Here is a 57,671-nt window from a genome sequence, read left to right as displayed (position 1 = left end):
CGCGAGCGGCCACCTCGCCCCCGGCACCCGGCACCCGGCACCCGCCGGGCCCGCGATCTGGCCGCCCGAGGGCGCCCGGCCACTGAGCGTCGAGGACCTGTACGGCGCCATGGAGGCCAGGGGCGTCCAGTACGGTCCCGCCTTCCGAGGCCTGCGCACCGCCTGGAGCCGCGGCGACGACATCTTCGCCGAAGTGACATTGCCCGACGGCCTGACGGACGCCTTCGCCGTCCACCCCGCGCTGCTCGACGCGGCTCTCCAGTCGGCCGGTCTCCGGGCCGCCGACATGCGCGGGGACGGCGTGCCGCTGCCGTTCTCGTGGAGCCGGGTCACGCTCGGCCCGGCCGCGGGACGGACCCTGCGCGTGTCCCTGCGCCCCGACGGCACCGACGCGGTGAGCGTGCGCGTCACCGGCGAGGACGGCCGGCTCGTCGCGGACATCGGGTCGCTGACCCTGCGCACGGCCTCGTACGACGGACTGCGCGACCCCGGCCGTTCGCTGTACCGCGTGGACTGGATCCGGGCGGAGCGGCTGCCCGCGCCACCCGCCCGCGGCCGCTGGGCGCTGCTCGGGGAGCACGACGCCCGGCTGCTGCCGGAAGGCTTCGCCGCCGCGGCCGACGCGCCGGACGCGGTCGTCCTGCCCTGCCCGCCACCGGCCGGAGCCGGCACACCCGAGGCGGTGCACGCCGTCACCGGGGCCGTCCTGGAAAGGGTGCGGGCCTGGCTCGCGGACCCCGCGTCCCCCGCCGTCCCGCTGGTCGTCCTCACCCGGGGCGCCGCCGGGCCCGGCACCGAGCCCGTGGACGCCGCGTCCGCCGCCGTCTGGGGCCTGCTGCGCTCGGCCCAGCTCGAACACCCGGACCAATTCGTCCTGCTGGACACCGACGACCCGGCCGAGACGGCCGCGTCCCTGCCCGCCGTACTCGCCGCCGGTGAACACCAGCTCGCGCTCAGGAACGGCGAGCTGTACGCACCGAGGCTCGTCCGCGCCGCGCCGTTCGCCGGGCGCTGCGAGGCGGCGTTCGACCCGGCCGGCACCGTCCTGCTGACCGGCGGGGGCGGCGTCCTCGCGGGCATCCTCGCCCGGCACCTCGTCACCCGGCACGGCGTACGCCACCTGCTGCTGCTCGGCCGCAATGGCGCCCGCCGTCCCGGCACGGCGGAACTGGCCGAGGAGCTACGGCAGTCGGGCGCCGAGGTGACCGTCGCCGCCTGCGACGTGGCGGACCGCGCGGCCGTCGCCCGCGCCCTGGCCGGGATACCGGCGGAGCACCCGCTGCGCGCCGTCGTCCACACCGCGGGCGTCCTCGACGACGGCCTGCTCCAGGCGCAGACCCCCGAGCGGCTGAGCGCCGTGCTGCGGCCCAAGGTGGACGGGGCCCACCATCTGCACACCCTCACCCGGGACGCGGACCTGACGGCGTTCGTCGTCTACTCCTCGGCCGCGGGAATTCTCGGCAGCCCCGGCCAGTCCACGTACGCCGCGGCCAACGCCGCCCTCGACGCCCTCATGACCGCACGGCACCGCCTCGGCCTGCCCGCCACCTCACTGGCCTGGGGTCTGTGGGAGCCACGCAGCGGCCTGACCACCGGCCTGTCCGACACCGACCTGCGGCGCATGGCCCGCGGCGGCGTGCGCGGCCTGTCGGCGGCGGACGGCGTGGCGCTGTTCGACGGCGCCCTCGCCCTCTCCGCGTCCGACGGGCCCGTGCTCGTCCCCGTCCACCTCGACCTCGCCGCCTACCGGGGCCGGCCGGTGCCGCCGCTCCTGCGCTCCCTCGTCAAGGCCCCGGCCGCGCCCCGGACCGAGACCGACGGCACGTCGCTGCGGCAGCGCCTCGCCGCCGCCGACGCGGACCAGCACGGACCCATCCTCCTCGGCGTCGTCCTGGACGAGGCCGCCGAGGTGCTCGGCCACACCACCTCCGAGGCGCTCGGCGCGCAGGACGCGTTCCTCTCCGTCGGCTTCGACTCGCTGACCGCGGTCGAACTGCGCAACCGGCTCGCCGCCCGCACCGGACTGCGGCTGCGCCCCACCGCGGTCCTCGACAGCGGCACCCCGGCCCGCCTCGCCGACGTACTGCGCGCCGGACTGGCCGAACCGGCCCCGGACGACGACGGACCGGTGACCGGGCAACCCGCGGCCACCGGCCCGGTCAGCACCCTGTTCCGGCAGGCGTGCGAGACCGGCCGGGTCGACGAGGGCATCGCGCTGCTGAAGCACGCCGCCGCCCTGCGCCCCGACTTCCGCACCGGAGCCGAACTCCTGGCCGCCGACGCCAAACCCGGGCTGCTGCGCCTGGGCGGCGACGACAGCACCCCGCACCTGGTCTGCTTCGGTTCCGTCGTCGCGCTGGGCGGCGCCCACCAGTACGCGCGCTTCGCCGCACGGTTCCGCGACCGCTACGGCGTCAGCGCCCTCGCGGCCCCCGGCTTCCTGCCGGGCGAACCGGTCCCGGCCGCGATGTCCGCGCTCCTCGACTTCCAGGCGCGGACCCTGCGCGCGGAACTCGGCGAGCGGCCCCTCGTCCTGCTGGGCTCCTCCTCCGGCGGCACCCTCGCCCACGGCGTCGCGGCCCGCCTGGAGGAGCTGGGCGCCGGCCCGGCCGCGGTGGTCCTGCTCGACACCTACCTCTCGGACAACGGAGGGATGACCCAGTTCAACGACGTCCTCATCGACGGCATGTTCACCCGTGAGCAACGGGCCGCCCCCATGGACGACACCCGGCTCACCGCCATGGGCCGCTACTTCCGCCTCCTCGACACCTGGACCCCGCCCGCCGTCCGGGCGCCCACCCTCCTCGTCCGCGCCCGCGAACCCCTCGGCACCCCGGACCCCGGCGCGGGCGACTGGCGCGCCACCTGGCCGACCGCGCAGAGCGTCGTGGACGTGCCCGGCGACCACTTCTCCCTCATGGAACAGCACGTCGGCACCACGGCCCGGGCCGTCGCCGACTGGCTCGGCACCGTCCTCACCGCCCCGGGCACCACCACACCCTGACGTCCACCAGCACCCAGGAGAGGCGCATGACACCAGCGCCGCACAGCACCCCCGATCCGCACCCTCCCGCCGGACCCCACCGGATCGCCGTCCTCGGCGCCGGAGTCATGGGAGTGGGCGTCACCGCCCTCGCCCTCGGACACGGCATACCGGTCCTCCTCGTCGACACCGACGGGGAACGGCTCGCCCGGGCCCGCGACGACATCGACCGCGAGCTGCGCACCGCGCAACTCCTGGGCCGGCTCCCGGCCATCGCCGCCACCGGCGCCCTGGAGGCGGCCACCACCACCGAGGGCGTCGGCGACGTCACCGCCGTCATCGAGGCCGTCACCGAGGTCACCGAACTCAAGGCCAAGGCGCTCGCCGACGTATCCGCCCGGGTGCGCCCCGGCACTCCGCTGATCTCCAACACCTCCTCCATCCCCATCGACGAACTCGCCGGACACGCGGAGCGCGCCGAGGACGTCGTCGGCACGCACTTCATGAACCCGCCCTACCTGATCCCGACCGTCGAAGTGATACGAGGGGCCCGGACCGGCGACGGGACGATGGCCGCGGTCGGCGCCCTGCTCACCGCCCTGGCCCGGGACCAGATCGTCGTACGGGACGCCCCCGGCTTCGTCACCAGCCGCCTCCTGCACCCGATGATCAACGACGCGGCCCGGGTCGTGCAGGAGGGCACCGCCACGGCCGAGGCCGTCGACGCCCTCATGGAGGGCTGCCTCGGCCACCCCAGCGGCCCGCTGCGCACCGCCGACCTGATCGGCATCGACAACTTGGTGGACTCGCTCCGGGTGCTGCACCAGCGCACCGGGGACGAGGGCTGCCGCCCCTGCGATCTGCTGCTCGAGAAGGTCCGACAGGGCGAACTCGGCCGCAAGACCGGTCGCGGCTTCTACGCGTACCAGGAGGAGAACCGATGAACACGTTCGACAACGAGGCCACCGAGAAGGAGATCCTGCGCTTCCTGGAGGCCCGCACCAAGCGGACCTGGGAGACCGACGCCGACCTCTTCGCCTCCGGCGGGCTCTCCTCCCTGTTCGCCATGGAACTCGTCGTGCACCTGGAGAAGTCCTTCGGCGTCTCCGTCCGCGGCGCCGATCTGCGGCTGGAGAACTTCCGTACGGTCGCGTCGATGACGGGGCTCGTGGAACGCCTCCGCACGGCGGCCGCCGGAGGAGCCGGTGCCTGAGCAGTCACCGACCGGCACACTCACCTCGGCGGAGACGCTGTCCGCGGGGGAGGCGGAGTCCGCGGCCGAGGCGGTGCCCGCGGGGAAGAGGGTCTCAGCGGCCGAGGCGGTCTCCTTGGCGCAGGCGATTTCCGTGGAGGAGGCGGCCGCCGCCGTCACCGCCCTGGCGGCCGGTGCCGCCGACGGCTGGGACCGGACGGGGCTGCTCCCCGTCGGCCTGCTGCGCGACCTGGGCGCCGCCGGGTGGCTCTGCGCCCAGGTGCCGGCCGCGTACGGCGGCCGGGGCCTGACCAGCGCGGCCGGCGGCGCGTTCACCGCGCACGTCGGCAGCCTGTGCAGCTCGCTGCGGTCCGTGCTGACCTCGCAGGGCATGGCCGCCTGGACCATCGAGCGCCTGGGCACCGCCGAGCAGCGTACGGCGTTCCTGCCCCGGCTCACCGGCGGCGCCCTCGCGGCGGCCGGGTTCAGCGAACGCGGCGCCGGAAGCGACCTGTCCGCCATGACGACCCGGGTGCGCCGCGAGGGCGACACGGTCGTCCTCGACGGACACAAGGTCTGGGTGACCGCCGCGCACTACGCCGACCTCCTCGTCCTGTTCGGCAGGTACGAAGACGACGACGCGGGGCCGGCCGGCGGGGACGAGGCGGTGGCCGTCGTCGTCCCCGCGGACACCCCCGGCGTCCGCGTCACACGCATCGCGGACCCACTGGGCTGCCGCGCGGCTGGGCACGCCGACATCGCGCTCGACGCGGTACGGGTCCCGGCCACGCACGTACTCGGTGGCTCGGCGCTGCCGCTGTCGCTGCTGGTCACCACCGCCCTCGCCTACGGCCGCATGTCCGTGGCCTGGGGGTGCGTGGGTATCCTGCGCGCCTGTCTGACGGCCGCCGCCCGGCACGCCGCCACCCGCGAGCAGTTCGGCGCCCGGCTCGGCGATCACCAGCTCGTCGCCCGCCATCTCGCCGAGCTGTTCGCCGCCGAGCAGACCGCCACCCGGGTGTGCGAGCACGCCTCGCGCTGCTGGGACGAGGGCTCACCGGAACAGGTCGTGGCCACGGTCCTGGCCAAGCACGTCAGCGCGGGCAACGCGGCCCGGGGCGCGGCCACCGCCGTGCAGGTCCTGGCCTCCGCAGGAGCACAGGACGGGCACCCGGTGGCCCGCGCCCACCGGGACGCCAAGCTGATGGAGATCATCGAGGGCAGCAACGAGATGTGCCAGCTGATGCTGGCCCGGCACGTCCTCGGGAGCGCCGTGTGAAGGGAACCGCAGTGACGACCACCGCCCCCGTGCTGAAATGCCTCGTCTGGGACCTCGACAACACCCTGTGGCGGGGAACCCTCCTGGAGGACGGGGAGGTGACGCTGCCGGACGCGATCCGCGAGGTCGTCGTGGATCTGGACGCCCGCGGCATCCTCCAGTCCGTCGCCAGCAAGAACGACCACGAGACGGCGTGGGCCCGCCTGGAGAAGCTCGGTGTCGCCGAGTACTTCGTACTGCCGGAGATCGGCTGGGGGCCCAAGTCGGCCGCCGTGCGCCGGATCGCCGACACCCTCGGCTTCGCCCTGGGCACGATCGCGTTCATCGACGACCAGCCCACCGAGCGGGCCGAGGTCGCCTACCACCTGCCCGAGGTGCGCTGCTACGACGCCGAGGCCGCCGTGGCCCTGCCCGGGCGTCCGGAGTTCACCCCGCGCCTGCGGACGGTCGACTCCGCGCGGCGGCGCCAGATGTACCAGGCGGGCTTCCGGCGCGAGGCCGCCCGGGCCGAGGCGACCGGCCCGGACGAGGAGTTCCTGCGCTCCCTGGAACTGGACCTGCGCATCGTCCGCGCCACCGGCGAGGAACTGTCCCGGGTGGAGGAACTCACCCTGCGCACCAGCCAGATGAACGCCACCGGGGTGCACTACTCGGACGCCGACCTGCGCCGGCTGCTCACCGATCCCGGTCACGAGATCCTCGTGGTCACGCTCACGGACCGCTTCGGCCCGCACGGCGCGGTCGGCGTACTGCTCCTGGAGCGCCGGCCGGACGTCTGGCACCTGAAACTCCTCGCCACCTCGTGCCGCGTGGTGTCGTTCGGAGCGGGCGCGACGATCCTCAACTGGCTCATCGACGAGGCGGCCCGCGCGGACACCCATCTGGTGGCCGACTTCCGGCCCACCGAGCGCAACCGCATGATGGAGATCGCCTACCGTTTCGCGGGCTTCCAGGACGACGGCACCTGCTCGTGCGCCGCCGCCCTCCCGCCAGCGGCCACCGACGACCTGCAGCGCCTTCATCTACGGCCCGAGCCACGCCCGGCGTCGACGACGATCAAGGTGAACGCCGTCCGACTGGTCTGACCCCGGCGGGGCGGCCTCGGTGCGCGAGCCCCACGCGCCGAGGCCGCCCCGTCCGTGGCACCGCTCAGCGCTTGCGGGCCAGAGTGATGCCGTCCGCCATCGGCAGCAGGGAGATGTCCACCCGCTCGTCCGAGGCGAGCGCCGCATTCAGTTCGCGAATGGCCACGGTGTCGGGGTCGTCGTATTCCGGGTCCGCGACGCGACCGAAGAAGAGCGTGTTGTCGATGACCAGAAGACCGCCGCTCCTGGTAAGCACGAGCGCCTTCTCGTAATAAGTGGGGTAGCCGGTTTTGTCGGCGTCGATGAATACCAGGTCGAACGCTCCGGCGCCCCGCTCCGCCAGCAACTCGTCCAGAATGTCCGAGGCGTCTCCGATACGCGGCCGGATCCGGTCCTCGACACCGTCCCGCTTCCAGTACGGGGAGCCTATTTCGGGCCACCGTTCGGTGATGTCGCAGGTCACGATTTCACCGCCTGGAGGCAGCGCACGGGCCATGCACAGCGTGCTGTAACCGGTGAAGGTGCCGATCTCCAGCACCGACCGGGCTCCGGTGAGGCCGACGAGAAGGGCCAGCAACTGACCCTCCTCCGCCATCACCTGCATGGTCGTACCACCAGGCAGGTGCGCGGTCTCCTCCCGCAGCCCTCTCAGTATCTCGTCGTCACGCAGGGACACGTCCCTGACATACGCGAGGAGGACGTCGGTCGAACCGATCTGATGGGCCATGAAGGAAAACCCCCTTCTCTGGGCGGTGCGCTGAATGGACAGCCCGTGCACGACCGTAACAGCGAATACCGTGCCGCACACCCGATCCGGCCATCTTGATATGCGCCCGCCCCGACCATTGAACCGCGTTTGTCAGCGTGTTTACTCTTCAGTCGAATGATGTGCCGGGAGCGACGAAAAGGTGGGGACGGGAAATGGGCACCGAGCAGACGGAAAGCCAGCGCAGCAGGGTGAGCAAGGCCTTCGATCTGATAGACCTCGACGGTAGCGGCGAGCTGGGCCTCGCGGACATCGAGTCGTTGGCCGAACAGTTGGCCGGCCGGTTCGGCTTCGCCGCCGGCTCGCCGCAGCACGAGAGCTTCCGGGAGGTGAGCACCGAACTCTGGCAGGGTCTCCAGGGAGACCTCGGCCTGAGCGCCGGCGACAAGGTCAGCCGCAAGGAGTACGTCGACTACTACGCCTCCGCCGAGCCGGCAGCCGTCCAGCACATCCTGGCACCCTTCGCCGAACAGCTCTTCACGCTGTTCGACACCGACGGTGACGGCAAGGTCTCGAAGAGCGAGTTCGAGCGCTACCACCGCGCATGGGGAGTGTCCCAGGACCGCATCGAGGGCACGTTCGAGCAACTCGACACGGACGGCAGCGGCGACCTGTCGAAGGACGAACTCCACGCGTACCTCAGCGGTTTCATCTTCGGAGACTCCCGCTGACACCACACCCGAGCGGCCCGGTCCGACCCCGGCCCTCCCGCCCGGACGCCGACGACCGGCGCCCGGGCGGTGCCACGATCCCTTACGCGTGTGCCACCGTGGACCCCGCCGACCAGGCCCCGGCATCTCCAAGCCGGGACAGAACATCTGCCGCAGCCTCGAATCGTTCCACCCGAAGGGCGCGGGGACGTCAGGCTACGCTCCCGTCATGGGCCGGGTTTATGGGCGTGATCGGGTGGTCATGGCGCGGCTGGAGCGTGGGATGACCATCGGCTGTCTGACCGTCCTGGTCGTGCTGATCGTCGTGCCCGGCACCGTACTCGGCGCGTTGTGGTACTGGTCATGGCACATCGACAAGGTGAACGCCGAGCACCGGCAGCAGGCTCTGCTGGCGCTCGACGACCAGCTGCGCCGAACGAAGAACGAGACTCTACGCGCCCTGAATGGCGAAGACTCCGCTGACCCGGACGCTCTCACCGCTGTTATCCACCAGCACACCGGCGCTCCCCTGATCTCCCACGATGCGTCCCGTCACGTGTTCAGTGCACGCGTGGTCAAACGGGTCGAGTACGAGACCAGGACACTCTCCGGCATCGGTCGGGACGTGATCGACAGATGCCTCGCATACACCTACGCCCGGGCTGAAGGCCACGGTTGGACGTCGACGACGTCCGTCCTGACGTACGACGCCTGCGGCCCGTCTGCCGCGATCGGCAGCGGCGCCCGGATGGCCGGCCGGCGTGTCGCTGCTCTGGAAGCGTCGGAGCTGAACCGTGCCGGAGTACGGAGGGCTTTAGCGCCCTACCGGCGGTTCCTCACGGTCAGCGCCGTAACGAGGAGCGGTAGCACGGTGAGGATGTCGATCGTGGTGTCGGACGAGACCACCCGGCAGTGTTATCGGATCACCCGTGACGGCTCGCAGGTTCTCTCCGTGCCCGCACAAACCTGCCAGGCTCGGAACTCCGAACGTAATGATCTCTGAGGTGGCCGGATCGCTACGAAGCGGGTGTTCCGGGGGCGCGGGTGGTGCGGCCGAAGCCGTGGGAAGCCGCAGGAAATCGACTTCGGCCCGGGCATGACCAGCAGGCGCCGTCTGGCCGAGTGAACCTAGCCCCCCGGACGTACATGACCGATTCTCAGCCTTCTTTGCCGACAAGCAATCCGATGGGCGACAAAGCCACTCGGGCTCGGGTTCGAACCGGCCAAAGCGGAACGTGATCGGGCCATCGCCGACAGCGCTGCTTGTTTGAGCGGGACGGCCCGATCAAGGATGAATACGGTCCCGTCCCGGCTGCACCACGGAAAACGGAGGCATCGCAGACGCCGGGACGCAACCCGTTCCCCACTTCGTCAGAGGAGCCCCACCATGCCGGAAGCGGTGCTCGACCTGATCGGCGTCGGATTCGGACCGTCAAATCTGGCCGTCGCGCTCGCGCTGGACGAAGCGGGCGAGGCGGCCGGGTGCGACGCGTTGTTCCTGGAGCGGCAGCCGGCCTTCGGCTGGCATACCGGAATGCTGCTGGACGAGGCGACGATGCAGGTGTCGTTCCTCAAGGATCTGGTCACCATGCGGAATCCGGCCAGCCCGCACAGTTACCTGTGCTATCTGCGGGACCGGGGCCGGCTCGCCGCGTTCATCAACCAGAAGTCGCTGTTCCCGCTGCGCACCGAGTTCCACGACTACCTCGCGTGGTGCGCCGAGCGGGTCGGGCACCTGGTGCGCTACGGCACGCAGGTGATGGACATCCGGCCGGTGCCCGGCCCGGACGGGACCGTCGACCTGCTCGACGTCGTGGTGCACCGCGACGGGGCCGAGGAGGTGCTCCGTACCCGCAACGTGGTGATCGCCGCCGGTCTGCAGCCCTGGCTGCCGGACGGCGTCGAGCGGTCGGACCGGGTCTGGCACACCTCGGAACTGCTGCACCGGTTGCCGGAGTTCGAGTCCGTCGCGCCGCGCACCCTCACCGTCGTCGGTGCCGGGCAGAGCGCCGCCGAGGCGGTGGCGTACCTGCACGGGAGGTTCCCGGAGGCCGAGGTGCGGGCCGTGTTCGAGCGCTACGGGTACAGTCCGTCGGACGACTCCCCGTTCGCGAACCAGATCTTCGACCCCGACGCCGTCGACGCGTACTACGCGGCGCCCGAGCACGTCCGCCGCCGGCTGGTCGACTACCACCGCAACACCAACTACGCGGTCGTGGACCTCGAACTGATCCAGGACCTGTACGCGCGGTCCTACCGGGAGCAGGTGCAGGGCACCCGGCCGCGGCTGGTCATGATGAACGTCAGCCGGCTCGCCTCGCTGTCGCAGGAGGCCGACGCGGTACGGCTGGTCGTGGAGCACCTGCCCACCGGGGAGCTGACCGAGTTCGAGACGGACGCGGTCGTGTTCGGCACCGGGTACCGCCCGGCCGATCCGCTCGCCCTGCTCGGTTCGCTGGCCGACCAGCTCAAACTGGACGACCAGGCCCGCCCGCATCTCGACCGCGACTACCGGCTCGTCACCACCGACCGGGTCCGTGCCGGGATCTACCTGCAAGGCCCGACGGAGCACACCCACGGCTTGGCCTCGACGCTGCTCTCGGTCACCGCGGTGCGCGCCGGCGAGATCCTCGCCGCCGTCACGGCCGCGGGTCCCTCCCAGGTCCTCACCGCGCCCGCTCGATGACCGGCCTCCCGGAGGCTTCCGGGAGGCCGGACGGGCGCCCAGGAGAAAGGAGACGCACGAGATGTTCGTTCCGAAGGTCTACCAGTCCCCGGACACCGAAGCCGTCCGGCTGATCCGCGAGTACCCGCTGGCCCTGCTGCTGACCAACGGACCCGCGGTGCCGTTCGCCACGCACCTGCCCGTGATCTTCCCGCCGACCACCGAGCCCGAGGACATCGAGTCGCTGAGCGGCGTCACGCTCTACGGCCACCTCAACCGGGCCAACCCGCACTGGGAGACGCTGTACGAGGGGCAGCACGCGACCCTGGTCTTCCAGGGCCCGAACGCCTACGTCTCCGCCGCCGTCTACGAGCGGACCCCGGCCGCCCCCACCTGGAACTTCGCCACCACCCACGTCCAGGGCCGCATCCACCCGATGCCCGCCCGGGAGGACGCGCTCGACGTGGTGCGCTGGACGGTGGCGGCCTTCGAGGCCAAGCACGGCCTCGGCTGGGACCCGGGCCCGTCGCTCGACTACTTCGACAGAATCGTCGACGGCGTCGGCGCCTTCCGCTTCACCGTCGAGTCGGTCGACACGATGCTCAAGCTCAGCCAGGAACAGGCCGACCACACCAGGGACAAGGTGGTCGCGCACTTCGCCGCCAGCCCGGTCGGGCTGCGCCGGGAGGTCAGTGACCTGATGAGGACCGCCGCCCCGACCGCCACCACCGGAGAGTGAGAGAGAGCGTGACCGAAACCGCTGATGTCCTCATAGTCGGCCTGGGTGGGCTGGGCAGCGCCGCGGCCTACCACCTGGCCGCGCGCGGCAGCCGGGTGATCGGCATCGACCGGTTCGGGCCCGCGCACGCGCGCGGTGCGAGCCACGGCGAGAGCCGCGGGGTCTGGAAGGCGTACTTCATGGGCGCCGGGTACGTCCCGCTGCTCGACCGCGCCTACGACCTCTGGGACGAGCTCGGCGAGATCCGCGGCGAGACGCTGTTCCACCGTACCGGCGGGATCTGCGTGGGCCCGGCCGGCGGCGCGCTCGTGCCCGCCGCGCTCACCTCGGCCCGGGAGGCGGGCCTGGAGTTCGAGTACCTGGAGAGCGACGAGATCCGCTCGCGCTTCCCGGAGTTCAACCCCGGGCCGGGCGACGTCGCCGTGTGGGACCCGTCCTCGGGTTACGTACGTCCCGAGCAGGTCGTCACCGCACACCTCGACCTCGCCCGCGAGCACGGCGCCGACCTGCGGTTCGACGAGAAGGTGCTGGACTTCTCGGACACCGGCAGCGGTGTGCGGGTGCGCACGGAGACCGGCGTGTACGAGGCCGACCGCCTGGTGGTCGCGGCCGGCGCCTGGGCCCCGCAACTGCTCCCCGAACTCCGGCCGCACATCAAGGTCCTGCGGAAGGTGATGCTCTGGTTCGACCCGGTCTCGCGGGCCGAGGACTTCTACCCCGGCCGTCAGCCGTACTGGATCTGGGAGGGCGAGAACGGCACGGTCGGCTACGGCCACCCGGCCGTCGACGGCCCCTCCGGCGGCGTCAAGGCCGGCATCCACAGCGGCGGCGAACTCGCGGACCCGGACTCCCTCGACCGCCACGTCAGCACGCAGGACGTCGACGCCGTACGGGAGTTCCTGGCCAAGCGCATCCCGGCGCTGCCCGGCCGCTACCTGCGCAGCCGCGTCTGCATGTACGACAACTCGCCCGACCTGGGCTTCATCATCGGCCCGTCGGCCCAGAGCGACCGGATCACCGTCGCCGCCGGCACCTCGGGCCACGCCTTCAAGTTCGCCCCCGCGCTCGGCGAGGTGATCGCGCAACTGGCCACCGAGGGCGCCAGCACCCACGACATCTCGCTGTTCGACCCGCGCCGCCTGACCGACGCGCACGCGTGACCGGCGCGGGCCGCACCGTGCACCGGGACCTGACCGTCGCCGTCACCGGCACGCGTCAGGCCGAGTCCCGACGAGGCGTCCTGGCAGAGCTGTTCGAGCGCGTGCTCGCGCCGTTCGCCGACGGACCGGCCGCGGACAGCGGCCGGCTGCTCGGCGGCGCCGCGGGCCGCGTCGAACGTGTCGTCGAGCCCGGCCAGCCTCACCTTGTCGCTCCGCTCAGCTGACCCACCGATCCCCAACCTCTTGAGGAGAACCCCATGCCCATGATCCGCGTGCAGATGTTCCCCGGTCGAACCTCCGACCAGAAGGAAGCCCTCGTCAAGGAGGTGACCGAGGCGATCGTGCGCACCTGCGACGCCAAGGAGGAGGACGTCTGGGTGATCATCGAGGAGGTCGAACGCGAGAACTGGGCGCTCGGCGGGACCATGTACTCCCGCCGCTAGGACCGGCGAGTCCGCCGAAGCGGTGGCGATCGCGCGGACCTGCTTGAGGCGGGTGACTGCTCCCGGACGTCACCCTCGTCGGCGCACGCTTGTCACCGCGATGGCTCGCCGGGCCCCGCGTGTCGGTCAGAGACGGGCGCACAAGGACCGGGCCGCTCGCAGAACTCGTGGTCGGACGGCTGGGTGCCGCGGGGGCCGGGCAGCGTGCCGGCCGCGGGTGCGAGCCCGTACTGGGCGGCCTGGGCGGTGAACATGGCCTGGTACAGGCCGCCTTCGCGGGCCATCAGCTCCTCGTGCGTGCCGTCTTCGACGACGCGCCCCTGGTCGAGGACGTAGATGTGGTCGGCTTTCATGGTCGCGGCCAGCCGGTGGGTGACGAGCACGACCGCGTGCCCCTCCTCCGCCAGCGACCACAGTCCCCGGAACGCGGCGATTTCCGCGTGGGGGTCGAGGGCCGAGGTCGGCTCGTCGACGAGCAGGAACGGCGCCCGCCGGTACCGGGTCCGAGCGGTTCCCAGCTTCTGCCACTGCCCGCCCGAGAGCTGGACACCGCGCTCGTAGCCCTTGAACACGATCGAGTCCCAGCCGTGCGGCAGGCCCTCGATCAGGCCGAGTACGCCCGCGTCCTCGGCTGCCTCGCGGACGCGGTCCATGTCCCGGGGGCGGTCACCCACCCCGATGGCCACGTTCGCGGCCGCGGTCATCTCCCAGCGCGGGAAGTCCTGGGCCAGCAGCCCCACGGCGCCGAAGACCTGGGTGCGGTCGGCCTCGCGGAGTTCGACCCGCTCACCGGACTCACCCTCCCACCACACGTTCCCCTCGGTGGGCAGCAGCAGCCCGGCCAACACCTTGGTCAGGGTGGTCTTGCCCGAACCGTTCGCACCGACCAGGGCCGTCACCTTCCCCCGGGGCACCCGCACGCTCACGGACCGCAGGGAGGGACCGTCGGCTCCCGGGTAGGTGAACGACACGGCCTCCGTCCGCACCTCCCGCGCCGGTGAGGGCAGCGGGGTGCCGGAGGACGGGATGGCGTTCTCGCCTGCCACCTTGATGGCGTCCTCGGTGTCGGTGAGGAACAGCAGCTCCTCGTACAGCCGGTTGACCTGCTGCACCAGCGATGTGAGCCGCGCCGTCGAGGTGCGGATGGCGATCACCGCCGTACCGCCGACGGCCAGTGGCAGGCCACCGCCGGCCAGCAGCCACCACAACACCCCGTAGCAGGCCAGCGATGCCAGCCCCGCGAAGCCGCCGGCGACCAGATCCGTGGAAGCCTGCGCCCGGGCCAGCCGGCGCTGCTCCGCCTCCGTCTGCCGCGACATCTCCTCGTAGCTGGACAGCAGCTTGGTGCCGGCGGCGTGTACGCGGATCTCGCCCGCGGCGTGCGGGCGGGTCAGATAGGCCAGCAGGGAGGCGATCGCCCTGCGGTGGTCGACCCAGTTCAGGCGGGAGATGTAGTCACGGCGCGCGGAGCGCACCGCACCCCACCCCTTGGGCAGGGCGATGGCCAGCAGCATCGGCAGCAGAGCCCAGTGCAGCGACGCCAGCACGATGGCCGCCGCCGCCATGCCGATCACCACACTGCCCACGCCCACGGACAGCCGGAGCATGCTGCGGGCGGAGTCCGTGCCGAACTTCCCCGCCTCCAGGACGCGCTGGACCTCCGGCCGTTCGGTGGCCTCCACCTCCACACCGGTGACGGCCGTGTAGTACCGGGCGGAGACCGCCCGTTCGACCTGCGGCTCCAGCCGGCCGGACATGGCGGTCGACCACGCCGACAGCACCGCGGTCGCCACCGCCGCGACGGCGAGCGCCGCCAGCGACGGCAACGTGTCGCGGAGCTTGTCCGCGGTCGGACCGTCGGCGAACAGCTCGGTGAGGACGCTGTTGACGGCCACCAGTCCCCATCCGGCCGTCACGCCCTGTCCGAGCTGAGCGATCACGACCCCCGTCAGGGCCCGCCGGTCCGTCTCCCAGCCGGTGCGCAGCACCATGCCCACCATGCGGGGCAGCGCGGCCGCCATGGACCCGAAGCCCAGCCGGGTCAGCGGCCCCGCGTGCCGGACGTAGGACTGGTCGTAGCGCAGCCGGCCTCCGTACAGTTCGCGCTCGGCGTCCGAGATGCCGGCTGGAGCTGCGGCCTTCGGCGACTTCGCGGTCTCGTCGCTGCCTGGTTCGACTGGCGTCAATGTGTTCCCTCCCAGAGCGCGTGGTGATGGTGTCGACGTGTTCAACGACGCCACCCCGATTTCGAACACGTGCGCTTTCGGACGGGTTGCGCACGCCGGAACGGAGCGGTTGTCCGAAGGTGTGCCCTGCACCGACCCTTGCCGCGCAAGAGCACGCGGCCCGGGTGGAGTGGCCGAAACGCCGATGCTCAGGTATCGCGGCCGCAGCTCAGCCGCCGACCTGTAAGCGTCTCCAGGGAACAGATGCCGTAGGGGAACCCCGACCCGGTCACCAGGGCATAGCCGCCCCCCTACAGCAGGACGCCGGACCGCGATCAGCGCCAGCGTCGTGGCATGACATCGATCAAACCGGTTGCTGGCCCTGCTCTGGTTTCGTGGTGGCCTGGGTCCATCAGATCCAGCGGAAAGGGACGGCCGCAATGGAAACGCCTACGATGGGCGCATCAAGTACAACTGCCGTGACTCATCGATGATTTGGGTGCAGGCCCCACCCGTGAGGGGGCAGCGCCCAGCGCCCCGCACGGGGAAGACGGGACGGAGCTGGAGAAGGCGTGACCAACGAGACCAAGGACCTCTACGTCGAAGACCGTGCCCTTCTCATCGATCCCATGCTCGAAGGCGTCATGGAATTCCCCGAACACTCCGCCGTCACCAACGGCCTCATCGGCTTCCACGAGGACTTCGGCACCATCCTGACCGGCGTCGAACGCGGCTACGTCCGCGTCACCGTCGAGATCCACGCCGAAGAGCCCGCCCTGGACACGGAGGGCTGGGACGACGTCCTCGACATCTCCACCGATCTCACCCGGGGCCAGGCGTTCATCGCCAGCTATGACGTGGCATTCAGCACCAACCTCGCATTCGACGGCCCCGGAACCTACCGCATCCGCGCGCACGCACAAGGCCGCGCCTGCGTAAAAGGTGCGGCCCTGCCCCGCAAGCCCCGCCCGTCCAGCACCAACCCTTCACCCGAGACCTACCTTGTGCAGGTATGGAAAGCCCCCCTTGGTCCCGAGCGGATCCACAAGAGCAGCAATCACACCACCCGCCCCGCAGCCGACTACACCGGTCCCCGCACCTCGCCCTACCAGCCGGCTGTCGATGCCCCCGAGATCCACTCCGAGGACGGAGGGATCGTCCTCGTCCGCACGTGCTTCACCGTCCCCCAGGCGTGGCGCGGTCTCCTGGACTTCATCGACCACGGTGGTGAGGACGGCAGCCTGATCGACGTCATACCCATCGACGACGTCGCTTACGACGGTCTGAGCGAAGACCAACTGCGCAGCCTGATCGACCGTGACGAGGACGACTGGCCCCACCACACCGTCCTTCTCGTCGCCGACCAACAGGCCCTCACCTCACCCGGCCTGCCCCTGCTCGCCGTCGACAATCCACCCGGTGACCCCGCACCGTCCTTCCGTATCCCGCGGCAACACCTGGAGAGTTTCGTCGTCAACATGAATCTGGGAAATACCGACTTCCATGAGTGGTCCGGTGGCGCGGATGACGCCGGCGTCTACCGCGAAACCGCCGATGATGCGTAGGCGGGAAACGACGAGATGGCTGCCCTCGCGGGACCCGGGGCAACCGGCGTCGTAGCGCGGCGGATGCGGGAGTACGGCAGGCGCTTCAGGCTGGGCAGCGGCTATCTCACGGTTGCGCTCCGCCGACCTGCGCGGGGCCCGTCAACGGCTGCTGACGGGCCCTTCGTTGCGGCCGGGGCTTCCCGGCACCGTGCTGCCGCGGCACTCGACGAGACCGTCGACCCCGGACCGCCGCTCAACTCGTCATCTTGTCCAGCATCCAGTCCTGCACTTCCTCGTCGGCCAGCGAGAGCGCGGCTTCCATGCCCGGGTGGGTGCGCGACGAACCGAGGTCCATGGCCCACGTCAGGCCAGCCCTGTCCGTCACCGGACCACCGGAGTCACCGTTGGTCTGGATCCCGTCGACCCGGCTCAGGATGAAGTGCATGATGCCGTTGCCGTCGGTCTCCACGTCGGACAAGTTCACCGTGCACACCCTCAGCCGGGACGCGAGAGTGCCGTTGTCCGTCACTCCCCAGCCCGAAGCGGCCAGGGATGTTCCGATGGCGGGATAACGGTTCACCGGGGCGCCATCATGAAGGCCGCGTTGGGGATCTCCTTGTCCAGTTGCAACAGGGCCGCGTCACCGAGGGACCACCGTGTGAATCCCTGCAGTCTGCGGTAAGTGCCCTGGCCCAGGGGGCGGTCGCCGACGTACACGCTCATGGTCTGGTCCGTCTCGCCCGCCAGGCAGTGCTTGGCGGTCAGCACCCAGTCCTCGGCCACCAGGATGCCGGAACAGGTGTACCCGAGCGAGCCGTTGACCTGGACGGCGCCACGGAGCTTTCCCGCTTCGACCCCTCCGAGGATCGCGTGGGCGCTCGTCGGGACCAGCCCGCCCGCAAGTGCCAGCACAGCCGTGGCACCCGCCACCGCGGACGCGCGCATTCTGCTCAGTCTCATCGAACCTGCTGTCCCAGGGGAGGTGCCATGGCCCGCCCTGCGCGAGGCCATGGAGTCACCGGTGAGGGCCGACGCGGCGTCCGCGCTCCCGGACGACGGCCGGGGGCCCGGAGCGTCCCTCGAGAGCCATGCCGCCTCCGGCCGGTGCTCACCCCACAGACCAACCACTGCTCACTGCTGCCCTCACGCCTCGCCGGCCGGCAAGGCGCGAGGGCACCGGGGGACCGGTCCGCCGTCCGCCACCGCCATGCCGGCAGGGGGTGCGGAATCCGGGCTGGCAGTGCGAACTGACCGGCGCGTCGGCCCGCGGCGCCAGCGGGTGAACCACTCCCACTTCCACCGAGCCTCGGCGGCGTTGTCGACGGGACCGGGGGAGGCCATGCCGACGGCCCCGCCGGCCCGGCCCAGGCCCCTGCCGGGGAAGCCCCACCGCAGGCGCTGGACGCGCCGTCGGCGTGAGCCTGCGGAGCGGCCCGCGGCGAGGCGGGCGGCAGCGAGCACGCCGAGGGGAAGGTGGTTCTTCAGAGCGTTCAGCGGGGCTCTCGTCGTGTGAGGGGGGTGCGTCCCAGGGACCAGGCCGTTCGCCGTCTCCCAGGCCGGACGCGACGATCATCCACCCGGCCACTGCACAGTTCACAGCCTCCTTCCCTGCTCACCAACGCTCAGCGGTGCCCACCACGCGACAGCCGCACGGAGCGCTGACCGGTGTCCGCCGTCCAATCGGCCGTTCGGCCCGCATCCCGCGGCGGATCAGCTCGACTCGCGGACGACGAGGCGGCAGGGAACGGTCCGCACGCCCGGTTCGGGCGCGCCGCCGATGGCGTCCAGCAGACGCAGCGCGGCCTGCCGGCCGATCTCCGCGAGGTCCGTGTCGATCGTGGTGAGGGGCGGGCGGCAGGCCAGGGCCATGACGTCCCAGTTGTCGTAGCCCACGACCGCCACCTCGCCGGGAACGTCCACGCCGTTCTCGCGCAGGCTGTCGGCGACGCCCCTGGCGATCTGGTCGTTGCCGCAGAAGAAGGCGTCCGTGTCCGGGGCGGCACGCAGGACCGCCGCGGCGGCGCGGCGGCCCCATGCCTCACTCCACTCGCCGAAGTGCACCCGGCCGGCGGAGAGTTGCAGCGAGGAGCGGTCGAGTGACTCGACGGTGTGCCGGGCGCGGTCGCGGGCGGCCGCGTGATGTGCCGGGCCGGTCACATGGGCGATCCGGGTGCGGCCCGTCGCCAGCAGGTGATCGACCGCCAGCCGCGCTCCGCTGCGGTCGTCGGACACGACGGACATGTCGTCCGGGTCGGTGGACGGCGAGAGCGCGTAGACCGTGGGGATCGGCTCGATGCCCGTGAGGGGAGGACGTGGGTCGGTGCGCCGGCCGGTCACGATGATGCCGTCCACCCGGCGGTCCATCAGGTTGCGCAGATGGTGCTGCTCGCGGATGGCGTCGCCCCGGGTGTCGCACAGCAGCACGGAGATCTTCCCGGCGCCGAGCGCGTCCTCGGCGCCGAGCAGTACGGGAGTGCTGAAGCGGCCGATGCCGTCGGTCGTCATCAGCCCGACGGTCCAGCTGCGGCCGGTGTGCAGGCTCTGCGCATGCTGGTTGGGCCGGAAGTCGAGGGCCTCGACGGCGGCCAGGACCCGCTGCCGCGTCTCGGGCCGCATCCTGCCGCTGCCGTTCAGCGCTTTCGAGGCCGTCCCCACACTGACACCGGCCAGCTTGGCGACATCGGCCAGCTTGGCCCGCCCGGCTGGGGGAGACCCTGAAACGGCGGTCACGCGCAATCCTTTTCCTAGACGACGTCGGCGATGCCCATCCTGGCATCCCTCCCGGTTCCTGACCAGCTCCTGACAGCAGGCCGGAAAAAACCTGTCGCACCCCCTTGACCCACGTGCGCGGGCTCCCTACGTTTCCGGCAGAAAACGTTTTCCCAGACGAGTCCGAGGAGCGGAGCACCGTCCAGCCGCTCCCGGGACGCATGACCTGCGACGTGCGCCGGACTGTACCCGTTTTCCCTGTTTTCCCCTCTACCTCTCCGGGAGAGCCATGCCCCGCCCAGGTTCCGCCGTGCCCGCCTCCGCCTCCTCGGCCCCGTCCGGAGCGGGACGCGCCCCCGTGGGCCCGGTCCGCCTCGGCCCGGGCGCCAAGACCGCACTGGTCCCCGCCACCGCCGAGGTCGGCGCCGGCTTCTGGGGCACCCGGCGGCAGGTGAATTCGCGCACCTCCATCCCCCTGGGCCCCGGCCTGCTGGAGTCGGCGGGGAACCTGGACAACCTGCGGGTGGCGGCGGGCACCGCGGAGGGCGGGTTCCAGGGCGCCTACCCGTTCGTGGACTCGGACGTCTACAAATGGCTGGAGGCCGCGGCTTGGCAGCTCGCCCAGGGGACGCCCGAGGACCACGGCCCGCTCGCGGCCGACGTCGAGCGGATCGTCTCCCTCGTCGCGGCCGCGCAGCGGCCCGACGGTTACCTCAACACGTGGTTCCAGCTGCGCGAAGGCGGCGAGCGGTACCGGGACCTGCGCTGGGGCCACGAGCTGTACTGCGCAGGGCATCTGATCCAGGCCGGGGTGGCCCACCACCGGGCCACCGGACGGCCCGAACTCCTCGGCGTGGCCGTCAGGTTCGCCGACCACATCGACAGCGTCTTCGGCCCTGCGGACAGCGGAAGACCCATCGACGGCGTCGACGGCCACCCCGAGGTGGAGACCGCCCTGGTGGAGTTGTACCGGGAGACCGGTGAACGCCGCTATCTGGACCTGGCCGGCTACTTCGTCGACCGCTTCGGTCACGGCCTGCTCGGCGGGGAGGCGTACTGCCAGGACCGCGTGCCGCTGCGCGAGGCCACCGACGTCGAAGGGCACGCCGTACGCCAGTTGTACCTGCTGGCCGCCGCGACCGACCTCGCGACCGAGACCGGGGACGCCGAACTGCGCGCCGCCGCCGAACGGCTGTGGGCGGCGATGACCGCCACCAAGACGCATCTGACCGGCGGACTGGGCGCCCACCACGACAAGGAGGACTTCGGCGACCCGTTCGAGCTGCCCAACGAGCGCGCCTACTGCGAGACCTGCGCCGCCGCGGCCTCCGTCCAGTGGAGCTGGCGCATGGCCCTGCTCACCGGCGAGGCCCGCTACTCCGACCTGATCGAACGCACCCTCTACAACGGCTTTCTGGCCGGCGTCTCACTGGACGGCGAGCGCTGGCTGTACGTCAACCCGCTCCAGGTCCGCGACGGCCACACCGACACCGGTGGGGACCAGTCGGCCCGTCGTACCCGCTGGTTCCGCTGCGCCTGCTGCCCGCCGAACGTGATGCGCCTGCTGGCCTCCCTGGAGCACTACCTCGCCAGCGGCGACGCGGGCGGCCTGCAGATCCACCAGTACGTCACCGGCAGCTACACCGCCGACGGCGTCACCGTCCGCTGCCGGACCGGCTATCCCTGGCAGGGCGTGATCGGACTGACCGTGGAGGACGCCCCGGCGGACCGGCCCTGGACCCTCTCGCTGCGCATCCCGCAGTGGTGCGGCGAGTTCCGCGTCCGGTGCGGGGACACCGTGTACGACCGGACCACCGCGCCGGCCGACGACGGCTGGCTGCGGCTGGAGCGCACCTGGACACCCGGCGACGAGGTCGTCCTCGAACTCGGCCTGGAACCCCGCCTCACGGCCGCCGATCCGCGGGTGGACGCCGTACGCGGCTGCGTGGCCATCGAACGCGGGCCGCTCGTGTACTGCCTGGAACAGGCCGACCACCCCGGCGGCGGCCTGGACGACATCGTGCTCGACACCACCCGCCCCCTCACCGTGACACACCGCCCGGACCTGCTCGGCGGAGTCACCACCGTCGTGGCCGCGGGGCACCGCCGGCGGATCCCCGACGCCGGCTGGTGGCCGTACCGGAGCGCGGGGGACACCGACACGACGCCGGCCGGCGAACCCCTCGAACTGACCGCGATCCCCTACTACGCGTGGGCCAACCGTCAGGACGGCAGCATGCGCGTCTGGCTGCCCACCTCCTGAACCCCACGGCCGCCCCCCGCACCGCCCTCCCCTCCTGCCCGCAGGGGAACACCCCGAGACGACGAGGTCACCGTGAGAGACACCTGCCGTAGCCTGATCTCCGCCATCGCCGCCCTCGGCGCGCTCACCTCCCTGGCCGCCTGCGGCGGCGCCGGCTCCTCGGCGTCCGGGTCCGGCAAGGCCGGCGGGACGTACACCTTCTGGGACCCGTATCCGCAGTTCGACGCCTCCTCCGCCTGGGGGAAGCTGGTCACCCAGTGCGGCAGCGAGGCCGGGGCCGACATCAAGCGCACCGGCATGGACACCACGGACCTGGGCAACAAGGCGCTGCTCGCCGCCCAGCAGGGCAACGCCCCCGACGTGATGCTCGTCGACAACCCGGTCGTGTCCACGCTGGTGGAGGCGGGAATCCTCAACAAGACCAGCGACCTCGGCCTCGACACCAAGCCGGTGCTGAGGAACATCCTCGGCGCGGGGGAGATCGACGGCGCGTCCTACGGGGTGCCGATCGGCGCCAACACGCTGGCCCTCTACTACAACAAGAAGGTCCTGTCCGCCGCGCGCGTCGACCCCGCCTCCGTCAAGGACTGGGCCTCGCTGACGGCAGCCCTGAAGAAGGTCAAGGCGGCCGGGAAGAAGGGCATCACCTTCTCCGCGAATAACACCGAAGAGGGCAGCTTCCAGTTCCTGCCCTGGTTCTGGGGCGCCGGCGCCGACCTCACCGAGCTGGACTCGGACCAGGGCGTGGCCGCGCTGTCCCTGTGGAAGCAGTGGGTCGCCTCGGGGTACGCGCCCAAGGACGTCCTCCAGAACACGCAGACCACCAGCTGGCAGGAGTTCGCCACCGGGGACTACGCCTTCGGCGAGAACGGCACCTGGCAGCTCGGCAACGCGGACCAGGCCGGCCTCGACTACGGCGTCCTCGCCATCCCCGGCCACAACGGCGGCTCGGCGCCCGTGCCGACCGGCGGTGAGTTCGTCACCGTCCCCGTGCAGCAGGACACCTCGCGCTACGACGTCAGCAAACGGATCGTCACCTGCCTGACCAGCTCCGCCCACCTGCTGGCCACGGACACCACCCTGACGTACGTCGCCCCCACCGCGACGGTGCAGGCCCGACAGGTCGAGTCGGACCCCAGGCTGCGGCCGTGGGTGAAGGCGGTGGCCGCGGCACGCGGTCGCACCAGCGGCGGTCTCGGCACCAGGTACCCGGCCGTCTCGCAGCCGATGTGGACCGCCGTCCAGGCCGCGCTGTCCGGCAGCAAGAGCCCCGAGGACGCCCTCGACGCCGCGCAGACGGCCGCCGGCAAGGGCGACTGACCGCCGACGCCCTCACGACACCTCCCGGGGCCCTTTCCCCCGAGCCACACGGCACCCGCAACCGCCCGGACACTACCACGGCTCCGGGCAGGCCACCCGCACCCAGGAGTTCGCATGACCACCGCCCGCCTCGACCACCATCCACCGCCCTCACCGGTCAAGCCCGCGGTGACCGGGCCGGATGACCGGACGGACGTCCCGGTGTTCCGGCGCCGGCAGCGCCGCAGGAGCCGGCTCACCGCGCTGGCCTTCCTCGCCCCGCTGGTCCTCTACCTCGCCGCCTGCTACGTCTATCCCCTCTACCGCAACCTCGACCTGAGCCTGCGCGACTACACGGTCCGGTCGTTCGTGGCGGGCGACGCGCCCTTCACCGGGCTGGACAACTTCAGGAACGTCCTCGACGATCCCACGTTCGGTCCGGCGCTGCGCCACACCATGATCTTCACCTTCGTGTCGATCACCTGCCAGTTCGCGGCCGGGCTGGCCCTCGCCGTCTTCTTCAACCGGCACTTCCGGCTGGCCGGCACACTCCGGGCCCTCTTCCTGATCCCCTGGCTGCTCCCGCTGATCGTGTCGGCGTCGACCTGGTCGTGGCTGCTCAACAGCGAGTCCGGCGTCGTCAACTACGCCCTCCACCTGGTGGGCGTGTCCCCGGTCGACTGGCTCGACTCCCCGGGCTGGGCGCTGACCTCCGTGATCATCGCCAACATCTGGATCGGCATCCCGTTCAACCTGGTGATCGTCTACAGCGGCCTGCAGAACATCCCCGGTGAGCTGTACGAGGCCGCGGCCCTGGACGGGGCCGGCGCCTGGCAGCAGTTCCGCCGCATCACCTTCCCGCTGCTGCGGCCGGTGTCGGCGATCACCCTGCTGCTCGGTCTCGTCTACACCCTCAAGGTGTTCGACCTGATCTGGATCATGACGACGGGTGGTCCCGGCGACGCCTCCGCCACCTTCGCGACCTGGTCCTACCGGCTCGGGTTCGGCAGCCTGCTGCCGAAGTTCGGTCCCGGGGCCGCCGTCGGCAACCTCCTCATCCTCATCGCCCTCGCCTTCGGGCTGCTGTACATCCGCGTCCAGAGGAGGCAGGAACCGTGAGGTCACGCACCGGATCCCGCCGTCACACCGTCACCGGTCTCGTCCTCACCGCCCTGATGCTGTTCCCGGTGTACTGGATGCTCAACGTGTCCCTCACCCCGCAGCAGGACATGCGCAAGAGCCCGCCCGACCTGCTGCCCCTGCACCCGACGTTCGAGGGCTACCGGGCCGTGGTGAACGACCAGTTGCCCTACCTCGGCACCAGCCTGCTCATCGGTCTGGGCACGGTCGTGCTCACCCTGCTCCTCGCCGCCCCGGCCGGCTTCGCCCTCGCCCAGCTCAAACCCTGCGGCGGGGGAGTCCTCGGCCTCGTCCTGCTGGTCGCCCAGATGATCCCCGGCATCGTCATGGCGATGGGCTTCTACGGCGTCTTCCTGGACCTCGGGCTGCTGAACTCCTGGTGGGGCCTGGTCATCGCCGACTCCACCATCGCCGTGCCGTTCGGCGTCATGATCTGCACGGCCTTCATGTCCGGGATCCCCGGCGAACTCATCGCCGCGGCCCGCATCGACGGCGCCGGCACCGTGCGCACGTTCCTGTCCGTCGTCCTGCCGGTGAGCCGCAACGCGATCGTCACGGTCTCGCTCTTCGCCTTCCTGTGGGCCTGGTCCGACTTCGTCTTCGCCAACACGCTGGACGGCGGCGGCGACTGGCGGCCGATCACCCTCGGCATCTACCACTACATCGGCAACAACAACCAGGAGTGGAACGCGATCATGGCCACCGCCGTCATCGCGTCCCTGCCCGCGGCGGTCCTCCTCGTCCTCGCCCAGCGCTACGTGGCCGCGGGCGTCACCGCGGGCGCGGTCAAGGACTGATCCCACGATGGCTGCCGGGCCGCCCTGATGACGTGCCCGGTGACTCAGAGCCGCTCACCCCGGGCGCCCGCATGGATCTCCGTGCTGTCGCCATGCCCCTCTCCCACTCCTTCGGAGGAGAATCCGTCATGCGTGCATTCGCGCATCACCGACCCGGCCGACCACTGACCGGCGCCGCCGCACTCGGAGCCGCGGTACTGGCCGTGGCCTCGGCCATGTTCGCCGGGGCGCCCTCCGCCCAGGCGGCCCCGTCCCCGTCCACCACCCTCGTGGTCAGCGCCGACCAGACCCTGCGCCCGGTCACGCACGTCGCGACGGGCAGTCTGTACGGTCTGGCGAACGCCACGGCCCCGGCCGACAGCCTGGTGCAGGCCATCAAGCCGCACACCTTCGTGCAGAAACCGCAGGGCGGCCGGCAGCAGCCGACCGGTGACGTCCTGACGGTGGCGCCGAAGGCGGCCAGAGCCGGAGCGAAGGTGGTCAACCGGCTGTCGGACTACTACGCGGGCTGGCCCTACCAGTTCAGCTGGAGCACCTGGCTGAACGTGGTCGACGACCAGATCGCGCAGACCAGGGCGTCGGGCATCACGAACCTGGCCGCGTACGCGCCCTGGAACGAGTCCGACAACACCTGGCTGTCCGCCAACGGCACCTTCGAGGACTTCTGGACCAGGACCTACCGGGAGATCAGGTCCAAGGACACCACGACGCCGATCCAGGGTCCCAGCTTCTCGGACAACATCAGCGACATGGACAACTTCCTGCGCAACGCGGTCGCCACCAACACGGTGCCGGACATCATCGCCTGGCACGAGCTGACGCGGTCCTCCAAGATCGCCGGTGATGTGGCGACGGTGACCGCCCTGGAGAAGAAGTACGGCATCAGTCCGCGGCCGATCGCGATCGAGGAGTACGCCGCCCCTGCCGAAGTCGGCGTCCCCGGTGCCCTGGTGGGCTACCTCGCCAAGTTCGAGCGCCTGGGCGTCCACGACGCCGAACTCGCCTTCTGGAACCAGTCCGGGGCGCTGGGCGACCTGCTGACCGGCCAGGGCGGCAGCCCCAACGGCGCCTACTGGCTGTACAAGTGGTACGCCGACATGAGCGGCAGCATGCTCGTCACCACCCCGCCCGCCCAGACGGGCATCGACGGGGCCGCCTCCCGCAACAGCGCCGGCAACCAGATCGACGTCGTCTTCGGCGGCGGTTCCGGCGACTCCGCCGTGACCGTGAACGGACTGGGCTCGCTCTCGGCATTCGGGTCCACCGTCCACGTCAAGGTCGAGTACACACCGTCTCCGGGACGCACGGTGGCCGTGTCCGGGCCGAGCACCCTCTCCGAGTCCGACTATTCCGTGAGCAACGGCTCCCTCACGGTCCCGGTGACCGTGAACAGCACCTACGGCTACCACATCAGGATCACCCCCGGGAGCGGCAACGGCTCCACTCTCGAAGGCAGTTACCAGATCACCAACAAGAACAGCGGTCTGGCGCTCGACACCCGGAACGGCGGCACCACCCAGGGCACGCTGGTCGACCAGGCCCCCGCGGGGAACGCGGCCACCCAGACCTGGACGCTGGTGTCCGCGGGCTCGGGCCTGTACAAGATCCGCAACCAGGCCGGTGGTCTGCTGCTGGGGATCACCGACGAGAGCACCTCGGACGGCGGCACCGCGCTGATCTGGGGTGACAACGGCACCCCCGACCACCTGTGGCGGATGGTGTCCGACGGCACCGGCTACTACAAGATCGTCAACTACCACAGCAACCTGCTCCTGGGCGTCCAGAACATGAGCACCGCCGACGGCGCCCCAGTCATCCAATGGGACGACAACGGCACCGCCGACCACCTGTGGAAACTCAGCCGGCGCTGACTGCCGGCCGTACCAGCCGGTCGCCGCCGCCTCGACGGGCAGGGCAGCGGCGACCGGCGACGCGCGTTCCCGGCGTTCCGCATCCGACGCGCCGAATGTTTCGAAGCTGTCAGCGATTCGTGCGAGAGGTATTGACGCCGTTCACCGGTTCCCTAGTATCCAGGTTGCCCGACACTCCGGCCTCTGTTCGATACTTCGAACCCATCTGAACCGTTCCACTCGCACGGCACGCATGTCATGAACGCATCAGAACTCCGGACTTCACCGCGGGATCGTCTCGCGGTCGGTGTCCCCCCACACAAGGAGAATGATCGTTGATGTCCTGGCTCGACGAGGGACTTCGTCTCCGCAAGGCACTGACCTTGGTCACCGGCCTGACCGCCGGCACGGTACTGGCCCTGGCCGGCACGGCGGCGCCCGCCGCCCACGCGGCCTCCGGCACGCTGGGCGCGGCCGCGGCCGACAGCGGCCGCTACTTCGGCACGGCCGTGGCCGCCGGGAGGCTCGGCGACCCGACGTACGGCACGATTCTCGACCGGGAGTTCAACATGATCACCCCGGAGAACGAGATGAAGTGGGACACCACCGAACCGTCCCGCGGCACCTTCAACTTCGGCCCCGGTGACCAGATCGTCGGCCACGCCGCCGCGCACGGGCAACGGATGCGTGGCCACACCCTGGTGTGGCACGGGCAGTTGCCCGGCTGGGTGAGCGGCATCAGGGACGCGAACACGCTGCGCAGTGTGATGAACAACCACATCACCAGCGAGATGACCCACTTCAAGGGCAAGATCTACGCCTGGGACGTGGTCAACGAAGCCTTCGCCGACGGCTCCACCCAGCACCGCAGCTCGGTGTTCCAGGACGTGCTCGGCAACGGGTTCATCGAGGAGGCGTTCCGCACCGCGCGGGCCGCCGACCCCTCGGCCAGGCTCTGCTACAACGACTACAACATCGAGAACTGGACCGACGCCAAGACCCAGGGCGTCTACGCCATGGTGCGCGACTTCAAGTCGCGCGGGGTGCCCATCGACTGTGTCGGCTTCCAGAGCCACTTCGGCGCGGGCGGCCCGCCGGCCGGCTTCCAGAGCACGCTGGCCAACTTCGCCGCCCTCGGCGTCGACGTGCAGATCACCGAACTCGACATCGCCCAGGCGCCGCCGACGGCCTACGCCAACACGGTGCGGGCGTGCCTGAACGTCTCGCGCTGCACCGGCATCACCGTCTGGGGGATCCGGGACAGCGACTCGTGGCGCTCGGGCGACAACCCCTTGCTGTTCGACGGCAACGGCAACAAGAAGCCGGCCTACGACGCGGCCCTGTCCGCGCTGGGCGGCGGTACGGGGGACACCGGGGGCATCGTCACGGGCCGGGTGTACGAGCTGAGCGCAGCCGCCGCGGGGCGCGCGCTGGACGTGCCGGGCGGCCAGACGGCGAACGGCACGCCCTTGCAGGTCTGGGACGCCAACGGCGGGACGAACCAGCAGTGGCGGGCGAGCCAGAACGGTGACGGCTCCTACACGCTGACGAATGTCGCCAGCGGACGGGTGCTGGACGAGCCGGGCGGCCAGACGGGCAACGGCACGCGGGTGGAGATCTGGGATGCCAACGGCGGAGCGAACCAGCACTGGCGGGCGAGCCGGAACGGCGACGGGTCGTACACCTTGACCAACGTGGCCTCCGGCCGGGCGCTGGAAGTTCCCGCGGGGCAGAGCGCCAATGGAACCCCGGTCCAGATCTGGGACTCGGGCGGCGGCACCAACCAGCACTGGAACTTCAGGTGACGTGACCGGCGCCCCCCGGCGCCTCCCCACGGCCGGCTCCGGGATACCGCGAACCGGCCGCCGTACCGGGCGCGGCGGCCGTCACCGCCGCGCGCCTTCCGGCAGGCCGGCACGGCCGGGGACCGCCGCAACCTGCCCGCCACCCTGCCCGTGTTCACCCGGAACCCGACCCCAGGAGTCGATGCATCATGCCCCACACCACCGAGAGGACCGGGCGACCGCGAACGCCGGCCCCGCGGATGTCCTTACGCAGAATGCTGGCGCTCACGTTCTCCGTGGTGCTGCTCGCCGTGTTCGTGCCCCTCCTCGCCCTCGGGACGGCGCAGCCCGCGACCGCGCTGGGCAACGGGCTCGCACTGACACCGCAGATGGGTTTCAACGACTGGAACGCGTACGGCTGCGATGTCTCCGAGTCGCTGATCAAGTCCACCGCCCAGGCCATGCACACCAACGGCATGCAGGCGGCGGGCTATTCGTACGTCAACATCGACGACTGCTGGATGACCCACAACCGCGATTCCGGCGGCCGCCTGGTGCCGGACCCGGCCAAGTTCCCCGACGGCATCAAGGGCACCGCGGACTACGTGCACTCGCTGGGGCTCAAACTGGGGATCTACGAGGACGCGGGCACCGCGACCTGTGCCGGGTACCCGGGCAGCCTGGGCCACGAGACCACGGACGCGCAGTCGTTCGCTTCGTGGGGAGTGGACTACCTGAAGTACGACAACTGCAACAACACCGGGGCGCCCGCCCGCACCCGGTACACCACGATGCGGGACGCCCTGGCGGCCACCGGCCGGCCCATCCTGTTCAGCCTGTGCAACTGGGGCCAGGAGAACGTGTGGACCTGGGGCGCGGACGTGGGCAACAGCTGGCGCACCACAGGGGACATCAGCGCCACCTTCTCCAGCATGCTGTCCATCTTCCACAGCAACGCGGGACTGGCCTCCTACGCCGGCCCCGGCCACTGGAACGACCCGGACATGCTGGAGGTCGGCAACGGCTCGCTGACGGCCACCGAGAGCCGCAGCGAGTTCAGTCTGTGGGCGGAGATGGCCGCACCGCTGATCGCGGGCACCAACATCGCCTCGGCGAGCAAGGACACCCTGTCCACGCTCACCAACTCCCGGGTGATCGCGGTCGACCAGGACCCGCTGGGCCGACAGGGCACCCTGGTGTCGTCCTCGGGCGGCCTGGACGTGCTGGCCAAGCCGCTCGCGAACGGGGACGTGTCGGTCGCGCTGTTCAACGAGACGGGTTCGACGGCGGCCATCACCACCAGCGCGGCCGCGATCGGGAAGACCGGCGCGTCCGCCTACACCCTGACCGACCTGTGGTCGGGAACGTCCTCGACCACCGCGGGCACGATCAGCGCCTCGGTGCCCGCGCACGCCACGGTGATGTACCGGGTCGCGGGCGGCACGAGCGGCGGCACCAGCGTGACCGGTGAGCTGCACGGGTCGGGGTCGGGCAAGTGCCTGGACGTACCGGGCTCGGCCACGACCGCCGGCACCCAGGTACAGATCCGGAGCTGCAACGGCGGCGCCAACCAGCTCTGGACGCTCTCCACCGCCCACCAGCTCACTGTCTACTCCGGCGGCGATCAGAGGTGTCTGGACGTCTACGACAACCAGACCACGCCGGGGACGAAGGTGGAGATCTGGCCCTGCAACGGCCAGGCCAACCAGCAGTGGGACCTCCATACGGACGGCACCGTCACCAACCCCCGGTCCGGCCTGTGCCTGGACGTCACCGGCGGCGCCACCACCGACGGCACCCCCGTCGAGCTGTGGACCTGCAACGGCCAGTCCAACCAGCAGTGGTCACTGGGCTGAACCCCAGGAACCCGGCGCCGCCGTGCGCCGGGGCGGCAGCACCCGGCCACCGCCCCGGCGCATGACCGCCCCCGCCCACGCGCGGGACCCGGCCCGGCGGCCGGTACCGCGCAGCCCCGGCCCCCGTGACCGGCTCCCGCGCGGGACGGCACCCCCCCACCTGCGAAAGGACCCCATCGTGTCAGCATTCAGCCGGTCGTTCCGACGCCTGCGCGTCGTGACGGCCGTGCTCGCGGGCCTCCTCGTGACGGCCGGCGGCATCGTCGCCACGACCGCCGCCCCGGCCCAGGCCGCCACCTCCCTCACGATCGACGGCGCGTCCGGCGGCCGGACCTTCGACGGCGTCGGCGCGATCAGCGGCGGGGGCGGTAACAGCAGACTCCTGATCGACTACCCCCAGCCCCAGCGCGACCAGATCCTGGACTACCTGTTCAAGCCCGGCTACGGCGCCGCCCTGCAGATCCTCAAGGCGGAGATCGGCGGGGACACCAACTCCACCTCGGGGGCCGAGCCGAGTCACCAGCACACCCGGTCCGACCTGAACTGCGACCGGGGCTACGAATGGTGGCTGATGGAGCAGGCCAAAGCCCGCAATCCGAACATCAAGCTGTACGGGCTCGCCTGGGGCGCGCCCGGCTGGATCGGCGGCGGGAACTTCTGGTCCACCGACATGACCGGCTACCTGCTCTCGTGGCTGGGCTGCGCCAGACAGCACGGGCTGAGCATGGACTATCTCGGCGGGTGGAACGAGCGGGGCTACGACATCACCTGGTACGAGCAACTGCGCAGCGCGCTCGACAGCAACGGCTACGGCAACGTCAAGATCGTCGCAGCCGACTCGGACTGGTCTGTGGCCAACGACATCAACGCCGACCCGGCGTTCGCCTCCGCGGTCAGCGTCATCGGCACGCACTACCCCTGCGGCTACCGGTCGTCCCAGTCCACCTGCTCGGTCCCGTCGGCCGCCACCTCGTCCGGCAAGACGCTGTGGGCCAGCGAGAACGGCTCGGACGACTACAACGGGGGAGCGCAGGCCTTGGCGCGCGGCATCAACCGCGGATACATCGACGGCCGGATGACCGCTTACCTCAACTGGCCGGTGGTCGCCTCGGTCACACCCAACCTGCCGTACCCCACCATGGGTCTCGCACTGGCCTCGCAGCCCTGGTCGGGCCACTACACGATCGGCAAGAACGCCTGGGTGATGGCACAGACCAGCCAGTTCACCGCCCCGGGATGGCACTACCTCGACGCCTCCAGCGGCTACATCGGCGGCAACCGGAACAACGGCAGCTACGTCTCACTGAAGTCGACGAACAACTCCGACTACTCCACGGTCGTCGAGACGATGGACGCCGGCGGCGCACAGACGCTGAACTTCACCGTCACCGGGGGATTGTCCGCCAAGACCGTCCACGTCTGGTCGACCGATGTCACCTCCGCCAACCCGGCCGACTATCTCGCGCACACCACGGACATCACCCCGTCCGGCAGCGGCTTCAGTCTCACCGTCCAGCCCGGCCGGGTCTACACCCTGACCACCACCACCGGTCAGGGCAAGGGCACCGCCACCGGCCCCGCCCAGGGCACGCTGAAGCTGCCGTACGGCGACTCCTTCGACAGCTATGACACCGGCACCGAGGCCAGGTACCTCATGGACTGGCAGGGCGCCTTCGAGGAGGCCGGCTGCGGCGGCGGCCGGGGCGGGAAGTGCGTGCGCCAGATGAGCCCGCAGAAGCCGATCACCTGGGACGCGCTGTCCGATCCGCACGCCCTGCTCGGTGACGTGAGCTGGAGCGACTACACCCTCTCCTCGGACGTCATGCTCGAACAGCCCGGGTACGCCGAGTTGATCGGCCGGGCCAACGCCCAGGACTACAGCAGCACCGGCGGACTGAACGCCTACCACCTGCGGGTGAGCGACACCGGGGCCTGGTCGATCCTGAACTCGAACACCGGCGGCAGCGTGTCCGCCCTGGCACGCGGGACGACCGCGGCGCTGGGCACGAACCGGTGGCACACCCTGGCCCTCACCTTCGCCGGCTCCACCGTCACCGCCGTCGTCGACGGCGCCACGGTCGGTTCGGTGAGCGACCACACCTGGGCCGGCGGGCAGATCGGCTACGCGACCAGCCAGGGGGAGACGGCACAGTTCGACAACCTGTCCATCACCCCCGGCAGCGGCGGCAACGACGGCGGCACGACGGGCACGATCGTCGGGACCGCGTCCGGCCGGTGCGTGGACGTGCCGAACCAGTCGCAGACGGCCGGCACCCAGGTGGAGCTGTGGGACTGCAACGGCGGCGCCAACCAGCAGTGGACGAACACCTCGGCCGGTGAACTGCGGGTCTACGGAAGCCGCTGCCTGGACGCCTCGGGCCAGGGCACCAGCCCCGGGACCAAGGTGGACATCTGGGACTGCAACGGCGGAAGCAACCAGAAATGGACGCTCCACTCCGACGGCACGATCACCGGTGACCAGTCCGGCCTGTGCCTGGACGCCACCGGCGCGGGAACGGCCAACGGCACCCTGCTCCAGTTGTGGACCTGCACCGGCGGCGCCAACCAGAGGTGGACACACGGCTGACCCGGCGCACGGCCACCGACTACCGCGCCGGGCCGGCACCTGAAACGCCCCGGCTGCCCCGTTCCCTGTCCGTCCCCACCCACGAAAGAAGGAGTGCATGAAACACAAACCACTCTTGATGTCGATCGCGGCTGCGCTCCTCCTCGTCCTGTCGGCCGCGGGCACCTCGTTCAGCAGCGGCCGCGGCGCACCCGCGCCCACCACCACCGGCACCGTCCAGGCGAGCGCCGGCTGTGGCAAGGCCCCGGCGCTGACGAGCGGTACCCACACCCTGCAAAGCGGCGGCCAGACGCGCAGTTACCTACTGCGGGTCCCTGCCGCCTACGACAACAGCCACCCCTACCGGCTGATCTTCGGTTTCCACTGGCGGGGCGGCACGGCCAACGACGTCGACTCAGGCGGAACGGACGGGTACAACTGGTCCTACTACGGTCTACGGCGTCTGGCGGACACGGACAACAGCACGATCTTCGTGGCCCCCCAGGGCAACGGCAACGGCTGGGCCAACCCGGGCGGCCAGGACGTGGCCTTCGTCGACGCCATGGTCAGCCAGCTCGAAGCAGGTCTGTGCGTCGACACCACGCGGTTGTTCTCCGCGGGCTTCAGCTACGGCGCCGCGATGTCGTACGCCCTCGCCTGCTCCCGGGCCACGGTCTTCCGCGCGGTCGCGGTCTACTCCGGCGCGAACCTCAGCGGATGCGCCGGCGGCACCCAGCCCATCGCCTACATGGGCCTGCACGGGATCAGGGACGACGTGCTGCCCGTCTCGGCCGGACGGGAACTGCGCGACACCTTCGTCCGCAACAACGGCTGCACCCCGCAGAACCCGCCCGAACCGGCCTATGGCAGCCTGACGCACCTCATCACCGCCTACTCCGGATGCAGGCCGGGATACCCGGTCGTCTGGGCCGCGTTCGACGGGGGCCACGACCCCGGTCCCCTAGACGGTTCCACCAGCGGCGGCTGGCGCACCTGGACATCGGCAGCGGTATGGCAGTTCTTCACACAGTTCGACTCGGCCTCGCCACCGCCCACCGGCGACCAGCAGCTCGTCGGCCAGCAGTCGGGGCGCTGCCTCGACATCGCCAACTCCACCACGGCCAACGGCACGCAGGCACAACTGTGGGACTGCAACGGTGGCTCCAACCAACGGTGGAGTCACACCTCGGGGAAGCAACTGGTCGTCTACGGGAACAAGTGCCTGAGCGCGGGTGCCCCCGGCCAGACAGCGGGCAACGGCACCCCGGCGGTGATCTGGGACTGCGGCGGACAGACCGACCAGCAATGGAACATCAACTCCGACGGCACGATCACAGCGGCACGATCGGGGCTCTGCCTGGACGCCAGCGGCCAGGGAACGGCCAACGGAACGAAAACCCAGCTGTGGAGCTGCACGGGCGGAACGAACCAGCGCTGGCGCCTGGCGAACTGACACACCGAGGCCTGCCGCGGGGCTGATGTGGCGGGAACCGCGGCGGCCGGCGCTCGACGACCGGCCGCCGCGGGTCCGGGCTCCGCTCAGATCCGGGTGGACAGCGGTACCGTGACCTGCTTCAGCCAGGTGCCGGTGGCGAAGTCGCGGGCTTTGAGGACCACGCGGTCGCGGTGCACCTCGACCTGGAGGCCCTGGTTGAAGGCGCCGCCGACCGCGTTCTCGCCGCCCTGCCCGTTGTCCGTGTAACCGGTCTGTACGGCACCGGTGTTGACGACCGAGAAGCCGTCGAGATTGCCGGTGCCCGGCACCACGCGGCGCACGTACCAGTCGGACAAGCCGAGGTCCCAGTGGGTATGCCCGCTGAAGAGGAACACGTCACGGTGGCGGCCGAGGAGAGAGAGCAGGTGGTCGGCCTGGAGGTAGTCGCTCATGTAGAGCTTGTTGCGGGTGCCGGAGACGGTGTCGGGCAGCGGATGGTGAGTGATCACCATGACGGGCCTGCGCCGGCGCGTCCAGTGGGCCAGCCGGTCCGCCAGCCACCGGAACTGGGCCTCGCTCAGCCACACCTCGTCCCACAGTTTCGGGTCGTGGTAGTGCATGTAGCGTTCCGTCCCGATCGTGAGGACGGGTATGCCCGCGAACGTCGTCTCCGCGTAGACCGTGCCGCGTTGCGCGAACCGGTGGAAACTGCGGAACAGCGAGTCCTCGGTGGCGCCGTTGGGCCAGGTGGCCTGGGCCAGGGTGCCGGGGTCGGCCCACTTCGGGACGTAGAACTCGTGGTTGCCGACGGCCCAGGCGATCTCGCGCGGACGCGGGCCGCGGTCGAGGACCCGGCGCACCTCGGCGTACTCGGCGTCGTAACCGCGCGGGGTGATGTCGCCGGCCACGGCGAGCCCCGAACTGTACGGGTTGGTGGCGTGCATGTCGTCGAGCGCGGTGGCCAGATCACCGAGGTCGCCCTGGATGTCGCTGATGACGTTGAAGGTGGTCAGCGGCCCTTCACCGCGTTCGGTGCGGGCTTCGGCCGGTGCGGGGGTGAGCGCGCCCAGCGCGACGGCGCCGGCTGCTGTGGCGATCAGAGCTCTGCGTTCCACGGGGATCCTTCCGGTGTCGGCACGGGCGGGGGCGCCGCGCCTGCTGCACGATGGTCCAGACCCGTTACCTTTACGCGACTGTGACTGCCGTCAGGTGAACACCGGCCGACATCCGGGGCGGTCCGCGGGCGCCGGTGGTGCGCCTGATGTACTCCGCGGCCCGGCCGGGTTTCCCGTAGCAACAGGCACGCCCCGCCGACGGCCGGGCCGATCGAACCAGGCCCCGCTCCGGGACGCCATGCTCATCCGCTGCCGAGGTTCTCTTCGCACACCCTCCGGTAGGGCACCTCGGCCAGGAAGTCCGCCCACGCCGCCCGGGAGAGGCCGCCGCCGGCCCGTGCGCACACCGCCGCCGCGACGGAGGCGGGCGCCACCGGATAGGCGCGTGAGGGCACGCTGTCGTTCGCCACGTACAGGCTGTCCCCGGCGCCGCCACCCCGGAACACCAGGCCCAGCACTTGGCCGGCCGGCGCGGGGAGCGTCGTGCCGAGTGCCTGGTTGGACCTGACGTCCCACAGCCGTACGGTGCCGTCCAGCCCGCCGACCGCCAGGGTGGTGCCGTCCGCGGAGAAGGCGAGCGCGGTGACCGGTTCCGCCGAGTCCTGCTGGTGGCTGGTGAAGAGGCCGGAGATCTCACCTCGTCGGCGCGTCAGCGTGCCGTCCAGCAGGACCACCCGCCCCGACCCGTCACCGACGGCCACGTGCCGGCCGTCACGGCTGAGCGCCAGCTCGGAGACGCTGCCGCCGGGCCCCGAGTCCGCCGTCCCGCCGCCGGCGGCGCCGCCGCCCGTGTCGACGTCCAGGGGCATCCGTCCCACCCGTCCGGTGGACAGGTCGGCGTACTGGCCGTCGCCGGCCGCGACCCGGCGCCCGTCGGCGGTCACCACGAGACTGCCGCCGCCGATGCCGCGGATCGTCCTGTGCCTGGCTCCGGTCCTCGCGTCCCAGACCACCAGCCGCCCGTTCGTCCCTCCCTCCTTCGAAGAGGTCACCAGCCAGCGTCCCCCGGGGGTGAGGGCGATGCCCCGGACGCCCTCGTCGCGGGACAGCCGCAGTGAGAGGGTGACGGGCTTCCCGTCCGCGCGCCAGACCACCACCGGTTGCCGGGTGACCTTCTCGTCCACGGGCACCAACGCGTAGGCAGCGCTGTCGCCGTCGGCGCTGAACGCGGCCTGCGGGAGGCACGCGACGCCCTCTTCGCCCTTGTCGTCCTCGCCGTCCCGCACGGTCTCGGTGCCGGGCCGTCCGGGATCCGGCAGCCGGCGCACCAGCCGGCCGCCGTCGGGATCGGCGAACCCGAATCGTGAGCTCTCGCCCGCCGGCCACGCGGACAGCAGCCGTCGGCCGTCCGGGCCGTACCAGGTCGCCGGAGCCTCACCCGCCTGCCGCGGCAGGCGGGTGAGGTCTGCCAGCCGGACCGTGCGGACCGCCACCCCGTTCCCGGCCTCGCCCTGTTCGCCCACCAGATATCGGGCGTACCGGCTGTCCGCGTCGAGACTCACCGCGGCGTTCGAGTCGGCGGTGGTCGGGTAGGCGAAGAGCGCCTCGTCCGCGCCCGGCCGCCACACCTCGATGCCCTCCTGCCCGGAGGCGACCAGCAACCGTCCGTCGGAGCCGTAACGCAAGGCGTCGTAGCCGTGACCGAGGACCTGGTGGGTCCGGCGGCCGGAAGCGGTGTCCCACGTCGTCAGCGAACGGCCCACGGAGAAGGTCACCCGGCGCCCGTCACCGCTGACTGCCACGGCGCACTGGCCGTCGTCGCCGACGGCGGGAGCATGCTGAAGCGGCACCCGCCGCTGCCCCGCGACCCGCCAGAGCTGGACCGGCCCCGAGGCGGGACACAGGGCGACGTACCGGTCGTCGTCGCTGATCCGAGCGCCGGTGATCTTCGGGGTCCGGCGCTGGAACAGCGTGTGGCGGGTGCGCAGGTCCCACAGCCGTGTGGTGACGGGACCGCCGACCGTACCGCCTCCCTCGTCGGCCAGCAGGAGCGAACGGCCGGCCTTGTCGAAGACCGCCACGGTCCCGGAGTGGGGGCCGGCGGGTTTCCACACCGTCCGGCCCTGCCGGACATCCCACACGGCGAGCCCGCCGCCCATGTCGAGTGCCAGTCGCCGGGCGTCCCCGCCGACCGCCAGCAGGCCGTACCAGTCCTCGCCCGGTCCGCGGAACCTGCCCGTACGGCGGTGCCCGGCCACGTCCCAGGTGGTGACGTGGCCGACCGCGACCTGCACCAGGGTCCGCCCGTCGGCGCTGAGCCGGAACTCACCGTCCGAGGTGGCCCCGGCGGGCCGGAAGCGGTCCTCCTCGCGCTGCATCCACGACCCGAGCAGGGCCGAGCGTGTTTCGACGAGGCCGGGCGCGGTCCGCCAGGCGGCCAGGCCGAGCCGCATGGCGGTGACCGGGTCGGAGTACCGCATGTTGTCCGCGACCGCGGCGGCCCGCCGGGCCACCGCCTCCGCCTGGCGGCGTTCGGCGACTCGGCTCTGCTGCCAGGCCGCGCCTGCGGCCACCAAGGCCAACGCCACGACGGCGGCCAGGGTGGCGGTCCAGGCGCGCCGCCGCCGTGCCTCCTGTCGCCGAGCGCTTTCCGAGGCGTTGAGGAACGCGGTGGCCGCGGGACTCAGCCCGCCGCCCCCGTTGCCCGCGGCCCAGTTCCGGGCGGCGTCCAGCCGGGCGCCCCGGTACAGCCTGGAGGTGTCCTCGCGGTCGCGTTCCCAGGCTCCGGCGTCGTCCTCCAGCCGCTGGCGCAGCAGGTTCCCGGCCCGGTCGGTGTCGATCCATCCGCGCAACCGCGGCCACGCCGACAGCAGCGCCTCGTGGGTGATCTCCACGGTGTCCTCGGCCTGGGTGAGCAGGCGTTTGCGCGTGAACGCCTCCAGTGCCTCCGCTGCGGCTGCCGGGTCGGCCATGCCCGCCAGGAGGTCCGTGCGGCGGGCGCGGCGGCGGGTGTTCTCGGTGCCGTCGCCGATCCGGACCAAGCGGAGGAACAGCAACCGCGCGGCCTGTCGGGATGCCGGACCGAGATCCCGGAAGATGCGCTCGGCGGTGGTGGCGACGGCGTGGTGAATGCCCCCGGTGCTGCGGTAGCCGTCGACGGTGAGAGTACTGCCGTGGCGCTGCTGCCAGGTGGTGCGCAGCGCGTGCGCGAGCAACGGCAGCCGGCCCACCTCGTACGCCTCGCCTCCCGTGGTACCGGGCCCGCCGGAAGCGTCGGCCCCCAAGTCGCGCAACAGCAGGTCCACGAGCCCCGGTTCGACCGTGAGACCGACGTCCTCGGCCGGGAAGACGACAGCCTCCTGCAACTCGTCCCGGCTGAGCGGCCCGACGAGCACCTGGCGGCGCTGCAGCACCTCGCGCAGGTGCGGACGGCTCGCGCACGGGGCGTAGAAGTCGGCGCGCAGGCCGTAGACCACCAGGGCGACCGGTGCCCCGCCGGCCGGGCTGCGGCGGGCGAGTGCCTCCAGGGTGTCGAGGAAGGCCTGGCGTTCCACCGGGCCGGAGCACTCGGTGAAGATCTCCTCCAGTTGGTCTACGACGATGACCACGCGTCGGTCGGCCCCGCGGATCCGATCTGCGGGGTCTTGCCCGGGTACGGCCCCGGCGCGATGCCCTGGATCGACGTGGTGTCCGGGGTCGGTGCGATGTCCGGGATCGGCCCGATGGCCGGGATCGGCGCGCAGCCGGACGACCGCCTGCTCCGGAGCGTCATGCAGTACCCGGAGGGCTTCGTCGGGCGGCAGACCCAGCAGGGGGGCCAGGCGGTGGGCCAGTGCGGTCAGGGGACGGGCGGTCGGCGTCAGCACCAGGCGGGGCCAGTGCCGCGACCCGGCCGCGGGGAGCGCGCCCCGGGCGATCGCAGGCAGCAGTCCGGCCCTCAGCAGGGACGACTTGCCCGCTCCCGACGGCGCGACGACCGCCACGGCGCCGCCGTCGTCCAGGACCTCGGCCAGACGCTCGACCAACCCGGCCACCAGCCGGTCCCGGCCGAAGAACCAGCGCGCCTGTTCCGGGCCGAAGGCCGCCAGCCCCGGATAGGGGCACTCGTCGGCCGGTGACACGGTGCCGGCGCGGCGCGCACCGCGGACGCCGTCGCGGTAGTGCAGGTGCAGATCGCGCTCGGCGACGAACTGATCGCGTCCGGCCTGCAGAACCGTACTGTCGCCGTGAGCCGCGGCGTTCATCACCACGGGGCGGCCGTCGTCCTCCACACCGGAACGAGGCTGCCCGGAAGGGCCGTCCGTGCCACCCTTCTCATCGCCGCGATCCGCGTTACCCCTGGGGTCTGCGTCGTCCCCGTGTCCGGCGGCGGCCGGTCCGGGCTCCCCGTCCTCTCGTCCCGCCACGATCAGGTGATGTGCTGGTCCCGGCCGGCCTGGTAGATCCGTGCCTGCCCGGAGGCATGGGCGGTCATCCGGATGCCGGCGGCCCGCTCCCTGTCGGCGGCCCCCAGCAGCGGAAGCCACTCGTCGTCCAGCAACCTGCCCAATTCCTCCGTGAGTTCGGGTGCCTGACGCAGCAGCCGGGCCAGTCGGAGTCCCCACTCCTGGGCGAGATCGGCCTCCGCCTGCTGGTCGTCACCGTCGCGCGCGGCCACGATCTCCTCGCGGACCTGGGCCAGTTCGGCGTCGACCGCCGTCGACGACTCCGGGAGCGCCCGCTGCCACAGCGCCACGGCCGTTGCCCGCACCTGCTGCCAAGCGTCCGTGGCCATGCTGCTGACCAGTGCTGTCGCGGCGGCGGTCACGAGCGGGTCCATGGTGTCCTCACAACCAGTGCGGTGTGCTGGGGTGACCAACCTACTGAGGAGCTGACGACCAGTCACTACCCGTCTATGGATATGACTTGATCGGACCGGTGGGCCCGCACCGCGTCGCGGCGACCCCGATGGGCCGTTCGTCTCCTCCAGGCAGGTGACGGTCCGGGCACCGCTCGGCAGCGCTCCGCGGGATGGCCCTGGGCCGCATCCCCATCGCGTTCGCCGACCACCCGGCCGGGCAGGCCCGTCGACACGGTTGAAGAACTGGATGAACCCGGGCCTGGACCAACTGGACTCCGCCGTCCGCGAGTTGCCGAGTAGGACGGGGGAGCGAGTCCGGCGTGACGCATCCGACGAGCCGCGCGACGTGGCCGGGCGTCGCAGGGAGTGCCGGGCGGTCACCCCGGACGGTCACCGCGCGCGGCCGGGGCCGATCGCGGTGACCGGCGCTGGCGTCCGCGGTGACCGGCGCTGGCGTCCGCGGTGACCGGTGTCCGCGGTGACCGGCGTCGGCGTCCGCTAGTCGACGTTCACCGGGCCGTCGTCCGGCTTGCTGCCGGCGCCCGCACCCAGCTGGGGCAGGTTCTTGCCCTTGTGCTCCTCGGGGCGGTGGCCGTCGGAGTCCTGGCCGCCGAGGTTCTGCCGGACGGAGTCCAGGATGGTCAGACCCTGGGACACCAGTCCGGCGGCGATCTCCCCGAGGCCGTCGGCACCGTTCAGCACGTTGACGTTGGCACCGGCCAGGCCGCCGGCGGCCTCCTTGACGATCTGCGGGAGCTGGTCGATCAGCATCCGGTCGAGCGCCACCCGGTCGTACGAGGCCGCCGCCTCGGCCTGGATCTTCATCCGCTGTGCTTCGGCGGCAGCGAGGATCCTGACCCGCTCGGCCTCGGCCTGGGCGGGCTTCACAACCTCCGCCACCAGCTGCTGCTGACGCAACTCGGCCTGGCGCTGGGCCAGTTCCGTCTGCGCCGCGAGCACCTCCCGCTGGGCGTGGGCCTGGGCGAGCGGTCCGGCCTGCCCGGCCTCCGCCTGGGCGCGGTCCACCTCGGCCGAGTACTCGGCCTTGACGATGGCGGTCTGCCGGGCGTACTCGGCCTGCTTGCGGGCCGCGGCCTGCTCCGCCTCGACCGCGGCCTGGGTGGCCTGGGCCTGCGCGATCTGCGCCTGCCGCTGGATGGCCGCCTTGTGCGGCGCGGACATCGCGTCGATGTACCCCGTGTCGCCGTCGTCGATCGACTGGATCTGCAGCGAGTCCACGGTCAGGCCGATCTTGGCCATCTCCGTCTTGGAGGTGTCCAGCACCTCGGCGGCGAGCTTCTGCCGCTCGGTGACGATCTCCTCGACGGTCATCGAGCCGATGATCGCCCGCAGGTGCCCCGCGAAGATGCGTCCGGTGAGCACCGACATCTGCTCCTGGTCGGAGAGGAAGCGCTGGCCGGCGTTGATGATGCTCTCGTGGTCGTTGCCGACCTTGAAGGCGATCACCGCGCGGACGTGCAGCGCGATGCCCTGGCGGGTCACACAGGTCTCGGTGACCTCGGACTCGCACATCGACAGGGTGAGGAAGCGGACCTTCCTGAAGACCGGCAGCACGAACTTGCCGTGCCCCGTCACCACTCGGAACGGCGCGCCCCCCAGTCCCCGCCGACCCCCCGAGATCAACATCGCCTCGTCGGGCGCGGGAACGCGGTAACCGAACATCCTTGACTCCTCAGCCTGCGCCGACGATGCCTCCGCCGAGCGCGTCCAATGGATCCACCCACTCGATGACGCCGACTTCGCGGCATCCCCGTGATTCGATCACGAGAACCGTCGTGCCCACCGGCAGGGGCTCCTCCGACCAGGCGAGGAAGGTCTCGGTACCGCCTCTGACCCGCACGAGGACCTCGCCCGGACCCGCCGGCCCGCGCGTTCCGATGAGTACTTCGCCCGTGCAGCCGATCACGGCATCGTCCTGCGGCGCCACCGGCCGTCCTCCTCGTCCTGATCTCAGGATTCAGACGATAGACCACGACGGCCGACAGCCCAACGGGGGACGGGCAGCCGGTCCCCTCGCCGGTCCGGCGGGCGCCGCCCAGCGGCCCCGGCGTCCCGTTCCCGGGCCTGCCTCCCGGTCCACCGGGTGGACGGAACGCGACACCGGGCGCGCGAACGGCGCGGTCCCGTACGGCGTGGGTGACGGGATCCGGGTGCGCCCGCGCCGAAGATCGCTCCGGGAACGCATCCGGCGGGACGCCGGGGCCGCGTTCCCGCGAGGACGCGAGAGCGGAGGAGCCGTCATGGAGCCGGACGACCCGATCATGCAGGGACCCGGGGAGCGGCGGGTCGCCGAAGCGGCGGAACGGATCGTGGCCGAGGGCCGGCCACGGCTGCACCGCACCTGGACGTCGCTGGTCGCCACCTCGCTGCTGGGCGGCATCGACGTGGGGGTCGGCGTCATGACCCTGCTCTACGTGCGGCACGAGACCGGCAGTGAACTCCTGGCCGGACTGGCCTTCTCCGTGGGGCTCATCGCCCTGCTGCTCGGTCACAGCGAGCTGTTCACGGAAGGCTTTCTGGTGCCCGTCGCCACCGTCATCGCCGGTGCGGCCACCTGGACCCAGCTGGCCAGGCTGTGGACGACGGTCCTGGCGATGAACCTGATCGGCGGATGGGTGTTCACGTGGCTGGTCATGCGGGCCTACCCCGGCCTGCACCCCACCGCGGCCGCCGCGGGCGCGCACTTCGTCGACGGGGGCTACACCCTCGGCACGTTCTGCCTCGCCGTACTGGGCGGGGGCGTCATCACGCTCATGACCCGCATGCACCACGGCACCGAGTCCATGACCGGGAAGATCATCGCCTCGGTCGCCACCGCGTTCGTCCTGGCCGGCCTCGGGCTGTGGCACTCGGTCCTGGACTCCCTGGTCGCGTTCGCCGGCCTGCACACCGGCCGGACGCCCTACGGCTACGTCGACTGGCTCGGCTGGCTGGGCTGGGCGGTCCTCGGCAACGTCGTCGGCGGCCTCCTGCTGACGACGGCACTACGCCTCGTCCGCAGCGCCCCGATGCTGACCAACGCCGCTGCGCCAGCCGCCCGCGCAGGGCACCCGGAGGCATAGCGGTACCTCGGCACCGTGCGAACGGGTGCGGGGACGCGCGGTACCTCGGCAGAATCCGCCGGCCCGCCCCGCCCCGCCCCGCACCCGGTACGCCCTTGCCGGCACCTCCGTACGCGACCTCACGGCGGACCGGATCACAGCGTTCACGACACCCGCATCTGGAGGAGACCGCGGGCAAGCAACTGCTCGGCGAGATCTGGCTGCTGGGCTCAACGCGGTGGCCGTGCGCAGCAGGGCTGGGCCCGGCTGTTCGGCAGTGCCGTTCAACGGTCATCGCCGAACTCGCCCGTGAGTGCGCCGACAGGTGGCGGCAGGTGGCCGAACACCTGGGGAAGGTCGAGGTCGACCTGACGAACCGCCGCACCACGGGCGGCGAAACGCTCGGTGCGGTGCACCAGGCCGGACTACCGTCAGGTGCCTGAGCACGTACCGCCCGCCCCCCTCCCGCACGGCAGCCCCCCGGCAAGGCGAAACCCGCTCGGGTTCCGTCGGCCGGGGGCGGGAAGTCCACTCCGCGAAGGGAAGCCCCGCGTGAAGTCGCCGGAAGACCCCGACGTCCCCGACGCCCTGATCACGTCGTACACCAAGAACGGCGGCGAGGCGGAACGGGCTTGGATCGCCGCCCTGCCCGCACTGGTCGCGGAGCTTCTCGACCGGTGGCGGCTGGAACGGGACGGTGCCACCGGCTCCGGCGAGGCCTCGCTGGTAGTGCCGGTGCGGCGCGAGGACGGCGGCAGGGCCGCGCTGAAGTTCCAGATGCCCCGCAAGGAGACAACCGCCGCGCTGATCGGACTGCGGGCCTGGAAGGGCGACGGCATCGTGCGGCTGCTCGATCACGACCCGGAGAGCAGCGCCATGCTGCTGGAGCGCCTGGACGCTTCGCGTACCCTCGCGTCCGTCGTCGACGACGACGCGGCCATGGGCACCCTGGCCGGCCTGATGACCCGGCTGCACGCCGTCCCGGCGCCCGGAGGCCTGCGCCGCCTCGACGACATCGCACACGCCATGCTGTCGGCGGTGCCGAAGGCCGTCGTCTCGCTGTCGGACCCGGACGACCGGAGGCGGCTGCACGCCTGGGCATCGGCCGTCGCCGAGCTGGTGGACGAACCCGGCGACCGGCTCCTGCACTGGGACCTGCACTACGAGAACGTGCTGGCCGCCGAACGCGAACCGTGGCTCGCCATCGACCCCGAACCCTTGGTCGGCGACCCGGGCTTCGACCTGTGGCCGGCTCTGGACACCGGCTGGGAGAAGATCGAGGCCACCGGAGACGCCCCGCGGGTGGTGCGGCGCCGCTTCGACCTGCTGACCGAGGCACTGGAACTGGACCGCGAGCGCGCGGCCGGCTGGACCCTGGGCCGGCTGCTGCAGAACACGCTATGGGACGTGGAGGACGGGCGGACCACCATCGACCCCGCCCAGATCGCCGTAGCCGAGGCACTCCCGCGCCGCTGAGCCCCTCCGCTTCCCACCCACACGCCGCCGAGCGCGGTGCCCACCTACACGGGAGGGCGCCGCGCTCGCCGTCCGAGCTACCCCCGCGGACGCGGGGACCGGGCAGGTGTGCGGCATCCTCAGCGACGGTCATGTCCAACTCGTGCCGTGTGACACCGAGGCCCGAATGCCACGTTGTCGCACCCCGCGTGCCCGCGTGCCCGCGTGCCCGCGTGAGGCGCGATGGCCGGGCTCGGGCCGCCTGTTCGGGCACGCCGGTGCGGGCTCCTGCCGAGGCGGCAGGGGCCCGCGGCGCGAGCAGCAGAGGGGCGCCGGGGTCTGCGCCGGTGAGCCGCGACCGGCGCGGGTTACCGTCGTCTGGCGGCCCGAGGGCGCGGCCTCACTTCAGGTGCCGGGTGAAGAACTGGGCCGCGGCGTCCCCCGCGTACTGCGGGACGCCGGTGTGCCCGCCCAGATTGGCGTGCAGGGTCTTCTCCTGGGAGCCGAAGGCGTCGAACAGCTCCAGGGCCGCCTGCCGGTCGTTGCCTTCGTCGTCCCATTGCAGCAGGACGTGCAGAGGAATGGTGACGCGCCGGGCCTCCTCGAACAGGGCGCGCGGCACGAAACTCCCGGCGAACAGGACGGCGGCCGAGATACGCGGCTCGGCCACCGCCAGCCGGATCCCGAGGGAGATCAATCCCCCCGAGTAGCCGACCGGGCCCCCGATCCCGGGCAGCGACAGCAGGGCGTCCAGGGTGGCCTGCCATTCCGGGACCGCCTTTTCTACCAGCGGCAGGACGAGCCGGTCCACGATCCCCTCATCGACCGGCTCGCCGGCCTCCAGGGCCCGGCGCAGGTCGGCGCGGGCCTGCTCTGCGGCGGCGGAACGGGGCCGGTCGCCACTGCCGGGAAGCTCGATGGTGGCGGTGGCGAAGCCCTCCGCCGCGGAGTGCCGGGCCCGGGCCACCAGCCGGGGGTACATCTTGTGCAGTCCACCCGGGTGGCCGAGCAGGATCAGTGGCGCCGGTGTGGGAACGGAGGGGGGCGTCCACAAGATGCCGGGGATGTCACCGAGGGTGAATGCGCGCTCGAGAACACCGTCGTCGAGGAACTGTTCGGAAGTGACGTGCATGGACGTGCCTTTCGGGAGTGCTCTGCAACGGCGCTCCCGGACGACCTACCGCCCGACCGTGACCCCGGAGGGGAGCACCCGTGTCGATACTGCGTTCACGGGTACCACCTCCTCGTTCTCTCGCACGGCCTTGGGAAACGTAGCAGCGGTGACGGTGGCCCGCCAAACGGGTTTTTGCCCGCGCTCCCCGGCCGGCCCGGCCCGGCGCGGCACGCGGGACAGCCGGCCCGGCACCGCGCGCTGTGTGCGGTGCCGGGCGTGTCCGGGTCCGGTCAGCAGCGCACTGTGCTGCCGTGCCAGCCGGTGGCGTAGGGGTCGGGAAGAGATGTGTTGAGCACCCACCCGTATTCGTTCTCCGATGTGTGGAGGTAGGTCCAGCTGCGCCCGATGGCGTCCCACACGTAGCAGTGGTAGTTGATCGCTTCGCCTGCCCCGATGGTGCCGACGATGCTGCACTGGGAGGTCGTTCCGGTCCGGATGTTGACGGTGCCCGTGACCGCGGCGATGGTGAGTGTCGGACTGGTGTCGTCATCGCGCTCGGTAGTGCCGCACGGCAGGTTCGGCGCGCTGTCGGCGGTCGCATGGGCGGGGAGGGCCGCCGTGGCGGGGTCACGGTGCTGGTCGGCCGGGACGGCGGCGTTCGCCGGGACGGCGACGGCTGTGACGACGGCGCCGGCCGCGACGGACGCCGCGACCAGTCGGGAGATCTTCAAGGTGGCTCCTGCGTGAGTGGGTGTCTTCTTCGCGGCGGGCACGGTGAGTTCCGCCTGTCTCGGTCGATACGGCTGCCATCCTGAGAGGCAGGTGGGCGTGGGACCGTGACACCGATATCGCCGATGTGACCCGCGTCTCAGGGTTGTTGCGGAGACGACGACGAGCCGCGTGACAACGAAGCCAGCCAAAGAGCAAAAGGACACCGGGACTTGCCGACACGGTCCGCAGCACGTGTGGCGCCCGGATGTCACACTTCCCGTGCCGTCGGGCCTCTCAAGGGGATCCGAGAAGAGAGGCCGCGCCGATGCCCGACCGTACGCAAGACAGCACGACGACGGTGTTCGCCGAGCACCGACAGCTGTTGTTCTCCATCGTCTACAACCTGCTCGGGAGCGTGGCCGACACCGAGGACGTACTCCAGGACACCTGGCTGGCGTGGGCGCCCAGACACCGGGCCACGGACGCGGAAGAAGTCGTCAACCCGCGGGCCTACCTGGTACGGATCGCCGTCAACGCCGCTCTCGCACAGCAGGCCGCCATCAGACGCCGCCGCGAGACCTACGTCGGCCCCTGGCTGCCCGAGCCCCTGGTCACCGAGGCCGCCGGCACCGTCGAGACCCCCGACGCCGCCGCCCCCGCCCTGCGGGCCGAAGCGGTGTCGATGGCGCTGCTCGTGGTCCTGGAGACTCTCACGCCGTTGGAACGCACCGTGTTCGTCCTGCACGAGGTGTTCGGCTACCGGCACACCGAGATCGCGGACATCCTCGACCGCGCCCCGTCCGCCGTACGGCAGCTCGCCCACCGCGCCCGCGAGCACGTCCAGGCCCGCCGCCCCCGCTACCAGGCCGATCCGCGCATGCAGCAGCAGGTGACCGAGCGGTTCCTCGCCGCCGCACTCGGGGGTGACGTCGACGCCCTGATGGAGATCCTGGCGCCGGACGTGACCATGTGGACCGATGGTGGCGGCAAGGTCCGGCAAGCGGCTCTGCGCCCGGTGCACGGCCGCGACAAGGTCGCCCGCCTGATCGCCGGCGCCGTCTCCCGGCGGGGGCAGCACATCGACGTCCGCTACCGGACGGTCAACGGCGACCCCTCCGCGCTGCTCCTCGCCGACGATGCCCCGTTCGCCGTCATGGTGATCGACCTCAGCCCCGAGGAGAACCAGGTGTCGGGGATCTACGCCGTGACCAATCCCGAGAAGCTGGCTCATGTCACGCCGGACACCGCGCAGGAGGCCACGGCTGACTGACGGCGGTTCACCAGTCGGCGGGACGGTTGTCCGACCTCCGGCACGGAAGTCCGCTGTCCGGGGCCGTGTCCGGGGCCGTAGACCGTGGCCGGCCGCGCGCGAACGGCGCGCCCGGCCACACGCGGACCGGAAGCCTCAGAACGGGACGCCGCCGACAGCCGCGGCGCGGTCCCCGTCAGGGCCACTGCCCGGAGCGCCCGGGCCCCTCCGCCTGCCGCCGAACGCCTCCTTGCGAAGCATGCCGATGAAGCCGGGAACCCCCTCCACGGTGCGCACCTCGACCACCGCCCGCGCATCACGGGCGTCGACCACCTGACGCAGCAGCGCGTCGGCCAGGTCCGCGCGGGAGGTGAACCGGCCGGGCAAGCGCGGTCCCGCGGCCATCTGGTAGGCACTGACGGCGGCCGCGTCGAAGAGGCCGGCCGGACGGACGATCGTCCAGTCGCAACCGCTGCTCCGCACGATGTCCTCCGAGCGGCGCATGTCCTCGTACACGCTGCGCCCGACGAAGCGCGCGACGAAGGGTTCGAGCACCTTGCGGAAGAGGAAACTCTCGCCGGGAGACTCCTGCCCGCCGACGGTGGTGGAGGTCACGCAGACCAGGCGGGTGACGCCGTGCCGGGCCATGACCCGGGTGATGTGGGTGGCGCCCGCGCTGTACACCGTGACGGGCCGGCGGCTGAAGGGCACCCCGAGCGTCGAGATCACCCCGTCCTGGCCCGCCACCGCGGCGTCGACCGCGGCGAGGTCGTGCACGTCGCCCCGGACGACGCGCAGAAGAGGATGCCTCAGCGGGAAGGCCCCGGGCTGTCGGGTGACAGCAGTGATCACATGTCCTTCGGCCAGCGCCTGTACGCAGACCTGCCGCCCCGTAGGGCCGTTGGCCCCGACAATGCCGCCCCTCTCACGCGTGTCTGTCGCAGTCCAAGAGGGCGGTGCGTTGCCGAGTGTGACCCTGACGTCCGGCGAGATCGGGTTCCGTGCACCGCACGCGGCGCTTCCCGTGCCGCACATCCCCCTTGAAGCGCAGATTCCGCGTACGCATGACGTACCCATCGCGTACAGAAGGTGTCATCAAAGTGGCCCCGGCAGGCCGGTACGGGTCGGGGTTTACGACCGCGGGCGAGACGATCGTGGGTCCTTGACGGTCCGGGCACGTTCCGGCACCGTCGAAGGTCCCATCCCCTCCTTGGGAGGCACCATGCTCAGACGCGCGCTCCGTACCCTTCTCTCGCTTGTCATGCTCGCTTCACTTGCTGGTCTCGGTGCCACGCTCACCGCCGGCACCGCGCACGCGGACGACTGTTACACCTTCCCGCGCACGCTGAGCCAGGGCAGCAGCGGTGAGGACGTGCGGCAGTTGCAGATCAGGGTGGCCGGCTACCCCGGGTACGGCGCCGTCCTGGCGATAGACGGGGAGTTCGGGCCCGGCACCAAGGCCGCCGTCACCCGTTTCCAGCAGGCGTACGGGCTCGGAGCGGACGGCGTCGCGGGCCCGGCGACCTTCAGCAAGATCTACGCCTTGCAGGACAGCGACTGCACGCCGGCCCACTTCACCTACGCGGAGATGAACCGCTGCAATTCCGACTGGTCCGGCGGGGCCGTCTCCGCTGCGGCGGCCCGCGCCAACGCGCTGCACCAGATGTGGAAACTGGAGGCGCTGCGGCACGCGCTCGGCGACCGGCCCCTGACCACCAGCAGTGGCTTCCGCTCCTACTCCTGCAACAACGCCGTCGGCGGAGCCGCGACCAGCAACCACCTGTACGGGCGCGGGATCGACCTGGTGGGCTCGCCGTCCTACTGCGAGATCGTCAAACAGGCTCGCAACCACGGCTTCAACGAGATCCTCGGTCCGGGCTACCCGGGCCACAGCACCCATGCTCACCTGGGCAGCCAGAACTCCCGCTTCTGGTCGGCCTCCTCCTGCGGGATCTGAGCGGTTCCGCGGGCGGGGCGGCTGGGGTCGAGTGCATCGGCTACGCCCGGTACGGCAACGGCACCAGGCCCCGATCGCACCAGTGCCCTTTGATGGGCGTGCACAACTTCCAGGAGTGCGAGGAAGCCGGGAAACGGTCCGAGTTCCTGGCGGGTGACGCCGAAGCGGGGCCCCTCCCCCTGTCGGGAAGGGCCCCGCTTCGGCGCTGCGGAAAAAAAGGGGAGGGCGTCAGTGCTTGAAGGCGTCCTTGGCCTTTTCCTTGGCGTCGCGGGCGTCGCCGGTGCTCTTCTCGGCCTGCCCCTCGGCGGCCATCCGGTCGTTGCCGAGGGTGCTGCCCACGGCCTCCTTGGTCTTGCCCTTGGCCTGCTCGGTCTTCGCCTTGGCCTTCTCGTCGGCACTCATGATCCAGGACCTCCCAGGAGTAGTGGTTCGCTGTTGCGGTAACCGGCTCGTGCCCCGGCTCGCTCAGCACAAACAAAGGTGTGATCGAGGAATGTGAACAGGAATGCAGGGCAATCGGAAGTCCAGGAGGTTGATAATTATGGTTCCCCTTTTGCTTGTCCTGCTTCTCGCGCTCGTCCTTTTCGGTGCCGGTTTCGCCCTCAAGATCCTGTGGTGGGTGGCGGTCGCCGTGCTGGTGGTGTGGCTGCTCGGCTTCGTGATGCGCTCCACCAACACCGGTGGCGGCCGCGGCCGCTGGTACCGATGGTGACCTGACACCGCACGCCCACGCTTAGGGCCCGGCCGGAGACGGCCGGGCCCACGCGCATCTCCGGTGAACAACACGGCTACTCATGACGAATACGTCGCAAAGGGAATCCGGGGCAGGTAAAGGGGAGTCGGGGGCGGGACGGACACGCGCGCCAGGAACCCGCGCAGCCAATGTGTCGCGCATGACGACTCCTCACGTACGGGACGCCACGCGAATCACCCGCACCCGGAACCGATGCTCAGGGCGCAGACGTACGCGCCCGGACGCCGACCGGGCCCGATAATGACGACATGATCAACAGGTGCCGGCGCGGGGTACTGGCCGAGGACTAGCTGCTGCGCGCCCGCGGGTGTGATGTGGTGGCCACCGCCGGGACGGCACCCGGGCTGCTCGCCGCGGTGATCGAGCACCGGCCCGGCGTAGCCGTGGTGGACATCCGGATGCCACCCACGCAGGCCGCGTGCAGCGCCGTACCGATGCCGGAGCGCCGGTGACCGGGGCCGACGTGGAAACCGGTGGTGCAGCGCGGCGATGGTCCCGGCCTCGGCGGTCAGCGCGGTCCGGATCACCCGGTGTCCGGCCGCACGGCCATCGATCAAGCCGCGGAGGACGCGGAGGTCATCGATGTCGCAGAAGACGCGGACGGCAGTGAGCCGGTTCCGCCGGGCCGGCCGAACCGGGCGCGGTAGGCGCTCGGGGTGAGGCCGGTGCGGCGGACCAGGTGGCCGCGCAGCGAGTCGGCGGTGCCGAGACCGCAGGCGGCGGCCACCTGGTCCATGCGCAGATTCGTGGTCTCCAGCAGTTCCCTGGCGCGCTCCACGCGCTGGTGCAGCAGCCACTGGAGCGGGCTGACCCCGCTCTCGGCGTGGAACCGGCGGGTGAGGGTGCGCACGGAGACGCCCGCGTGCCGGGCCAGGTCGGTCAGCGTGAGCGGCTTGTCCAGGTTCCGCATGGCCCAGCCGCGGGTGTCGGAGCAGGCGGTACCGCGTTCGGACGGCAGCGGGGTGTGGGTGAACTGGGTCTGGCCGCCGGGTCGTACGGGGGCGACCAGGGCCAGTCGGGCGACCTCGTTGGCGACGGCCGCACCGTAGTCGGTGCGGATGAGGTGCAGGCACAGGTCGATGCCGGCGGCGTAGCCGGAGGAGGTCAGGAACTGGCCGTCCTGGGTGTAGAGGACGTCACCCCGGACGTCGACGGCGGGGTGGCGACGGCGCATCTCCTCGGTGTGCGCCCAGTAGGTGGTGGCCCGGCGGCCGTCGAGCAGCCCGGCTTCGGCGAGCGAGAAGGCTCCGGTGCAGATGGAGGCGATGCGCACACCGTCCGCGGCGGCCTCGCGCAGCGCCCGGAGCACCCGCGGGTCCGGGGCGAAGGGCTCACCGGCGCCCGCCACGATCACGGTGTGCGCCCCGCGCAGGGCCTCCAGGCCGCACGGCACCGACAGCCCCAGCGTGCCGGTGGTGGCCACCGGCCCCGGGTCGGGGGCGCAGATCACCACCTCGTAACCCGGGCGCCCGTCGATCCGGGCCTTGTCCAGGAGCAGTTCGGGGATGGCCAGGTTGAACATCGACACGGGCGGCGACGCGACGACGGCGACACGGTGCATGGCCAGAACCTCCGGAAGCATGGCATTCAGGCCACTACTGTACGGCGAAGACCCTCCGCAGCATGGGGACATGCCAACCGATCAGACCGCCCGGTCCCTCCGACTCCGCGGCCCCCGGGCCGAGCCGGCCGACCGGCCCGCTCCCGCCCGCACCCTGTTCGCCGCCCTCCTCGGGTTCGCGTTGATCACCCTCGACGCCTCCGTGGTGAACGTGGCCCTCCCGGAGATCGGCTCCGCGCTCGGCGGCGGCCTGTCCGGGCTGGAGTGGGTGGTGGACGCCTACACCCTGGCCTTCGCCGCTCTGATGCTCTCCACAGGGGCTTTCGCCGACCGGGCCGGGGCGAGCCGGGCCTACGCCCTCGGCATCACCGTCTTCACTCTGGCCTCGGCGGCCTGCGGCCTGGCGCCGGGCCTCGCGGCGCTGATCGGCGCGCGGGTGGTGCAGGGAGTCGCCGCGGCCGTGGTGCTGCCCGCCTCGCTCGCACTGGTACGGCAGGCGTACACCGATCCGGCGCGTCGGGCGCGGGCGGTGGCGCTGTGGGCGGCCGGGGGCTCGGTCGCGGTGGCGCTGGGTCCCGTGGCGGGCGGCGCGCTGACCACGGCCTGGGACTGGCGGGGCATTTTCTTCGTCAACCTGCCGCTGGGCGCGGTCGCCCTGGTCCTGCTGCTGCGTGCGCCGCGCTCCGAGCGCCGGCCGGCACCGCTGGACCTGCCCGGGCAGCTGACGGCCGTGATCGCCCTGACCGCGCTGACGTTCGCGGTGATCGAGGGCGGGACGACGGGGATCGCGGCCTTCGCCGTAGCCGTCGCCGCGGCCGTCCTGTTCGTCCGGACCGAGGCACGCCAGCCGCACCCGGTCGTTCCGCTCGGACTGTTCCGCGACCGGGCGGTGCGGGTGGCGGTCGCGGCGGGGGCGGCGTGCAGCGTGGCGTTCTACGGGACGGTGTTCCTGTTCTCCCTCTTCTTCCAGCGCGTGCAGGGCCGTTCGGCGCTCTACGCCGGGCTGGTGTTCCTGCCGATGTCGGCGCTGATCGCGGTGACGAACGTGGTGGCCGGAAAGCTGGCGGGCCGCTACGGCCCGCGCCTGCCCCTGCTGGTGGGCCAGGCGCTCGCCACGGCGGGCCTGCTGGGTCTGCTGTACGTCGACGCCGGCACGTCCGCCATCGTGGTGGCCGCGCTCCTCGTCCCGCTGGCCCTCGGCTGCGCGCTCACCGTCCCGCCGCTGACGGTGGTCATGATGGAGGCCGTGCCGGCCGAGCGGGCCGGCCTGGCGGCCGGAGTGCTCAACGCGGCCCGGCAGGTGGGCGGCGGGCTGGGGATCGCGGTCTTCGGAACGCTGGTGTCGGGAGGTTTCGTGGCGGGGATGCGGGCGAGCCTGGCCGGTGCCGCGGCCCTGTTCGCCCTCACCTTCGTCCTCGGCTGTCGCCTGGGACGCGGGCCGACCGACTCCTGAGGGGCGGGGCCCCGGCTGCGGGGCCCGCGCCCGCCCGGCTCAGGGTTTACGGCACCGACGTCATCGACCGGCGGCGGAGCGGGCACGGGTGGCGGTCGTGGCCGTATAGGCGCGGGTGCGGCCCGTGGTCGACGGCGTCCTGGCGGCCGTGGACACCGTCGCCGTGGCCTACGTGATGTGCGGCGCGTTCAGACGCCGCCACCTTCTGCATCCAGTGCGGGGAGCGACCCAGCCGCCTTGCTGTCCAGCGCAATGGGCGAGGATGGAGTCATGGCGGGGGAAATGAGCGAGACAGCTCTGAGTAAGCAAGATCTTCGTGAGGTCACCGCGTTCGCCGCAGCGTGTGCGGAAGTGGTGCTCGAGGTATTCGAGAGCGATCAGCCGGACGACTTGCGGCCTCAAGACGCCATCAGTGCCGCGTGGGAGTTCGCCCGAGGTGGTGAGCGAGGGAAGGTTCTGCGCGACAGGGCGTGGGCGGCACTCAAGGCAGCCAAGAGCGCGGACACCGCGGCTGCGCGCGAGGCGGCCCGGGCAGCGATGTCCGCGGCAGGCGCCGCCTACCTGCATCCGCTGGCCAAGGCCACCCAGGTCAAGCACATCCTCGGAGCCGGCGCTCACGCGGCCAGAGCGGCCGAACTCGTCGCCGGCGACGATCCGAGCGTTGGTGTCGAGCACCTTGAGCGGGCGCTGCGTCGTGCGACGCCCGTCGTCGTTGACGTGCTCAAACGCTTCCCGACGGCGCCGAGTGGCGGCGGACGGGTTGGTGAGTTGATCCGGATGCTGGATGCCGACCTTCGTTCACTCGCCGTCGCCGGGTGAGGATCCGCCCAACTGGGAGGGCCGTCGTCGCCTGCGTGCGACGTCGGGCCGATCAGATGCCCGAGGATCCGCCCCGGCCGCCGGAAGGGGAGCCGGACCGGAGCCCCGGCCCGCCGTGCCGGGGAATCGGGCGCGGTCTCACCGAGCGGAGCGTACCCGCGCCCGGTGAGGCCGTGTTCGTCCGTCCCTGCCCGGCACGTTCGCCGGATCAGCGCAGCAGGGTGTTGAGGAAGGGGCTGGACACCACGTGGTGCGGGTCGAGCCGCTCCAGGGCCGTGACGGCCTCGTCCCAGCCCGGGCCGCCCCCGGCACACAGACTGGCGGGGACGGTGCGGGCGAGGATGTCCGGGTCGGACCACGCGGTGGTGTCGGTGTAGGCCCAGCCCTTGGACCACTCCGCCCGGACCGTCGCCCTGTCTGCGTCCAGCGCGAACAAGAACTGCTCGACCTCCCGGTAGAAGCGGTGCAGGGCGGGTGTGGTCGGCAGGGAGAGGATGTCGATCCACACGGCGGTGTCGGTGTCCGGCCGGTCGGGGCGCGGTCGCAGGGGGGACAGCAGGGGTGGCCGCGCGCCGGGTACGCCGCACACGGACGGGTCCTCCAGGCCGGTCACGCGGATCTCCACCTGGCCGTTGACCGGGTACTCGCCGCGCGCCGCGTACTCGGCGAGCAGTGTGCGGTAGAAGTCGGCGAACCGGCTGACCACCCATTGCAGATCGGCGCGGCGGACGAGGACGGCATAGCCGTTGGCGGTCTCGCGCAGCGTGGTGGGCCGTACGTACTCCAGCAGGTTGCGGGAGGCACCCCACAGGTCCGACCGCAGCCCGCCCGCCAGCAGATGAGTGAGGACGTCACCGGTCAGCACGTCCCGCACGAGGTCGTCGGAGAGCAGGACGTCGGTGATGTCGCCGGTCAGCGCCACCTTGGCCAGCAGGTACTGCACCCGGCCGAAGAGCGGCGCGCTGGCCCAGGCCCCTGAGACCAGGGAGCCGGCCAGCCGGGCCACCGGCTCGGGGAGGGAGTCGGAGAACGGGTAGTTGTACGGCTCGTCGACCGCACGGGAGCCCAGGGGCTGTCGCGGGGTGACGCTCCAGACCTTCAGCCATGGCTTGTCGGTGAAGGCGAACCAGATCGCCTCCGCCCGGCCGGTCCGGTCGACGAAGTGGGCCAGGGTCCGTTTCCCGGCCGCGGTGGCGGGGGCGGCGAACAGTTCGGCGGCTGGGATGTCCAGGAGGGACTGGCAGCCGAGGTTCTGGTCGGCGCCCACGCGCAGGACGGCCTCGGTGACGAGTGCACGGCCGAGGTGGGTGAGGAGCGCGTCGCAGTCGGGTTCCGCCCGGCCGACGGTCCGCAGGACGTAGCGGCCGGTGTCCTCGTCCCAGACGACCGCGGTCAGTTCGGTGACCAGGTTGCTCAGCGAACCGTAACCGTGGCCGGGCGACGGGCTTTCGCCGACGGCGGGGACGGCCGTACCGTGCGCGCCGATGGCGAGCGCGCCGCCGACCGACAGCTGTCCGGGTGCCGGCGCGGCGGTGACGCCGTAACCGGCGGCGCCGGCGAACGCGAGCAGGTCCTCCAGGGTGGCCCCGGTCTGGACCCGGACCTCGGCCGAGCCGTCGGCGGCCCGCCGCTCCAGCGTCATGGCGGTGAGGTGTGCCGTGGTGTCCAGCAGGACGACCCGGGTCGCGGCGGGTGTGCCGTCGGCCACCGTGAGCGGGGCCCAGCCGTGCCGTTTCCCTTGCGCGCGTACCGTCCAGCCCGCGCCGTGCGCCCAGTTGACGACGTCGACCACGTCTTGGGGGTGGCGCGGGGCGCACGTCCACAACTGGTCGGTGTGGATCTCGCCGGCCCAGTTCTCGTAGACACGTCGGTAGATGTCGGGTCCGGTCGGGAAGCCCGGCGGCGTCGGGGGTGCGTCGGCGGCGTACGCGCCGTCCGGCCGGACCAGGCCGCGCAGCAGCCACACCGCGCCACCCGCGGCGGCCGACGACGCGAGCAGTCCGCGCCGCGACAGCCCACCGCCGCGAACCGAAGAATCGTCCGCCATCCCCCAGACCTCCCCTGTCCCGCCGGACTCAGCCGTGCCGAGCCGGTCGAGTGCTCACGCTACCCGGCAATTGACCTTCGGTAACCCGGGGTTCGGCGATTTCGCACCGCGGAACCGCCGTCTCCTGCGAGACGATGCAGGGCGTTCGCTCGTGGGGATCAGCGCTTGTTCCGCCGGTGCATGGCCACCCCAGCCAGCCCAAGAGCCAGCACGAAGAGCAGCAGCTCCACCCACGCGGGCACGAAATCCGGTGCTCGTCCCCCGACCGCCGTCACGATCCACTCTCCGCTGACCATACGGATGCCCTCCCGTCAGTGCCCGTGATGCTGTGCCGATGGGGACCGGATGCCCCGAAAGGCGCCGCACAGGGCTGCTGAGGAGAATCCCGGCTGCCGGACCAGGGGCTTCTCCCTGCGCACCCAGCTGTGCCAGGAGCCGTCTGACCAGCGGGCCGGCATCGGGCGGGCGGACCACGCGGAATCCCTCGAGCGGTACTTCCTCCTCGTACAGCCGCAGCCCGGGGGTGATCAAACGGCCCTCGGGGCGCGAGTCGAGCCCGGGCTGCGCGGTCGCCCCTGTGGCCGTCGGCGTGCTGCTGGGCCGGCCGCTGCTGCGGGAGCACGCCCGCAGCAGCGCGGTCGAAGATCACGTCGCTGTCGGCGCCGGCGTCCCGGCGCGTGATCTCGTACAGCGACTTCGTCACCTAGAAGGCCGCCGCGACGGGGGAGGGCGGGGGCGTGGTGCACCTCGGTTTCCCGGTCCGTGTTCCGGGCGAAGCGGTCCGGCGGTGCTGCGGGCGCTGCGCCGGGCGAGCCGACGGGCCACTCGGCGGGCCGCTTTTCGAGACCACGGTCACTTTCGACGGTCCCGCACGGTGACCTCTCGCCCGCGCCGGGTGAGCGGGACGGTGAAGAGGCCCACATGACGCACGTCACCTACGACCCCGGACCGTAGACCCATTTGCCCGATTCACCCCACCTCGCACCCCTCCTGACCTGCGGTTTGAGAGGCGCGTCACATTCTCGGCACGCATCCCGAATCCGGCCACCACTAGTAAAGGGGGGCATTGCGGACACCTGCCGGGGCTGCTTATCTGAAGGACGTCGCCAGGCGCCACGAGCCCACCCGGGCCGCGGCGCCGACGCATGCGGCCACAGCGTGTGGCCCGTCCCATGCGGGCGATCCCCCGTCCCCGAGGCAAGAGGTTCTTCCGTGTCCGTC

Annotated in this window: 45 protein-coding genes and 2 pseudogenes (1 of these 47 running past the window's edge); 30 read left to right on the top strand and 17 right to left on the bottom strand. The window is 71.6% G+C overall.

Features of this window, described 5'->3' with window-relative positions; genetic code table 11:
• The 5 genes from ACH4OA_RS28750 to ACH4OA_RS28730 form a co-directional block, all read left to right on the top strand.
• Positions 1–3,004: the 3' portion of an SDR family NAD(P)-dependent oxidoreductase gene (locus tag ACH4OA_RS28750; RefSeq protein WP_397971959.1), read on the top strand. The gene continues 3,137 nt to the left of window position 1, outside the view; 3,004 of the gene's 6,141 nt are visible here — the last part of the coding sequence; its start codon lies off the left edge, out of view; the stop codon is at positions 3,002–3,004.
• 26 nt (positions 3,005–3,030) lie between these two features.
• Positions 3,031–3,927: a 3-hydroxyacyl-CoA dehydrogenase family protein gene (locus ACH4OA_RS28745; RefSeq protein ID WP_397939997.1), complete on the top strand. Its 897-nt coding sequence runs from the start codon at positions 3,031–3,033 to the stop codon at positions 3,925–3,927.
• Positions 3,924–4,196: an acyl carrier protein gene (locus tag ACH4OA_RS28740; protein WP_365882587.1), complete on the top strand. Its 273-nt coding sequence runs from the start codon at positions 3,924–3,926 to the stop codon at positions 4,194–4,196. Before ACH4OA_RS28745 ends, ACH4OA_RS28740 begins: the two co-directional genes overlap by 4 nt.
• 127 nt (positions 4,197–4,323) lie before the next feature.
• Positions 4,324–5,454 (top strand): acyl-CoA dehydrogenase family protein, encoded by a 1,131-nt coding sequence (locus ACH4OA_RS28735; RefSeq protein WP_397972097.1) that lies wholly within the window; start codon positions 4,324–4,326, stop codon positions 5,452–5,454.
• An 11-nt stretch (positions 5,455–5,465) separates the two neighbouring features.
• Positions 5,466–6,539 carry an HAD-IIIC family phosphatase gene (locus tag ACH4OA_RS28730; RefSeq protein ID WP_397971956.1) on the top strand — a complete coding sequence of 358 codons (1,074 nt, stop codon included), beginning with the start codon at positions 5,466–5,468 and terminating at the stop codon, positions 6,537–6,539.
• Between the two features lie 64 nt (positions 6,540–6,603).
• Here the strand turns inward: ACH4OA_RS28730 and ACH4OA_RS28725 are convergent, their stop codons facing one another.
• Positions 6,604–7,266 (bottom strand): O-methyltransferase, encoded by a 663-nt coding sequence (locus ACH4OA_RS28725; protein WP_397939992.1) that lies wholly within the window; start codon positions 7,264–7,266, stop codon positions 6,604–6,606.
• Between the two features lie 194 nt (positions 7,267–7,460).
• On the opposite strand from ACH4OA_RS28725, the gene ACH4OA_RS28720 reads away from it, so the two are divergent.
• From ACH4OA_RS28720 to ACH4OA_RS28690, 7 genes are all read left to right on the top strand, one after another.
• Positions 7,461–7,976 carry an EF-hand domain-containing protein gene (locus tag ACH4OA_RS28720; protein ID WP_397971954.1) on the top strand — a complete coding sequence of 172 codons (516 nt, stop codon included), beginning with the start codon at positions 7,461–7,463 and terminating at the stop codon, positions 7,974–7,976.
• Positions 7,977–8,184: 208 nt separating this feature from the next.
• Positions 8,185–8,958, top strand: a complete 774-nt coding sequence (locus tag ACH4OA_RS28715) for a hypothetical protein (RefSeq protein WP_397971951.1) — start codon at positions 8,185–8,187, stop codon at positions 8,956–8,958.
• Between the two features lie 384 nt (positions 8,959–9,342).
• Positions 9,343–10,641 (top strand): lysine N(6)-hydroxylase/L-ornithine N(5)-oxygenase family protein, encoded by a 1,299-nt coding sequence (locus ACH4OA_RS28710; RefSeq protein WP_397939987.1) that lies wholly within the window; start codon positions 9,343–9,345, stop codon positions 10,639–10,641.
• Between the two features lie 61 nt (positions 10,642–10,702).
• Positions 10,703–11,359 (top strand): FMN-binding negative transcriptional regulator, encoded by a 657-nt coding sequence (locus ACH4OA_RS28705; RefSeq protein WP_397949192.1) that lies wholly within the window; start codon positions 10,703–10,705, stop codon positions 11,357–11,359.
• A gap of 8 nt (positions 11,360–11,367) precedes the next feature.
• Positions 11,368–12,519, top strand: a complete 1,152-nt coding sequence (solA, locus tag ACH4OA_RS28700) for an N-methyl-L-tryptophan oxidase (protein ID WP_397939983.1) — start codon at positions 11,368–11,370, stop codon at positions 12,517–12,519.
• Positions 12,516–12,743, top strand: coding sequence for a hypothetical protein (locus tag ACH4OA_RS28695; RefSeq protein ID WP_397971948.1), 228 nt, complete (start codon positions 12,516–12,518; stop codon positions 12,741–12,743). The genes solA and ACH4OA_RS28695 overlap by 4 nt, the downstream gene beginning before the upstream one ends.
• Before the next feature lie 33 nt (positions 12,744–12,776).
• Positions 12,777–12,962 carry a 2-hydroxymuconate tautomerase gene (locus ACH4OA_RS28690; protein ID WP_365878957.1) on the top strand — a complete coding sequence of 62 codons (186 nt, stop codon included), beginning with the start codon at positions 12,777–12,779 and terminating at the stop codon, positions 12,960–12,962.
• A 92-nt stretch (positions 12,963–13,054) separates the two neighbouring features.
• Here ACH4OA_RS28690 and ACH4OA_RS28685 read toward each other — a convergent pair whose 3' ends face one another.
• Positions 13,055–15,148 carry an ABC transporter ATP-binding protein gene (locus ACH4OA_RS28685; RefSeq protein ID WP_397971945.1) on the bottom strand — a complete coding sequence of 698 codons (2,094 nt, stop codon included), beginning with the start codon at positions 15,146–15,148 and terminating at the stop codon, positions 13,055–13,057.
• A gap of 551 nt (positions 15,149–15,699) precedes the next feature.
• Between ACH4OA_RS28685 and ACH4OA_RS28680 the strand changes: the two genes are divergently transcribed.
• Positions 15,700–16,692: a DUF6924 domain-containing protein gene (locus tag ACH4OA_RS28680; RefSeq protein ID WP_397971942.1), complete on the top strand. Its 993-nt coding sequence runs from the start codon at positions 15,700–15,702 to the stop codon at positions 16,690–16,692.
• Positions 16,693–16,927: 235 nt separating this feature from the next.
• Here ACH4OA_RS28680 and ACH4OA_RS28675 read toward each other — a convergent pair whose 3' ends face one another.
• From ACH4OA_RS28675 to ACH4OA_RS28665, 3 genes are all read right to left on the bottom strand, one after another.
• Complete coding sequence (locus tag ACH4OA_RS28675) at positions 16,928–17,158, bottom strand: hypothetical protein (protein ID WP_397939976.1); 231 nt, start codon at positions 17,156–17,158, stop codon at positions 16,928–16,930.
• A 92-nt stretch (positions 17,159–17,250) separates the two neighbouring features.
• Positions 17,251–17,634 (bottom strand): trypsin-like serine protease, encoded by a 384-nt coding sequence (locus ACH4OA_RS28670; protein ID WP_397939974.1) that lies wholly within the window; start codon positions 17,632–17,634, stop codon positions 17,251–17,253.
• A 750-nt stretch (positions 17,635–18,384) separates the two neighbouring features.
• A complete protein-coding gene (locus ACH4OA_RS28665) occupies positions 18,385–19,404 on the bottom strand; it encodes a LacI family DNA-binding transcriptional regulator (RefSeq protein ID WP_397971939.1) in 1,020 nt (339 codons plus the stop codon).
• 268 nt (positions 19,405–19,672) lie between these two features.
• On the opposite strand from ACH4OA_RS28665, the gene ACH4OA_RS28660 reads away from it, so the two are divergent.
• The 9 genes and pseudogenes from ACH4OA_RS28660 (at position 19,673) to ACH4OA_RS28620 (ending at position 34,391) form a co-directional block, all read left to right on the top strand.
• The gene (locus tag ACH4OA_RS28660; RefSeq protein WP_397971936.1) at positions 19,673–21,646 is read left to right on the top strand and encodes a glycoside hydrolase family 127 protein; all 1,974 of its coding nucleotides are present in this window, start codon (positions 19,673–19,675) and stop codon (positions 21,644–21,646) included.
• 72 nt (positions 21,647–21,718) lie between these two features.
• Positions 21,719–22,966 (top strand): extracellular solute-binding protein, encoded by a 1,248-nt coding sequence (locus tag ACH4OA_RS28655; protein WP_397971933.1) that lies wholly within the window; start codon positions 21,719–21,721, stop codon positions 22,964–22,966.
• Between the two features lie 114 nt (positions 22,967–23,080).
• On the top strand, positions 23,081–24,064 hold the full coding sequence (locus ACH4OA_RS28650) for a carbohydrate ABC transporter permease (protein ID WP_397971931.1): 984 nt from the start codon (positions 23,081–23,083) through the stop codon (positions 24,062–24,064).
• Positions 24,061–24,882, top strand: coding sequence for a carbohydrate ABC transporter permease (locus tag ACH4OA_RS28645; RefSeq protein ID WP_397971928.1), 822 nt, complete (start codon positions 24,061–24,063; stop codon positions 24,880–24,882). Before ACH4OA_RS28650 ends, ACH4OA_RS28645 begins: the two co-directional genes overlap by 4 nt.
• Positions 24,883–25,010: 128 nt before the next feature.
• Entirely contained in the window at positions 25,011–26,753 is a 1,743-nt protein-coding gene (locus tag ACH4OA_RS28640) for an RICIN domain-containing protein (protein WP_397971926.1), read from the top strand.
• Positions 26,754–27,070: 317 nt separating this feature from the next.
• A pseudogene (locus ACH4OA_RS28635) lies at positions 27,071–28,534 on the top strand (endo-1,4-beta-xylanase); the annotation flags it as partial.
• A 191-nt stretch (positions 28,535–28,725) separates the two neighbouring features.
• The gene (locus tag ACH4OA_RS28630; protein ID WP_397971923.1) at positions 28,726–30,372 is read left to right on the top strand and encodes a glycoside hydrolase family 27 protein; all 1,647 of its coding nucleotides are present in this window, start codon (positions 28,726–28,728) and stop codon (positions 30,370–30,372) included.
• Between the two features lie 178 nt (positions 30,373–30,550).
• Complete coding sequence (locus ACH4OA_RS28625) at positions 30,551–32,959, top strand: ricin-type beta-trefoil lectin domain protein (RefSeq protein WP_397971921.1); 2,409 nt, start codon at positions 30,551–30,553, stop codon at positions 32,957–32,959.
• 118 nt (positions 32,960–33,077) lie between these two features.
• Entirely contained in the window at positions 33,078–34,391 is a 1,314-nt protein-coding gene (locus tag ACH4OA_RS28620) for a ricin-type beta-trefoil lectin domain protein (protein ID WP_397972094.1), read from the top strand.
• Positions 34,392–34,477: 86 nt separating this feature from the next.
• On the opposite strand, the gene ACH4OA_RS28615 is transcribed toward ACH4OA_RS28620, so the two are convergent.
• From ACH4OA_RS28615 to ACH4OA_RS28595, 5 genes are all read right to left on the bottom strand, one after another.
• Positions 34,478–35,488 (bottom strand): metallophosphoesterase family protein, encoded by a 1,011-nt coding sequence (locus tag ACH4OA_RS28615; RefSeq protein WP_397971918.1) that lies wholly within the window; start codon positions 35,486–35,488, stop codon positions 34,478–34,480.
• 242 nt (positions 35,489–35,730) lie between these two features.
• The gene (locus ACH4OA_RS28610; RefSeq protein ID WP_397971916.1) at positions 35,731–39,699 is read right to left on the bottom strand and encodes a hypothetical protein; all 3,969 of its coding nucleotides are present in this window, start codon (positions 39,697–39,699) and stop codon (positions 35,731–35,733) included.
• 137 nt (positions 39,700–39,836) lie between these two features.
• The gene (locus tag ACH4OA_RS28605; RefSeq protein WP_397949210.1) at positions 39,837–40,247 is read right to left on the bottom strand and encodes a hypothetical protein; all 411 of its coding nucleotides are present in this window, start codon (positions 40,245–40,247) and stop codon (positions 39,837–39,839) included.
• Positions 40,248–40,766: 519 nt separating this feature from the next.
• Complete coding sequence (locus tag ACH4OA_RS28600) at positions 40,767–41,951, bottom strand: flotillin family protein (RefSeq protein WP_397939953.1); 1,185 nt, start codon at positions 41,949–41,951, stop codon at positions 40,767–40,769.
• A gap of 10 nt (positions 41,952–41,961) precedes the next feature.
• On the bottom strand, positions 41,962–42,216 hold the full coding sequence (locus tag ACH4OA_RS28595) for a hypothetical protein (RefSeq protein WP_397939951.1): 255 nt from the start codon (positions 42,214–42,216) through the stop codon (positions 41,962–41,964).
• Between the two features lie 313 nt (positions 42,217–42,529).
• Here ACH4OA_RS28595 and ACH4OA_RS28590 point away from each other — a divergent pair, with 313 nt between their 5' ends.
• Complete coding sequence (locus ACH4OA_RS28590; protein ID WP_397971914.1) at positions 42,530–43,351, top strand: formate/nitrite transporter family protein; 822 nt, start codon at positions 42,530–42,532, stop codon at positions 43,349–43,351.
• A 263-nt stretch (positions 43,352–43,614) separates the two neighbouring features.
• On the opposite strand, the gene ACH4OA_RS28585 is transcribed toward ACH4OA_RS28590, so the two are convergent.
• The gene (locus ACH4OA_RS28585) at positions 43,615–43,746 is read right to left on the bottom strand and encodes a hypothetical protein (RefSeq protein WP_397971911.1); all 132 of its coding nucleotides are present in this window, start codon (positions 43,744–43,746) and stop codon (positions 43,615–43,617) included.
• 136 nt (positions 43,747–43,882) lie between these two features.
• On the opposite strand from ACH4OA_RS28585, the gene ACH4OA_RS28580 reads away from it, so the two are divergent.
• Positions 43,883–44,806 carry an aminoglycoside phosphotransferase family protein gene (locus tag ACH4OA_RS28580; RefSeq protein WP_397971909.1) on the top strand — a complete coding sequence of 308 codons (924 nt, stop codon included), beginning with the start codon at positions 43,883–43,885 and terminating at the stop codon, positions 44,804–44,806.
• A 379-nt stretch (positions 44,807–45,185) separates the two neighbouring features.
• Here ACH4OA_RS28580 and ACH4OA_RS28575 read toward each other — a convergent pair whose 3' ends face one another.
• Both ACH4OA_RS28575 and ACH4OA_RS28570 read right to left on the bottom strand, forming a co-directional pair.
• The gene (locus ACH4OA_RS28575) at positions 45,186–45,917 is read right to left on the bottom strand and encodes a dienelactone hydrolase family protein (RefSeq protein ID WP_397971906.1); all 732 of its coding nucleotides are present in this window, start codon (positions 45,915–45,917) and stop codon (positions 45,186–45,188) included.
• A 272-nt stretch (positions 45,918–46,189) separates the two neighbouring features.
• On the bottom strand, positions 46,190–46,630 hold the full coding sequence (locus ACH4OA_RS28570; protein ID WP_397949216.1) for an SH3 domain-containing protein: 441 nt from the start codon (positions 46,628–46,630) through the stop codon (positions 46,190–46,192).
• 305 nt (positions 46,631–46,935) lie between these two features.
• Between ACH4OA_RS28570 and sigJ the strand changes: the two genes are divergently transcribed.
• Positions 46,936–47,880, top strand: a complete 945-nt coding sequence (gene sigJ / locus ACH4OA_RS28565; RefSeq protein WP_397939941.1) for an RNA polymerase sigma factor SigJ — start codon at positions 46,936–46,938, stop codon at positions 47,878–47,880.
• A gap of 135 nt (positions 47,881–48,015) precedes the next feature.
• Here sigJ and ACH4OA_RS28560 read toward each other — a convergent pair whose 3' ends face one another.
• The gene (locus ACH4OA_RS28560) at positions 48,016–48,774 is read right to left on the bottom strand and encodes an NAD(P)-dependent oxidoreductase (RefSeq protein WP_397972091.1); all 759 of its coding nucleotides are present in this window, start codon (positions 48,772–48,774) and stop codon (positions 48,016–48,018) included.
• 307 nt (positions 48,775–49,081) lie between these two features.
• On the opposite strand from ACH4OA_RS28560, the gene ACH4OA_RS28555 reads away from it, so the two are divergent.
• Positions 49,082–49,816, top strand: a complete 735-nt coding sequence (locus ACH4OA_RS28555; RefSeq protein ID WP_397971904.1) for a D-Ala-D-Ala carboxypeptidase family metallohydrolase — start codon at positions 49,082–49,084, stop codon at positions 49,814–49,816.
• A gap of 228 nt (positions 49,817–50,044) precedes the next feature.
• Here the strand turns inward: ACH4OA_RS28555 and ACH4OA_RS28550 are convergent, their stop codons facing one another.
• On the bottom strand, positions 50,045–50,218 hold the full coding sequence (locus ACH4OA_RS28550; RefSeq protein WP_397971902.1) for a CsbD family protein: 174 nt from the start codon (positions 50,216–50,218) through the stop codon (positions 50,045–50,047).
• 139 nt (positions 50,219–50,357) lie between these two features.
• On the opposite strand from ACH4OA_RS28550, the gene ACH4OA_RS28545 reads away from it, so the two are divergent.
• Positions 50,358–50,528 carry a hydrophobic protein gene (locus ACH4OA_RS28545; protein WP_397939935.1) on the top strand — a complete coding sequence of 57 codons (171 nt, stop codon included), beginning with the start codon at positions 50,358–50,360 and terminating at the stop codon, positions 50,526–50,528.
• 332 nt (positions 50,529–50,860) lie between these two features.
• A pseudogene (locus ACH4OA_RS28540) lies at positions 50,861–50,980 on the top strand (DNA-binding response regulator); the annotation flags it as partial.
• A gap of 143 nt (positions 50,981–51,123) precedes the next feature.
• On the opposite strand, the gene ACH4OA_RS28535 reads toward ACH4OA_RS28540, so the two are convergent.
• Complete coding sequence (locus ACH4OA_RS28535; RefSeq protein ID WP_397971899.1) at positions 51,124–52,131, bottom strand: GlxA family transcriptional regulator; 1,008 nt, start codon at positions 52,129–52,131, stop codon at positions 51,124–51,126.
• Positions 52,132–52,201: 70 nt separating this feature from the next.
• Between ACH4OA_RS28535 and ACH4OA_RS28530 the strand changes: the two genes are divergently transcribed.
• Together ACH4OA_RS28530 and ACH4OA_RS28525 are read left to right on the top strand one after the other, a co-directional pair.
• Complete coding sequence (locus tag ACH4OA_RS28530; RefSeq protein ID WP_397971897.1) at positions 52,202–53,584, top strand: MFS transporter; 1,383 nt, start codon at positions 52,202–52,204, stop codon at positions 53,582–53,584.
• A gap of 270 nt (positions 53,585–53,854) precedes the next feature.
• The gene (locus tag ACH4OA_RS28525; RefSeq protein WP_397971894.1) at positions 53,855–54,403 is read left to right on the top strand and encodes a putative immunity protein; all 549 of its coding nucleotides are present in this window, start codon (positions 53,855–53,857) and stop codon (positions 54,401–54,403) included.
• Between the two features lie 208 nt (positions 54,404–54,611).
• Here the strand turns inward: ACH4OA_RS28525 and ACH4OA_RS28520 are convergent, their stop codons facing one another.
• Positions 54,612–56,450 (bottom strand): cholesterol oxidase substrate-binding domain-containing protein, encoded by a 1,839-nt coding sequence (locus tag ACH4OA_RS28520; protein ID WP_397971891.1) that lies wholly within the window; start codon positions 56,448–56,450, stop codon positions 54,612–54,614.
• Between the last annotated feature and the right edge of the window lie 1,221 nt (positions 56,451–57,671).

The sequence above is a fragment of the Streptomyces sp. NPDC017095 genome (assembly GCF_044332325.1).
In the GTDB taxonomy this organism is placed as follows: domain Bacteria; phylum Actinomycetota; class Actinomycetes; order Streptomycetales; family Streptomycetaceae; genus Streptomyces.
Note: the sequence above shows the minus strand (reverse complement) of the source record. Positions and strands in the feature narration are given on the sequence as shown.

Coding starts and splice junctions, on each gene's coding strand:
- ACH4OA_RS28530 (WP_397971897.1), top strand. CDS start 52,202: ATGCCAACCGATCAGACCGCCCGGTCCCTCCGACTCCGCGGCCCCCGG.
- ACH4OA_RS28535 (WP_397971899.1), bottom strand. CDS start 52,131: ATGCACCGTGTCGCCGTCGTCGCGTCGCCGCCCGTGTCGATGTTCAAC.
- ACH4OA_RS28605 (WP_397949210.1), bottom strand. CDS start 40,247: ATGGACCCGCTCGTGACCGCCGCCGCGACAGCACTGGTCAGCAGCATG.
- ACH4OA_RS28620 (WP_397972094.1), top strand. CDS start 33,078: ATGTCGATCGCGGCTGCGCTCCTCCTCGTCCTGTCGGCCGCGGGCACC.
- ACH4OA_RS28545 (WP_397939935.1), top strand. CDS start 50,358: ATGGTTCCCCTTTTGCTTGTCCTGCTTCTCGCGCTCGTCCTTTTCGGT.
- sigJ (WP_397939941.1), top strand. CDS start 46,936: ATGCCCGACCGTACGCAAGACAGCACGACGACGGTGTTCGCCGAGCAC.
- ACH4OA_RS28690 (WP_365878957.1), top strand. CDS start 12,777: ATGCCCATGATCCGCGTGCAGATGTTCCCCGGTCGAACCTCCGACCAG.
- ACH4OA_RS28550 (WP_397971902.1), bottom strand. CDS start 50,218: ATGAGTGCCGACGAGAAGGCCAAGGCGAAGACCGAGCAGGCCAAGGGC.
- ACH4OA_RS28745 (WP_397939997.1), top strand. CDS start 3,031: ATGACACCAGCGCCGCACAGCACCCCCGATCCGCACCCTCCCGCCGGA.
- ACH4OA_RS28650 (WP_397971931.1), top strand. CDS start 23,081: ATGACCACCGCCCGCCTCGACCACCATCCACCGCCCTCACCGGTCAAG.
- ACH4OA_RS28520 (WP_397971891.1), bottom strand. CDS start 56,450: ATGGCGGACGATTCTTCGGTTCGCGGCGGTGGGCTGTCGCGGCGCGGA.
- ACH4OA_RS28725 (WP_397939992.1), bottom strand. CDS start 7,266: ATGGCCCATCAGATCGGTTCGACCGACGTCCTCCTCGCGTATGTCAGG.
- ACH4OA_RS28640 (WP_397971926.1), top strand. CDS start 25,011: ATGCGTGCATTCGCGCATCACCGACCCGGCCGACCACTGACCGGCGCC.
- ACH4OA_RS28525 (WP_397971894.1), top strand. CDS start 53,855: ATGGCGGGGGAAATGAGCGAGACAGCTCTGAGTAAGCAAGATCTTCGT.
- ACH4OA_RS28575 (WP_397971906.1), bottom strand. CDS start 45,917: ATGCACGTCACTTCCGAACAGTTCCTCGACGACGGTGTTCTCGAGCGC.
- ACH4OA_RS28720 (WP_397971954.1), top strand. CDS start 7,461: ATGGGCACCGAGCAGACGGAAAGCCAGCGCAGCAGGGTGAGCAAGGCC.
- ACH4OA_RS28600 (WP_397939953.1), bottom strand. CDS start 41,951: ATGTTCGGTTACCGCGTTCCCGCGCCCGACGAGGCGATGTTGATCTCG.
- ACH4OA_RS28630 (WP_397971923.1), top strand. CDS start 28,726: ATGCCCCACACCACCGAGAGGACCGGGCGACCGCGAACGCCGGCCCCG.
- ACH4OA_RS28710 (WP_397939987.1), top strand. CDS start 9,343: ATGCCGGAAGCGGTGCTCGACCTGATCGGCGTCGGATTCGGACCGTCA.
- ACH4OA_RS28590 (WP_397971914.1), top strand. CDS start 42,530: ATGGAGCCGGACGACCCGATCATGCAGGGACCCGGGGAGCGGCGGGTC.
- ACH4OA_RS28660 (WP_397971936.1), top strand. CDS start 19,673: ATGCCCCGCCCAGGTTCCGCCGTGCCCGCCTCCGCCTCCTCGGCCCCG.
- ACH4OA_RS28705 (WP_397949192.1), top strand. CDS start 10,703: ATGTTCGTTCCGAAGGTCTACCAGTCCCCGGACACCGAAGCCGTCCGG.
- ACH4OA_RS28715 (WP_397971951.1), top strand. CDS start 8,185: ATGGGCCGGGTTTATGGGCGTGATCGGGTGGTCATGGCGCGGCTGGAG.
- ACH4OA_RS28740 (WP_365882587.1), top strand. CDS start 3,924: ATGAACACGTTCGACAACGAGGCCACCGAGAAGGAGATCCTGCGCTTC.
- ACH4OA_RS28670 (WP_397939974.1), bottom strand. CDS start 17,634: ATGAGACTGAGCAGAATGCGCGCGTCCGCGGTGGCGGGTGCCACGGCT.
- ACH4OA_RS28555 (WP_397971904.1), top strand. CDS start 49,082: ATGCTCAGACGCGCGCTCCGTACCCTTCTCTCGCTTGTCATGCTCGCT.